Origin of the sequence: Isoptericola sp. NPDC058082 (assembly GCF_042885055.1) — a bacterium.
Classification (GTDB): Bacteria; Actinomycetota; Actinomycetes; order Actinomycetales; family Cellulomonadaceae; genus Isoptericola.
In genome coordinates, this window is the sequence record NZ_JBHVSQ010000003.1 from 228,290 (window position 1) to 285,409 (window position 57,120).

53 protein-coding genes (1 of these 53 running past the window's edge) are annotated in these 57,120 nt (G+C 74.0%); 45 read left to right on the plus strand and 8 right to left on the minus strand.

Annotated elements, in window-relative coordinates:
* Nucleotides 1-87 precede the first annotated feature (87 nt).
* From ACFVS0_RS06035 to ACFVS0_RS06105, 15 genes are all read left to right on the plus strand, one after another.
* A complete protein-coding gene (locus ACFVS0_RS06035) occupies nt 88-1,539 on the plus strand; it encodes an FtsX-like permease family protein (protein ID WP_430587451.1) in 1,452 nt (483 codons plus the stop codon).
* A gap of 81 nt (nt 1,540-1,620) precedes the next feature.
* Entirely contained in the window at nt 1,621-2,595 is a 975-nt protein-coding gene (locus tag ACFVS0_RS06040) for an ABC transporter ATP-binding protein (protein ID WP_430587452.1), read from the plus strand.
* A complete protein-coding gene (locus ACFVS0_RS06045; RefSeq protein ID WP_430549651.1) occupies nt 2,592-3,311 on the plus strand; it encodes an ABC transporter ATP-binding protein in 720 nt (239 codons plus the stop codon). Before ACFVS0_RS06040 ends, ACFVS0_RS06045 begins: the two co-directional genes overlap by 4 nt.
* Before the next feature lie 211 nt (nt 3,312-3,522).
* The gene (locus ACFVS0_RS06050) at nt 3,523-5,205 is read left to right on the plus strand and encodes an ABC transporter substrate-binding protein (protein ID WP_430563875.1); all 1,683 of its coding nucleotides are present in this window, start codon (nt 3,523-3,525) and stop codon (nt 5,203-5,205) included.
* A gap of 204 nt (nt 5,206-5,409) precedes the next feature.
* Complete coding sequence (locus tag ACFVS0_RS06055; RefSeq protein WP_430545073.1) at nt 5,410-6,336, plus strand: ABC transporter permease; 927 nt, start codon at nt 5,410-5,412, stop codon at nt 6,334-6,336.
* On the plus strand, nt 6,329-7,306 hold the full coding sequence (locus ACFVS0_RS06060) for an ABC transporter permease (RefSeq protein ID WP_430549653.1): 978 nt from the start codon (nt 6,329-6,331) through the stop codon (nt 7,304-7,306). Before ACFVS0_RS06055 ends, ACFVS0_RS06060 begins: the two co-directional genes overlap by 8 nt.
* Complete coding sequence (locus tag ACFVS0_RS06065) at nt 7,303-9,084, plus strand: dipeptide ABC transporter ATP-binding protein (protein ID WP_430563876.1); 1,782 nt, start codon at nt 7,303-7,305, stop codon at nt 9,082-9,084. The genes ACFVS0_RS06060 and ACFVS0_RS06065 overlap by 4 nt, the downstream gene beginning before the upstream one ends.
* A gap of 187 nt (nt 9,085-9,271) precedes the next feature.
* The gene (locus tag ACFVS0_RS06070) at nt 9,272-11,005 is read left to right on the plus strand and encodes a BCCT family transporter (RefSeq protein ID WP_430585032.1); all 1,734 of its coding nucleotides are present in this window, start codon (nt 9,272-9,274) and stop codon (nt 11,003-11,005) included.
* A gap of 57 nt (nt 11,006-11,062) precedes the next feature.
* Entirely contained in the window at nt 11,063-12,973 is a 1,911-nt protein-coding gene (typA, locus tag ACFVS0_RS06075) for a translational GTPase TypA (protein ID WP_430549656.1), read from the plus strand.
* Between the two features lie 11 nt (nt 12,974-12,984).
* Nucleotides 12,985-14,106 carry a PIG-L family deacetylase gene (locus tag ACFVS0_RS06080; protein ID WP_430587453.1) on the plus strand — a complete coding sequence of 374 codons (1,122 nt, stop codon included), beginning with the start codon at nt 12,985-12,987 and terminating at the stop codon, nt 14,104-14,106.
* A 10-nt stretch (nt 14,107-14,116) separates the two neighbouring features.
* Nucleotides 14,117-14,533 (plus strand): DUF6113 family protein, encoded by a 417-nt coding sequence (locus ACFVS0_RS06085; RefSeq protein WP_430549658.1) that lies wholly within the window; start codon nt 14,117-14,119, stop codon nt 14,531-14,533.
* 212 nt (nt 14,534-14,745) lie between these two features.
* Complete coding sequence (locus ACFVS0_RS06090; protein ID WP_430587454.1) at nt 14,746-16,968, plus strand: VanW family protein; 2,223 nt, start codon at nt 14,746-14,748, stop codon at nt 16,966-16,968.
* Nucleotides 16,968-17,873: a hypothetical protein gene (locus ACFVS0_RS06095; protein WP_430549660.1), complete on the plus strand. Its 906-nt coding sequence runs from the start codon at nt 16,968-16,970 to the stop codon at nt 17,871-17,873. The genes ACFVS0_RS06090 and ACFVS0_RS06095 overlap by 1 nt, the downstream gene beginning before the upstream one ends.
* Before the next feature lie 13 nt (nt 17,874-17,886).
* Entirely contained in the window at nt 17,887-18,849 is a 963-nt protein-coding gene (locus ACFVS0_RS06100) for a prephenate dehydratase (RefSeq protein WP_430587455.1), read from the plus strand.
* Nucleotides 18,846-19,865: a prephenate dehydrogenase gene (locus tag ACFVS0_RS06105; protein WP_430587456.1), complete on the plus strand. Its 1,020-nt coding sequence runs from the start codon at nt 18,846-18,848 to the stop codon at nt 19,863-19,865. Before ACFVS0_RS06100 ends, ACFVS0_RS06105 begins: the two co-directional genes overlap by 4 nt.
* 19 nt (nt 19,866-19,884) lie before the next feature.
* Here the strand turns inward: ACFVS0_RS06105 and ACFVS0_RS06110 are convergent, their stop codons facing one another.
* Complete coding sequence (locus ACFVS0_RS06110) at nt 19,885-20,190, minus strand: hypothetical protein (protein WP_430585039.1); 306 nt, start codon at nt 20,188-20,190, stop codon at nt 19,885-19,887.
* Between the two features lie 139 nt (nt 20,191-20,329).
* Between ACFVS0_RS06110 and fdxA the strand changes: the two genes are divergently transcribed.
* The 3 genes from fdxA to ACFVS0_RS06125 all read left to right on the plus strand — a co-directional run bounded on the left by fdxA (nt 20,330) and on the right by ACFVS0_RS06125 (nt 23,314).
* Entirely contained in the window at nt 20,330-20,647 is a 318-nt protein-coding gene (gene fdxA, locus ACFVS0_RS06115) for a ferredoxin (RefSeq protein ID WP_429762524.1), read from the plus strand.
* Nucleotides 20,647-21,798 carry a succinyldiaminopimelate transaminase gene (gene dapC / locus ACFVS0_RS06120; protein ID WP_430587457.1) on the plus strand — a complete coding sequence of 384 codons (1,152 nt, stop codon included), beginning with the start codon at nt 20,647-20,649 and terminating at the stop codon, nt 21,796-21,798. Before fdxA ends, dapC begins: the two co-directional genes overlap by 1 nt.
* Before the next feature lie 193 nt (nt 21,799-21,991).
* Nucleotides 21,992-23,314, plus strand: a complete 1,323-nt coding sequence (locus ACFVS0_RS06125) for a citrate synthase (protein ID WP_430549665.1) — start codon at nt 21,992-21,994, stop codon at nt 23,312-23,314.
* Between the two features lie 66 nt (nt 23,315-23,380).
* Here the strand turns inward: ACFVS0_RS06125 and ACFVS0_RS06130 are convergent, their stop codons facing one another.
* Both ACFVS0_RS06130 and dapD read right to left on the minus strand, forming a co-directional pair.
* Entirely contained in the window at nt 23,381-24,298 is a 918-nt protein-coding gene (locus ACFVS0_RS06130; protein WP_430549666.1) for a hypothetical protein, read from the minus strand.
* 1 nt (nt 24,299) lies between these two features.
* Entirely contained in the window at nt 24,300-25,268 is a 969-nt protein-coding gene (gene dapD, locus ACFVS0_RS06135) for a 2,3,4,5-tetrahydropyridine-2,6-dicarboxylate N-succinyltransferase (protein WP_430549667.1), read from the minus strand.
* A gap of 31 nt (nt 25,269-25,299) precedes the next feature.
* On the opposite strand from dapD, the gene dapE reads away from it, so the two are divergent.
* The 4 genes from dapE (at nt 25,300) to ACFVS0_RS06155 (ending at nt 28,714) form a co-directional block, all read left to right on the plus strand.
* Nucleotides 25,300-26,538 (plus strand): succinyl-diaminopimelate desuccinylase, encoded by a 1,239-nt coding sequence (dapE, locus tag ACFVS0_RS06140; RefSeq protein WP_430565028.1) that lies wholly within the window; start codon nt 25,300-25,302, stop codon nt 26,536-26,538.
* A complete protein-coding gene (locus tag ACFVS0_RS06145) occupies nt 26,535-27,404 on the plus strand; it encodes a TIGR00730 family Rossman fold protein (protein ID WP_430549668.1) in 870 nt (289 codons plus the stop codon). Before dapE ends, ACFVS0_RS06145 begins: the two co-directional genes overlap by 4 nt.
* On the plus strand, nt 27,401-28,363 hold the full coding sequence (folP, locus tag ACFVS0_RS06150; protein ID WP_430565027.1) for a dihydropteroate synthase: 963 nt from the start codon (nt 27,401-27,403) through the stop codon (nt 28,361-28,363). Before ACFVS0_RS06145 ends, folP begins: the two co-directional genes overlap by 4 nt.
* 183 nt (nt 28,364-28,546) lie before the next feature.
* Nucleotides 28,547-28,714 carry a DUF3117 domain-containing protein gene (locus ACFVS0_RS06155; RefSeq protein WP_111249454.1) on the plus strand — a complete coding sequence of 56 codons (168 nt, stop codon included), beginning with the start codon at nt 28,547-28,549 and terminating at the stop codon, nt 28,712-28,714.
* Between the two features lie 73 nt (nt 28,715-28,787).
* Here ACFVS0_RS06155 and ACFVS0_RS06160 read toward each other — a convergent pair whose 3' ends face one another.
* On the minus strand, nt 28,788-29,360 hold the full coding sequence (locus ACFVS0_RS06160; protein ID WP_430549670.1) for an O-methyltransferase: 573 nt from the start codon (nt 29,358-29,360) through the stop codon (nt 28,788-28,790).
* A gap of 191 nt (nt 29,361-29,551) precedes the next feature.
* Here ACFVS0_RS06160 and sigE point away from each other — a divergent pair, with 191 nt between their 5' ends.
* The 7 genes from sigE to ACFVS0_RS06195 all read left to right on the plus strand — a co-directional run bounded on the left by sigE (nt 29,552) and on the right by ACFVS0_RS06195 (nt 35,845).
* Nucleotides 29,552-30,193 carry an RNA polymerase sigma factor SigE gene (sigE, locus tag ACFVS0_RS06165; protein WP_430549671.1) on the plus strand — a complete coding sequence of 214 codons (642 nt, stop codon included), beginning with the start codon at nt 29,552-29,554 and terminating at the stop codon, nt 30,191-30,193.
* On the plus strand, nt 30,190-31,227 hold the full coding sequence (locus tag ACFVS0_RS06170) for a zf-HC2 domain-containing protein (protein ID WP_430587458.1): 1,038 nt from the start codon (nt 30,190-30,192) through the stop codon (nt 31,225-31,227). Before sigE ends, ACFVS0_RS06170 begins: the two co-directional genes overlap by 4 nt.
* Complete coding sequence (locus ACFVS0_RS06175) at nt 31,224-32,648, plus strand: S1C family serine protease (protein WP_430587459.1); 1,425 nt, start codon at nt 31,224-31,226, stop codon at nt 32,646-32,648. Before ACFVS0_RS06170 ends, ACFVS0_RS06175 begins: the two co-directional genes overlap by 4 nt.
* A 9-nt stretch (nt 32,649-32,657) precedes the next feature.
* Nucleotides 32,658-33,038, plus strand: a complete 381-nt coding sequence (locus ACFVS0_RS06180; RefSeq protein WP_430549674.1) for a Sec-independent protein translocase TatB — start codon at nt 32,658-32,660, stop codon at nt 33,036-33,038.
* An 86-nt stretch (nt 33,039-33,124) separates the two neighbouring features.
* Complete coding sequence (gene trpS / locus ACFVS0_RS06185; protein WP_430587460.1) at nt 33,125-34,192, plus strand: tryptophan--tRNA ligase; 1,068 nt, start codon at nt 33,125-33,127, stop codon at nt 34,190-34,192.
* A complete protein-coding gene (locus tag ACFVS0_RS06190) occupies nt 34,189-34,743 on the plus strand; it encodes a 2'-5' RNA ligase family protein (protein WP_430549676.1) in 555 nt (184 codons plus the stop codon). The genes trpS and ACFVS0_RS06190 overlap by 4 nt, the downstream gene beginning before the upstream one ends.
* 10 nt (nt 34,744-34,753) lie before the next feature.
* Complete coding sequence (locus tag ACFVS0_RS06195; protein WP_430549677.1) at nt 34,754-35,845, plus strand: YihY/virulence factor BrkB family protein; 1,092 nt, start codon at nt 34,754-34,756, stop codon at nt 35,843-35,845.
* Here ACFVS0_RS06195 and ACFVS0_RS06200 read toward each other — a convergent pair.
* Genes ACFVS0_RS06200 through sdhC form a run of 4 tightly spaced genes read right to left on the minus strand, consistent with a single transcriptional unit; the run spans nt 35,829 to nt 39,304 of the window.
* Nucleotides 35,829-36,605 carry a succinate dehydrogenase iron-sulfur subunit gene (locus ACFVS0_RS06200; protein WP_430549678.1) on the minus strand — a complete coding sequence of 259 codons (777 nt, stop codon included), beginning with the start codon at nt 36,603-36,605 and terminating at the stop codon, nt 35,829-35,831. The two genes, ACFVS0_RS06195 and ACFVS0_RS06200, sit on opposite strands and share 17 nt — an antisense overlap.
* The gene (sdhA, locus tag ACFVS0_RS06205) at nt 36,605-38,440 is read right to left on the minus strand and encodes a succinate dehydrogenase flavoprotein subunit (RefSeq protein ID WP_430581251.1); all 1,836 of its coding nucleotides are present in this window, start codon (nt 38,438-38,440) and stop codon (nt 36,605-36,607) included. The genes ACFVS0_RS06200 and sdhA overlap by 1 nt, the downstream gene beginning before the upstream one ends.
* Nucleotides 38,441-38,456: 16 nt before the next feature.
* Nucleotides 38,457-38,921, minus strand: a complete 465-nt coding sequence (locus ACFVS0_RS06210) for a succinate dehydrogenase hydrophobic membrane anchor subunit (RefSeq protein ID WP_430549680.1) — start codon at nt 38,919-38,921, stop codon at nt 38,457-38,459.
* Nucleotides 38,921-39,304, minus strand: a complete 384-nt coding sequence (gene sdhC, locus ACFVS0_RS06215) for a succinate dehydrogenase, cytochrome b556 subunit (protein ID WP_430549681.1) — start codon at nt 39,302-39,304, stop codon at nt 38,921-38,923. The genes ACFVS0_RS06210 and sdhC overlap by 1 nt, the downstream gene beginning before the upstream one ends.
* A gap of 179 nt (nt 39,305-39,483) precedes the next feature.
* Between sdhC and ACFVS0_RS06220 the strand changes: the two genes are divergently transcribed.
* The 16 genes from ACFVS0_RS06220 to ACFVS0_RS06295 all read left to right on the plus strand — a co-directional run.
* The gene (locus ACFVS0_RS06220; protein ID WP_430549682.1) at nt 39,484-40,617 is read left to right on the plus strand and encodes a mannose-1-phosphate guanylyltransferase; all 1,134 of its coding nucleotides are present in this window, start codon (nt 39,484-39,486) and stop codon (nt 40,615-40,617) included.
* On the plus strand, nt 40,614-41,810 hold the full coding sequence (locus ACFVS0_RS06225; protein WP_430587461.1) for an amidohydrolase: 1,197 nt from the start codon (nt 40,614-40,616) through the stop codon (nt 41,808-41,810). The genes ACFVS0_RS06220 and ACFVS0_RS06225 overlap by 4 nt, the downstream gene beginning before the upstream one ends.
* Before the next feature lie 170 nt (nt 41,811-41,980).
* Complete coding sequence (locus tag ACFVS0_RS06230) at nt 41,981-43,054, plus strand: BMP family protein (RefSeq protein WP_430587462.1); 1,074 nt, start codon at nt 41,981-41,983, stop codon at nt 43,052-43,054.
* Between the two features lie 186 nt (nt 43,055-43,240).
* Nucleotides 43,241-44,773: an ABC transporter ATP-binding protein gene (locus tag ACFVS0_RS06235; RefSeq protein WP_430549685.1), complete on the plus strand. Its 1,533-nt coding sequence runs from the start codon at nt 43,241-43,243 to the stop codon at nt 44,771-44,773.
* 143 nt (nt 44,774-44,916) lie between these two features.
* Nucleotides 44,917-46,203 carry an ABC transporter permease gene (locus tag ACFVS0_RS06240; protein ID WP_430562718.1) on the plus strand — a complete coding sequence of 429 codons (1,287 nt, stop codon included), beginning with the start codon at nt 44,917-44,919 and terminating at the stop codon, nt 46,201-46,203.
* Nucleotides 46,200-47,498 (plus strand): ABC transporter permease, encoded by a 1,299-nt coding sequence (locus ACFVS0_RS06245; protein ID WP_430549687.1) that lies wholly within the window; start codon nt 46,200-46,202, stop codon nt 47,496-47,498. The genes ACFVS0_RS06240 and ACFVS0_RS06245 overlap by 4 nt, the downstream gene beginning before the upstream one ends.
* A 2-nt stretch (nt 47,499-47,500) precedes the next feature.
* Complete coding sequence (locus ACFVS0_RS06250; RefSeq protein ID WP_430549688.1) at nt 47,501-47,929, plus strand: cytidine deaminase; 429 nt, start codon at nt 47,501-47,503, stop codon at nt 47,927-47,929.
* Entirely contained in the window at nt 47,926-49,245 is a 1,320-nt protein-coding gene (locus tag ACFVS0_RS06255; protein WP_430587463.1) for a thymidine phosphorylase, read from the plus strand. Before ACFVS0_RS06250 ends, ACFVS0_RS06255 begins: the two co-directional genes overlap by 4 nt.
* Nucleotides 49,246-49,276: 31 nt before the next feature.
* Nucleotides 49,277-50,113: a hypothetical protein gene (locus ACFVS0_RS06260; RefSeq protein WP_430587464.1), complete on the plus strand. Its 837-nt coding sequence runs from the start codon at nt 49,277-49,279 to the stop codon at nt 50,111-50,113.
* Between the two features lie 75 nt (nt 50,114-50,188).
* Nucleotides 50,189-50,443 carry a hypothetical protein gene (locus tag ACFVS0_RS06265; RefSeq protein ID WP_430549691.1) on the plus strand — a complete coding sequence of 85 codons (255 nt, stop codon included), beginning with the start codon at nt 50,189-50,191 and terminating at the stop codon, nt 50,441-50,443.
* A gap of 19 nt (nt 50,444-50,462) precedes the next feature.
* Nucleotides 50,463-51,578: an adenosine deaminase gene (locus ACFVS0_RS06270; protein WP_430562711.1), complete on the plus strand. Its 1,116-nt coding sequence runs from the start codon at nt 50,463-50,465 to the stop codon at nt 51,576-51,578.
* Entirely contained in the window at nt 51,575-52,318 is a 744-nt protein-coding gene (gene deoC, locus ACFVS0_RS06275; protein ID WP_430587465.1) for a deoxyribose-phosphate aldolase, read from the plus strand. Before ACFVS0_RS06270 ends, deoC begins: the two co-directional genes overlap by 4 nt.
* 8 nt (nt 52,319-52,326) lie before the next feature.
* The gene (locus ACFVS0_RS06280) at nt 52,327-52,974 is read left to right on the plus strand and encodes an ATP-binding cassette domain-containing protein (RefSeq protein ID WP_430549694.1); all 648 of its coding nucleotides are present in this window, start codon (nt 52,327-52,329) and stop codon (nt 52,972-52,974) included.
* A gap of 18 nt (nt 52,975-52,992) precedes the next feature.
* A complete protein-coding gene (locus ACFVS0_RS06285) occupies nt 52,993-54,573 on the plus strand; it encodes a DUF6297 family protein (protein WP_430587466.1) in 1,581 nt (526 codons plus the stop codon).
* Between the two features lie 98 nt (nt 54,574-54,671).
* Nucleotides 54,672-56,480 (plus strand): oleate hydratase, encoded by a 1,809-nt coding sequence (locus tag ACFVS0_RS06290; RefSeq protein WP_430587467.1) that lies wholly within the window; start codon nt 54,672-54,674, stop codon nt 56,478-56,480.
* 59 nt (nt 56,481-56,539) lie between these two features.
* On the plus strand, nt 56,540-57,120 hold the 5' portion of the coding sequence (locus tag ACFVS0_RS06295) for a siderophore-interacting protein (protein ID WP_430587468.1). Its footprint extends 262 nt past the window's final position; the window shows 581 of its 843 coding nt (coding positions 1-581); its start codon is at nt 56,540-56,542; the stop codon falls past the right edge of the window.

The following is a 57,120-nucleotide window of genomic DNA, read 5'->3' on the forward strand; positions in this document are numbered from 1 at the left end:
TTGGTGTGTGGGTGGGGGGGAGGGGGGGGCCCGTGTGTGGGGGGGTGTGGTGTTGGCTCTTTCCCTCTTCTTTTCCCCCCCGCCGCCGTGACGGTGCCGCGCACGCTGCGCGCCGAGCGGCGCGACCTCGCCGCGGGCACGGGCGGACCCTGGCGCCGGACCGCGGAGCTCGCGGTGATCGGCGTGGCGGCGCTCGCGGCGGTGCTCCTGGCTCGCCGCGGTGTCGTCGGGGGTGCGGGCGACGGCGGTGTCGACCCGCTGGTGGCGGCGACCCCGCTGGTCGTGGCGGCCGCGGCCGCCCTGGTCGCCGTGCGCGTGATCCCGCTGCTGGCGCGCGGCCTCGAGCGGCTCCTGTCCCGGCGGCGCGACCTCGTGCCGTTCCTGGGGGCGGCGCGCGCCACCCGTGCCCCGGCCGGCGGTGTCGTGCCCGCGCTCGCGCTGGTGCTCGCGGTCTCCGTGGGGGCGTCGTCGGCCGTGCTGCTGTCGACCGTGGACGCCGGCGTGGCGCGCCAGGCGCACGTCGAGCTCGGGGCGGACCTGCGGGTCTCGGGACCCGCGCTGGGCGACGAGACCGTGACGACGTTGCGCGAGGTCGACGGCGTCGCGGCGGTGGCGACGGCGGCGCGCGTGCCCGAGATCGCCCACCTGAGGTCGCCCGACGGGAAGACCCGCTCGGTGCAGGTGGTCGCCGTGGACGCGGCGGACCTCGCCGCGGTGCAGGCCGGGGTGCCGGACGCCCCGCCGGCCGTCGCGGAGCTGGCGCAGCCCACCGCCGACGGCGCCCTGCCGGCCCTCGCGCTGCGAGTGCCGGACGTCGCGGCCGGCACCACGGGACTCGTCCTCGACCTGCAGGACGAGAGCGCCGACGTCGTGGTGGCGGGTGCGTCGGACCAGGTGCCCGGCGTGATCGACGCGCCGTCGACCCTCGTGCTCGACGCGGGCGTCCTCGCCGGCCCGCTCGACTACGCGACCGAGCCGCGCACGGCCCTGGTGGCGCTCGACGGCGGCGCGGACCCGGCGCAGGTCGCCGCGGCGCTGCGCGACGCGGTCCCGGGGGCCGCCGTCGACGACCGCACGACGGTCGCCGCGGAGCTGCTGGAGTCGCCGGCCGCCCGGGGGATCGCGACCGGCGCGCGGGTCTCCGTCGCCCTGGCAGGGGTGCTGGTCGCGCTCACCGTGGCCCTCACGCTGGTGCTGGCCGCCCCCGACCGGGAGCGCCTGCTCGCGGTGCTGCGCTCGATGGGGGCGCGGCGCTCGGAGTCGCGCGGGCTCGTCGCGTGGGAGGTGGCGCCGTGGGCCCTGGGCGCGCTCGTCGTGGGGGCGCTGGTCGGCGTCGCGGTGCCCGCCCTGCTGCGCGCCCGCGTGGACCTCACGGCGCTCACCGGGGGCGGGCCGCAGCCCGCGCTCACGGTCGACCCGGTGCTCGCGGTGGGGGGAGTGGTCGGCTTCGTGGCCACGGTGGTGGTCGGAGCCGTGCTCGCGTCGGTCGCGGGGCGCCGCGGCGCGACGCCGGAGCGGTTGCGGGAGGCGGCGGAATGAGGGAGGACGGCGGGATGTGCGTCGACGGTGACGACGGTGACGACGGCGACGACAGGGCTGTGACGGGACGGTGGTGACGAGATGGTGGTGACGCAGGAGGAGGCCAGGTGGCCGCGGGCCGAGGCCGCCCGCGGCGAGCCCGACGAGATCCGCTGCCGCGGGCTGGTGCGCATCTTCGCCACGGACGGCATCGAGGTGCAGGCGCTGCAGGGGCTGGACCTCGCCGTCGACCGCGGGGGCCTGGTGGCCCTGGTCGGGGCGTCGGGCTCGGGCAAGTCGACGCTGCTCAACATCCTGTCGGGCATGGACCTGCCGACGGCGGGCTCCGCGGTGGTCGCGGGCACGGACCTGCTGGCGATGACGCGGCGCGACCGCGTGCGCTACCAGCGCTCCACCGTCGGGTTCGTCTGGCAGCAGACCGGACGGAACCTGCTGCCGTACCTCACGGCGGCCGAGAACGTCCGGGTGCCGCTCGAGATCGCCCGCACCGGCTCCCGGGCCGCGCGGACGGCGCGCGTGGCCGAGCTGCTCGAGCTGCTCGACGTCGGGCACGTGGCCGACCGGCTGCCGGGCCAGATGTCGGGCGGGCAGCAGCAGCGGGTCGCGATCGCCGTCGCGGTGGCGGGCGCGCCGCGCGTGCTGCTGGCGGACGAGCCGACCGGGGAGCTGGACGAGGCGACGAGCGTCGAGGTGCTCGAGGCGCTGCGCGGGGTGAACGCCGCCACCGGCGTCACCACGCTGATCGTCACGCACGACACGACCGTCTCCGAGCACGTCGCGCGGACGGTGCAGATCCGCGACGGGCGCACGTCCACCGAGGTGCTGCGCCGCACGGAGGTGGACGAGGACGGCGCGCAGCGGCACGTCGCGGAGGAGTTCGCCGTGCTGGACCGCGTCGGGCGCCTGCAGCTGCCGCAGGACTTCGTCAGCGCCCTGGACCTGCGGGACAGGGTGCGCCTCGCCCTGGAGACCGACCATGTGGAGGTCCGGCCGGCCGGACGGCACGACCGGCAGCAACGGCACCAACGGCACGGACGGTCGGAGGAGGGGCGATGAGCGTCACGACGACCGTGCTGCGCGCGGAGGGTGTCTCGCGCGTCTACGGCAGCGGCGCGGGCGAGGTGCGGGCGCTGGAGGACGTGTCCGTCGAGGTGGGGGCCGGCGAGCTCGTGGTGGTGGTGGGGCCGTCCGGCTCGGGCAAGTCCACGCTGTTGCACCTGCTGGGCGGGCTCGACCGGCCGACGACGGGCACGGTGCACCTCGGCGCCGACCCCGCGGCGCAGGGCCCGGGTGCCGTGGAGCGCGAGCTGGGCGGCCTGGGCGAGGACGAGCTGCACGCGGTGCGCCGCACCGAGATCGGCTTCGTGTTCCAGTCGTTCGGGCTGATCCCGGTGCTGTCGGCCGCGGAGAACGTGGAGGTCCCCCTGCGTCTGGCGCGGGTCGACGCCGCCGAACGGGCGACGCGGGTCGCCGAGGCGCTCGAGGCGGTCGGCCTCGCGGACCACGCCGAGCAGCGTCCGTACGAACTCTCGGGCGGGCAGCAGCAGCGGGTCGGCGTGGCGCGGGCGCTGGTCGCCCGACCGCGGGTGCTGCTCGCCGACGAGCCGACGGGCCAGCTGGACTCGACGACGGCCGCGCGCGTCATGGCGCTGCTGCGCGACCTGGTGCACTCGCGCGGGGTGGCCGCCGTCGTGGCGACCCACGACCCGGAGCTGGTGGCCATGGCGGACCGGGTGCTCGTGGTCCGCGAGGGCCGGTTGGCGACGGTATGACGGTTTCCGGGGCCGGCCGCCGGTCGTGTCCCGGAGGTTGCGCCCAGATACCGGATTGGTCACGGTTCCGGGTGCAAAGGGGGCGAAGGGTATGTGCGGGCGCCGAACGGTGACTAGAGTCACCCGCGCACAGTGCAGTGCGCGGGCACACGCGCCTGCACCTCACCGAGGGGTGATCCCCGCCGGTGAGCGACTCAACTCAGGAGGACACGTGACACCTCGACGACGACTTGCAGGCATCGGGGCCTTCACCCTCGCCTCGGCCCTGCTGCTGTCCGCGTGCGGTGGCGGCTCGGGCGATGACACCGGGGAGGGCACGGGCGGCGGCTCGGGCGCCGGGATCATCACCGTGCAGAACGGCGAGCCGCAGAACCCGCTCATCCCCACGATGACGAACGAGACCAACGGCTCGCTGGCCATCTCGAACGTCTTCGCGGGCCTCGTCTACTACGACGCCGACGGCCAGACGCAGAACGACATGGCGGAGTCCATCGACTCCAAGGACAACCAGACGTGGACCATCACGATCAAGGACGGCTGGACGTTCACCGACGGCTCGAAGGTGACGGCGCAGAGCTACGTCGACGCCTGGAACTACGGTGCGTACGGGCCCAACGCCCAGAACCTCAGCTACTTCTTCGAGCCCATCGAGGGCTTCGCGGACGTGAACTTCGCCGAGGACCAGCTGAACGAGGACGGCAGCCCCAAGGAGGGTGAGAAGCCCGCCTCGGAGACGATGAGCGGCCTCAAGGTCGTCAGCGACACCGAGTTCACGGTCAAGCTCGCCCAGCCCGAGTCGGACTTCCCGATCCGCCTGGGGTACTCCGCGTTCATGCCGCTCCCGGAGGCGTTCTTCGACAACCCGGACGCCTTCGCCGACAAGCCGATCGGCAACGGCCCGTACCAGGTCGAGAACTGGGTGCACAACGAGGTCATCGAGCTGCGCCCGAACCCCGACTACCAGGGCGAGCGCAAGGCGCAGAACGACGGCGCCGACCTGGTCGCCTACACCGAGGAGGACACGGCGTACAACGACCTCCTCGGCGGTCAGCTCGACATCGTGAAGAACGTGCCGTCGTCGTCGTTCGCGACGTTCGAGGACGAGCTGGGCGACCGCGCAGTCAACCAGGCCGCGGCCGTCATCCAGGTCATCAACGTCCCGGAGTACGTCAAGGAGTTCGAGGGCGACGCGGGCCTGCTGCGCCGCCAGGCCATCTCCATGGCGATCGACCGTGACCAGATCACCGAGACGATCTACAACGGCACCCGCACCCCGGCGAAGGACTTCACGTCGCCGGTCATCGACGGCTGGTCCGACAAGGTCGAGGGCAACGAGGTGCTCGAGTACAACCCCGACGAGGCCAAGAAGCTCTGGGACCAGGCCGAGAGCGAGGACCCGGTCGGCGCCGACTTCACGCTGCAGATCGCCTCGAACGCCGACTCCGACCACCAGACCTGGGTGGACGCCGTCTGCAACAACGTCCGCAGCACGCTCGGCATCGGGTGCGAGTTCGACCCGTACGCCACCTTCGACGAGTTCCTCGACGCGCGTGACAACGAGCAGATCAAGGGCCTCTTCCGTGGCGGCTGGCAGGCCGACTACCCGGCGCTGAGCAACTTCCTCGGGCCGATCTACGGCACGGGCGCGGGCTCGAACGACATGGGCTACTCGAACAAGGAGTTCGACGCGAAGCTCAAGGAGGGCAACGGCGCGACCGACCCGGAGGCCGCGATCAAGGCCTACCAGGAGGCGCAGACCATCCTGTTCGGTGACATGCCTGGTATCCCGCTGTGGTACCAGAACGCCACCGGCGGCTTCGGCGAGGACGTCGAGAACGTCGTCTTCGGCTGGGACAGCGACCCGATCCTGTACCAGGTCACGAAGCAGGGCTGACGCCCGATTCGGTGCCGGCCGGCCGCGTCCGGTAGGTTCGCGGCCGGCCCGCCGATGTTCGGAGGGCAGGGTGTGCCGACGACGCACACCCTGCCCCCTATCCTTGTCCTGGCCACACCCGTCGTGGCCATCGTCCTGGCAACGAGGCCCGAAACTTGAACCCGTGGCCCTGGGAATCCCGGGGCGAACGAGGAGACAACACACATGCTCTGGTATCTCGGACGCAGGCTCCTACAGGTGATCCCTGTGTTCCTGGGGGCGACGCTCCTGCTCTACGCACTCGTGTTCCTGCGGCCCGGAGACCCCGTGGCCGGCCTGGGCGGGGAGCGCGGTCTCCCCGAGGCCGTGCAAGCCCAGATTCGCGAGCAGTACAACCTGAACGAACCGTTCATCGTGCAGTACCTGCTGTTCCTCAAGGGTGTCTTCACGCTCGACTTCGGCGTCGACTTCCGTGGTCAGGACATCATGGACGTCATCGGCGCGGCGCTTCCGGTCACGTTCCAGCTCGCGATCATGGCGCTCGTCATCGAGGGCGTCTTCGGCGTCCTCTTCGGGCTCTTCGCCGGGATGCGCAAGGGCGGCTGGTTCGACGGCACCGTCCTCGTGATCAGCCTGCTGGTCATCTCCGTGCCGACCTTCGTCATCGGCTTCGTGCTGCAGTTCGTCATGGGCGTGAAGCTCGGCTGGTTCCCCGTCACGGTCGGCAGGGACCCGAACTTCTACAGCCTCCTGCTACCGGCGATCGTGCTGGCAGCGACGTCGTTCGCCTACGTGATCCGCCTGACGCGCACGTCGGTCGCGGAGAACCTCAGCGCCGACTACGTCCGCACCGCGCGGGCCAAGGGTCTCCGTCGCTCGCAGGTCACCGGCCGCCACGTGCTGCGCAACTCGCTCATCCCCGTCGTCACGTTCCTGGGCGCCGACCTCGGCAACCTCATGGGCGGCGCGATCGTGACGGAGGGCATCTTCAACATCAACGGCGTCGGGGGGACGCTCTACCAGGCGATCATCCGAGGCGAGAACATCACCGTCGTCTCGCTCACGACCGTGCTGGTCATCGTCTACATCCTGGCGAACCTGCTCGTCGACCTCCTCTACGCCGCCCTCGACCCGAGGATCCGTTATGCCTGAGAACCGTTACGAGACCGTGCCCGGCGGGCGGCGACCGCGCCCCGGGCAGGAGCACTTCGCCGCCGAGGTCGACGAGGGCGGCCTGGGTGCCGTCGACGCGGTCAAGACGGACGAGGCCCCCTCCAGCCTGTGGCGCGACGCGTGGCGCGAGATGCGCCGGCGCCCGATGTTCTGGGTCGCCGCCGCGATCATCCTGCTCGTCATCACGGTGGCCGCCTTCCCGGGCTGGTTCACGTCCGTCCACCCGCGTTTCGACTGCGAGCTGGCCAAGTCGCTGGACGGCCCCGAGCCCGGGCACCCGTTCGGCTTCGACAAGCAGGGCTGCGACATCTACGCGCGCACCATCTACGGCGCCCGTGCGTCCGTGCTCGTGGGCGTCATGTCCACGGCGATGGTCGTGATCCTCGGCACCATCATGGGCGCCGTCGCCGGCTACTTCGCCGGCTGGTTCGACGTCATCCTGTCGCGCATCACCGACATCTTCTTCGCGATCCCGCTGGTGCTGGCCGCCATCGTCATCATGTCGATCACCACCAACCGGACCAGCTTCACCGTGGCCCTGGTGCTCGCGTCGTTCGGGTGGACGTCCATTGCCCGCATCACGCGCGGCACCGTGATGTCCGTGAAGAACAACGAGTTCGTCACCGCCGCCCGCTCGCTCGGCATGGGGCGCGGCAAGATCCTGCTGAGGCACGTGCTGCCCAACTCGGCGGCACCGATCATCGTGTACGCGACGGTCGCGCTGGGCACGTTCATCGTCGCCGAGGCCACGCTGAGCTTCCTCGGCATCGGTCTGCCGCCCAGCACCGTCTCGTGGGGCGGGGACATCTCGCAGGCCCAGCGGGCGATCCGCCAGGCGCCGGAGATCCTCTTCTACCCGGCCGCAGGCCTGGCGATCACGGTGCTCGGCTTCATCATGATGGGCGACGTCGTGCGCGACGCCCTCGACCCGAAGGCACGGAAGCGATGACGACACAGTTCCCAGTGACGAACGGCAACCAGCCCGTCGGTGAGGGAGACGGCCGCAGCTACGAGGCGGGGACCGACAAGCCCCTGCTCGAGATCCGCGACCTCCAGGTGTCGTTCACCACCTCCGAGGGCGTGGTGCACGCCGTCCGCGGCGCCGACATCACCGTGTACCCCGGACAGTCCGTCGCGATCGTCGGCGAGTCCGGGTCGGGCAAGTCGACCACCGCGCACGCCGTGATCGACCTGCTGCCCGGCACCGGCAAGGTGACCGGCGGCAGCATCAAGTTCGACGGCCGCGAGATCGTGGGCCTGCCCCGCACGGAGATCGAGGCGATGCGCGGCCGGGACATCGGCCTCGTCCCGCAGGACCCGATGTCCAACCTCAACCCCGTGTGGCGCATCGGCACCCAGATCGAGGAGGCCCTCAAGGCCAACGGCTTCGAGGGCGGCAAGCGGGAGCGCAAGGAGCGCGTCGCCGGCCTGCTCCAGGAGGCCGGCCTGCCCGACGCCGAGCGGCGGGCGCGCCAGTTCCCGCACGAGTTCTCGGGCGGCATGCGCCAGCGCTCGCTCATCGCGATCGGGCTGGCCTCGCGGCCGAAGCTCCTCATCGCGGACGAGCCGACGTCGGCCCTCGACGTCACGGTGCAGCGGCAGATCCTCGACCACCTCGAGGTGCTCACGCAGGAGCTCGGCACCGCCGTCCTGTTCATCACCCACGACCTGGGGCTGGCCGCCGAGCGCGCCGAGCACCTCGTGGTGATGTTCAAGGGCCGCGTCGTCGAGTCGGGCCCGGCCCGGCAGATCCTCGCGAACCCGCAGCATCCGTACACCCAGAGGCTGGTCGCCTCCGCGCCGTCGCTCGCGTCCCGCCGCATCCAGGTGGCGCACGAGCAGGGCGAGGAGTCGGAGGAGCTGCTGGCGCCGGACCTCGACGCGACCGTCCCGCTCCCGGCGGCGGGCAAGGCCGCGGAGCGGGACCTCGTCGTGGCGAAGAACCTCACGAAGGTCTTCACCATCCGCGGCGGCCGCCCCGGGGCGTCGACGGACTTCAAGGCCGTCGACGACGTGAGCTTCACGCTCAAGCGGGGCCACACGCTCGCGCTGGTGGGCGAGTCGGGCTCGGGCAAGTCCACGGCGGCGAACATGGTGCTGGGTCTGCTCGACCCGACCTCGGGCGTCGTCGAGTTCGACGGCGCGGACGTCGCGAAGTACTCGCCCAAGGAGGCCTTCGCGTTCCGCCGGCGCATCCAGCCGGTGTTCCAGAACCCGTACGGCTCGCTCGACCCGACGTTCTCCATCTTCCGGTCGATCGAGGAGCCCCTGGCCCTGCACAGGGTCGGCGGCAAGAAGGAGCGCGAGAAGCGGGTGCGGGAGCTGCTCGACATGGTGGCGCTGCCGCAGTCGGCGATGCGCCGCTTCCCGAACGAGCTCTCCGGCGGCCAGCGCCAGCGCATCGCCATCGCTCGGGCGCTCGCCCTGCGCCCCGAGGTCATCGTGCTCGACGAGGCCGTGTCGGCCCTCGACGTGCTCGTCCAGGCGCAGATCCTGGAGCTCCTCGGGAACCTGCAGGAGGAGCTGGGGCTGTCGTACCTGTTCATCACGCACGACCTCGCGGTCGTGCGGCAGATCGCCGACTCGGTGGTCGTGATGCAGAACGGCAAGGTCGTGGAACAGGCGACCACCGACGAGGTGTTCGACAACCCGCGCCAGCAGTACACGCGCGACCTGCTCGCCGCCATCCCCGGTGCGGGGCTGGAGGGCGCGGCGATCGCGGGCTGACGTCCCGACGCGGCCCGACGGGGGGGGGGAGGAGAGAAAGGGGGGGGGGGGGGGCCCGGCTCTTTTTTCGTTTTTTTGTTGTGGGGGAGAGGGGGCCGGGGGGGGACAAACAAAAGGCCTGGTCGTGCGTCGGCCCCCGTCCTGTCTCCGTTTGCCGATGGTCAGGCACGGCGTCAGGGTGAAGGGCATGGCAGGGGCACCGACGTTGGCCCGCGGGGTCTTCTATCCGGCAGCAGGCATCATTTTGGTGTTCGTGCTGGTCGCGGTGCTCTTCACCGACGCCACGGACGCCGTGCTGAGCACCCTGCAGGGCGAGGTGATCGGCGCGTTCGGCTGGTACTACGTGCTCCTGGTGGCCGCGTTCGTCATCTTCGCGATCTGGATGGGCCTCAGCCGCTTCGGGGACATCGTGCTGGGCCCGGACGACGAGTCGCCGGACTTCAAGCTTCCCGTGTGGTTCTCCATGCTGTTCGCCACGGGGATGGGGATCGGGCTCGTCTACTACGGGGTGTCCGAGCCGCTGTCCCACTTCGTCAGCCCCAAGCCGGGCGTCACCGGCGACGACGCCACGCTCGCGCAGGCGGCGATCTCCCAGACCTACGTGCACTGGGGCTTCCACGCGTGGGCGATCTACGTGGTGGCCGGGCTCGCGCTGGCGTACGCGATCCACCGCAAGGGTCGGCCGGTGTCCATCCGCTGGGCGCTCGAGCCCCTCCTGGGCGACCGCGTGAAGGGCTGGGCGGGCAACGTCATCGACGTCGTGGCGATCATCGGCACGGTGTTCGGGGTCGCCACGTCCCTGGGCCTGGGCGTGCTGCAGGTGGCCCACGGGCTGGGGTACCTCGACGTGGTGGAGCCGAGCACCGCCCTCGAGATCGGCCTGATCGCGGTGATCACGGCGATCGCGGCGATGTCGGTCGCGTCGGGGCTGTCCAAGGGCATCAAGTGGCTGTCGAACGGGAACATGGTCCTCGCGGGCATCGTGCTGGCCGTCGTGCTGGTGCTGGGCCCCACGCTGTTCATCCTGCGCAGCTGGGTGCAGTCGTTCGGGTACTACTTCGCGAACGTCATCCAGATGACCTTCGACACGCTGGCGTTCCGGGGGGACGAAGGGCTGGCCTGGGAGTCGAGCTGGACGATCTTCTACTGGGGCTGGTGGATCTCCTGGGCACCCTTCGTGGGTGTCTTCATCGCACGCATCTCGCGCGGACGCACCGTGCGCGAGTTCGTCCTCGGCACGCTCGCCGTCCCGATGGCCGTCGCGACGATCTGGTTCAGCGTCTTCGGGGGAGCGGGGCTCCACCAGGAGATGACGGAGCCCGGCAGCATGCTGGACCCCGCGACCGGCGGGGTGAACACCGACACCGCGATGTTCCAGCTCTTCGACACCCTGCCCGGGGCCGGGACGTGGCTCGCCGTCGCGGGCATCGTGCTGGTGGTGATCTTCTTCGTCACGTCGTCCGACTCCGGGTCGTTCGTCGTCGACATGCTCGCCCATGGCGGCAACCCCAACCCCCCGCTGTGGAGCCGCCTGTTCTGGGCGGGGCTGCAGGGGCTCGTCGCGATCGCCCTCCTGCTCGCGGGCGGGCTCCAGGCGCTGCAGACGGCGTCCATCCTCATCGCCCTGCCGTTCTCGCTGGTGCTCATCGGCATGGCGGTGTCGATCGTCAAGGAGCTCAGCGCGGAGCACCGGGAGATCGTGCGTGCCGAGCGACGCGCCGCCCGTGCGGCCCTGACCGAGCACGTCACGGAACGGGTCGCCACCACGCTCGCGGGACGGTGGGAGAACGTGCTGCCCTCCGCGCCCGGCGCGCTGCGGCTGCGTGCGCCGCGCCGTCGGGACGTCAAGGGCCCGCCCGGCGCCGCGCCCGAGAAGCCGCCGGAGACGGGCGGGGACGAGCAGCCTGGACCGGGCGGGTAAGATAGCGGCGGCCCGATTGACGGGTCGCCTCCCCACCCCAGGAAATGAGACCCGTAGATGTCTGTGCGCTCCGACCTGCGCAACGTGGCGATCGTCGCCCACGTCGACCACGGCAAGACGACCCTCGTGGACGCCATGCTGCGCCAGGCAGGCGCCTTCTCCGCCCACCAGCACGTGGACGACCGCGTCATGGACTCCGGTGACCTGGAGCGCGAGAAGGGCATCACCATCCTCGCGAAGAACACCGCGGTCCGGTACGCCGGTCCGTCGGCGGCCGAGGCGGGCGAGCCCGGTGGCATCACGATCAACGTGATCGACACCCCGGGGCACGCCGACTTCGGCGGCGAGGTCGAGCGCGGCCTGTCGATGGTGGACGGCGTCGTGCTGCTGGTCGACGCGTCCGAGGGCCCGCTGCCCCAGACCCGTTTCGTGCTGCGCAAGGCGCTCGCCGCGAAGCTGCCCGTGATCGTCGTCGTGAACAAGGTCGACCGTCCCGACGCGCGCATCACCGAGGTCGTGGGGGAGACCACGGACCTGCTGCTCGGCCTCGCGAGCGACCTGTCCGACGAGGTCCCCGACCTCGACCTGGACGCCATCCTCGACGTGCCCGTCGTGTACGCGTCGGCCAAGGCCGGCCGCGCGTCGATCGACCAGCCCGCCGACGGCGCGCTGCCGGCGAACGAGGACCTCGAGCCGCTGTTCGGCACGATCCTCGAGAAGATCCCGGCGCCGACCTTCGAGGCGGACATGCCGCTCCAGGCGCACGTGACCAACCTCGACGCGTCGCCGTTCCTCGGCCGCCTCGCGCTGCTGCGCATCTTCAACGGCACCCTGCGCAAGGGCCAGACGGTCGCGTGGGCCCGCCACGACGGCACCCTGTCGAGCGTGCGGATCACCGAGCTGCTCGAGACGAAGGCGCTCGACCGCGTGCCCACCGAGTCCGCCGGCCCCGGCGAGATCGTGGCCGTGGCGGGCATCGCCGACATCATGATCGGCGAGACCCTCACGGACGTCGACGACCCGCGCCCGCTGCCGCTCATCACGGTGGACGACCCGGCGATCTCGATGACCGTCGGCATCAACACCTCGCCCCTGGCCGGCAAGGGCGGCAAGGGCCACAAGGTCACCGCGCGCCAGGTCAAGGACCGCCTCGACTCCGAGCTCATCGGCAACGTGTCGCTCAAGGTGCTCCCCACCGAGCGCCCGGACGCGTGGGAGGTGCAGGGCCGCGGCGAGCTCGCCCTGGCGATCCTCGTCGAGCAGATGCGGCGCGAGGGCTTCGAGCTCACCGTCGGCAAGCCGCAGGTCGTCACGAAGCAGATCGACGGCAAGCGCCACGAGCCGATGGAGCGCATGACCATCGACGTGCCGGAGGAGTACCTCGGCGCCGTCACCCAGCTCCTCGCGCAGCGCAAGGGCCGCATGGAGACGATGAGCAACCACGGCACCGGCTGGGTGCGCATGGAGTTCATGGTCCCGGCGCGCGGCCTCATCGGCTTCCGCACGCAGTTCCTCACGGAGACGCGCGGCACCGGCATCGCCGCGTCGATCTCCGAGGGCTTCGAGCCGTGGCACGGCCCGATCGAGTCGCGCAACACCGGCTCCCTCGTGGCCGACCGGGCCGGCAAGGTGACGCCCTTCGCCATGATCAACCTGCAGGAGCGCGGCTCGTTCTTCGTCGACCCCACGCAGGAGGTCTACGAGGGCATGATCGTCGGCGAGAACTCCCGCAACGAGGACATGGACGTCAACATCACCAAGGAGAAGAAGCTGACGAACATGCGGTCCTCGACCGCCGACAACTTCGAGAACCTCATCCCGCCGCGCCACCTCACGCTCGAGGAGTCCCTCGAGTTCGCGCGCGAGGACGAGTGCGTCGAGGTGACGCCGGAGGTCGTGCGGATCCGCAAGGTCGAGCTCGACGCGACGGCGCGCGCCCGGGCGACGGCGCGGGCCAAGCGCGCCTGACCCTCCTCCGGGTGACCGGTCCCGCCGTGTCCGCCGCGCAGCCCGTCCCCGCCGTACCCGTGCGGGACGGCGGGCTGCTCGCGGTCCACGCGCACCCCGACGACGAGACGCTCGCGACCGGGGCGCTCCTCGCGTCGTGGGCCGCCGCGGGCCGGCCGGTCGCCGTGGTCACCTGCACGCGCGGCGAGCGCGGCGAGGTCATCGACACGCCGGCGCACCGCACGGGGCTGGCGCGCCTCGAGGGTGACGGCCCCGCCCTCGCCGCGCACCGGGAGACGGAGCTGGCCGCCGCCCTGGCCGCGCTGGGCGGCGCGTCGGGCGTCGTCGGGCACACGTTCCTCGACGCCGTCGACCTGTCCGACACCCGGCCCACCGGGGTGCGTCGGGCGTCCACCGAGCGGTTCGAGGACTCGGGCATGGCCTGGGTCGCGCCGGGCGTGGCCGGGCCGGCGGACGACGCGCCCGCGACGGCGTTCGCGCGCGTGCCGCTCGACGACGCCGCCGTGCGGCTGGCGGCGGTCGTGCGCGCCCGCCGCCCCGTCGTCGTCGCGACGTACGAGGAGCAGGGCGGCTACGGGCACCCGGACCACGTGCGCACGCACGACGTCGCGGTGCGGGCGCTCGCGCTCGCGGCCGACCCAGGAGCCCCCGTGCCTGGCGAGCCGTGGGCCGCCGAGCTGTGGCGCGCGGTGACGCCGTCCGCCGCGCTGCGGGCGGGCCGCCGGGCGCTGGCCGCCGCCCCCGCGGCGCGGGACCTCGCCGCCCGCACCGGGCTGACCTTTCCGGACCCCGACGAACCCCTGCCCCCGCTCGCGCGCCACGACGCGGAGCTGCGCGACGCCGGGCCGCACGACGTCGCACAGGTCGACGTCGCCGCGGTGCTCGACCGTGTGCTCGCCGCGATGCGCGCCCACGCCACCCAGGTGCAGCACGTCACCCCGGCACCGGCGGCGGAGGACCCCGGCGCCGGCCTGCTCGGCTGGTACGCCCTGAGCAACGACGTCCTCGCCCCGGTGCTGGCGCACGAGCTCTACCTCGTGTCTCCGCATCTGTCTCCGCATCTGTCTCCAGAGGCGTCGCGCGAGGTGCCCCGTGCTCCCGGTCGGACGTCGCGGCGCGCCGGTCGCCGGTAGGCTCGCGCCGATGACCACCCCCGAGCACGCGACGCCCACCTCGCCCCCCGCCCCGGCGGGCGCCGGCCGGTGGTGGCGGTCCGCCGCGCGCGCGGTCCTCGCCCTCGTGCTGGGCGCCGCCGTCGGGGTGCTCGGCACCGTCGCGCACCGCACCCAGTGGCACGACCTGCCCGTCGGCATCGTGCTGGCCCTCGCGATCACGCTGTCCACGGCGGTCCTGTGCCGCGCGTGGGCCGGGTGGGGCCCGCTGCTCGCGGCCGGCGCGGGCTGGGTCGTCGCGGTGCAGGTGCTCGCCGTCGCGGGCCCGGGTGGGGACGTGCTGGTGCCGGCGCAGCCCGTCGGTCTGGTGTGGACCTACGGAGGCCTCGCGATGTTCCTCGTGGCGGCCTTCCTGCCCGGGTCGTGGTTCTCCGACCGGCGAGGCTGAGGCACGGTCCCCGTGACCGTCTGTGAGCGTCCGGTGCGCGCCGCCCGGCCGGGCGTGACGAACCTGTGCGAACCGGCGTCCGATTTGGCACTTTCACCCGGACTTGCACCGGGCCGGGCTGCGGCGCCCGAGTAGGATCCCCCAGGCGGGTCCGCCCCGCGTCACCTGTCCCCCCGGGGCGTCGCCCCGCACCCCACCCTGACGGAGCATGCATGGGTCACCCGACCGAGCGCGAGCCGGACCCCGCCGGGTCCGCACCCGCCGAGCCTGCGCGCCCCGAGTCCGAGCCTCAGGTCGAGCCTCAGGTCGAGCCCGGGGCTGGTGCGCCCACGGCGCCGGGCAGGTCCGAGCCGCCGCAGGCCCCGGGGCAGCCCGTCGCCGCGCCGGCTGCCGGGCCGACCGCCGAGGCGCCTGCTCCCGAGCCGCCGGACGCCGACGAGCCGGACACCCCGTACCAGCCGCGGGTGCGGCTGTACGAGCAGCGGGTCATCGCCACGGTGCCCGCGCCGTCGTCGGGACCGCCCACCCAGGCGCTGCCGGCGGTGGCGGCGTCGGTCCCGCCCGCCCCCCAGGGAGCGCCGTCCGGTGATCCGGCTGCCGCGGCCCTCGGCGGCGTCCCCGCCGGGCCGGCGACGCCGCCGCCGGCGGACCCCGGCTCACCGCTCGACGGCCTGGCCGGAGACGGCGCGCCGAGCCGCGCGCCGAAGGTCGCGCTGTGGGCCGGCGTCGGGCTCGTGGTCCTCGCGGGCCTCTACGCGGGCGCGCAGTGGGCCGTCGCGGGGACGGTGCCGAAGGGCACCAGCGTGGCCGGGGTCGAGATCGGCGGGATGGACGCCGGGCCCGCGGTCGCCGCGCTCGACGACGGCCTCGGCGAGCGTGCCGAGGAGCCGATCGACGTCCGGGCGGGCGAGGCGTCGAGCACGATCGACCCGGCCGCCGCCGGCCTGGCGTTCGACGCGCAGGCGACCGTCGACGGGCTCACGGGCTTCTCCCTCAGCCCCGCGCACCTGTGGGAGCACCTCGTCGGCGGCGACGCCGTACCGCCCGTCGTCGACGTCTCCCGACCCACCCTCACCGAGGCGGTCTCCGGCCTGGAGGAGTCCCTGAAGGTCGAGCCCGTGGACGGCACGGTCGGCTTCAAGGGCGCCAAGGCCACCGCCACGGACGCGGTCGAGGGGTCGAGCGTGCTGGTCGACGACGCCGTGGCCGCCGTCGCGGACGCCTGGCTCGTCACGTCGGGCCCGGTCGACCTCCCGACCGAGGTCGTCGAGCCCGCGGTGACGCAGGCGGAGACGGACGCCGCTCTGGAGCAGGCGCAGCAGGTGGTGAGCGGCCCCGTCACGGTCGACGTCGGGGAGCAGTCCGCGGAGCTGGCGCCGAAGGCGCTCGCCGGCGCGACGTCGTTCAAGAACACCGACGGCGAGCTGAAGGCCCGGTTCGACGGCAAGAAGCTGGTCTCCGACGTCGTGGACGACACGGACGACCTGCTCACCGAGCCGGACGACGCGCACTTCGTGTTCTCCGGCGGCAAGCCGGTCGTCGAGGGCGGGGAGCAGGGCACGACGCTCGACCCGGACGACACCGCGTCCGCGGTCGGCAAGGCCGCCCTCTCGGACGACCGGAAGACCCAGCTGAAGCTGGTCGAGCGGGAGCCGGAGCGCACCAAGGAGGCCCTCGAGGACATGGGGGTCAAGGAGGTCGTCTCGTCGTTCTCGACCCCGCTGACGAGCGAGCCGATCCGCACGCGCAACCTCGAGCGCGGTGCCCAGATCATCACCGGCACCCTCGTGGCGCCGGGCGAGACGTTCTCGCTGCTCGACACCCTGTCGCCCATCGACGAGTCGAACGGCTTCGTCGCGGCGGGCGTCGTGAGCAACGGCGTGCACACCGACGCCGTGGGCGGTGGGCTGTCCCAGATGGCCACGACCACGTACAACGCCGGGTTCCTCGCCGGCTACGACGACGCGGGCCACCAGCCGCACAGCTACTGGTTCAGCCGGTACCCGGCCGGGCGCGAGGCGACCATCTACGTGGGCGCCATCGACATGGAGTTCACCAACGACACCCCGTACGGCGCCGTCATGCAGTCGTGGGTCTCGGGCGGCGAGCTGCACGTGCAGATCTGGTCGACCAAGTACTACGAGGTGAAGAAGCAGGCGGGCGACAAGCGCAACGTGGTCCCGGCCACCGCGGTGCACAAGTCGGGCGCGGGCTGCGAGCCCTACCCGGGCGGCAACGACGGGTTCACGATCACGAACTACCGGCAGGTGTTCCACGACGGCAAGCAGGTCAAGGACGAGTCGAAGACCTGGACCTACAAGCCGGACAACCCCGTCGTGTGCGACCAGCCGAAGGCCGACCGCGACGACGACCGCCAGCCCAAGGACGACGGCGAGGACGACGCCGGCGACGACGGGAAGGCCAAGGAGGACTGATGCTCGGACGCTCGGAACGCGAGTCCCCGGCGCACGCCGCACAGGCGGCGCACGACGCGGGCTGGTCGGGGGTCGCCCCCGGGTCGGCGGTGGCCACGGCCGTGCCGGACGAGTCGATCGAGCTGCTGGACCTCGGCACGACGTCGGACACGCTGGCCACGGTGGCCACGATCGACGACCTGGCGGCGGTCGTGCACCTGGGGCACCCGGAGCAACCGTCGCCGGGGCTGGAGGAGGCGCTGCTCGCCGGTGAGCCGTCGCTCATCGTCACGGCGGCCGTCGCCGTGGCGCCGCAGTGGGTGTGGGTGGCTCCGGCAGGCGCGACGGGCGGCCAGGTGGTCATCGACGAGGCGGGGATGCGCGACTGCCAGGACCTGCTGCGCGGCATGGGCGTGAGCCCGCGGCTGGTGCCGACCCGCACGTCGGTGGACGAGCGGGTCGCGCTGGCGGGGCCCGCCGGGTCGCTCGTCGTGGAGCGGCCCCGGGTGCCCGCGGGCTGGGTCGAGGTGCCCGGCAGCGAGCGGCTCGCCGGCCGGATGCCGGTCTGGTACGGGCTCCTGGAGGCGCGGGCGCAGTGGCCGCGGTTCGACGTCCCCGCCCAGGTGTGGCTCGCCGTCGGGCCGTCGGACGACCACCGGGGGTCCCTGCAGGACACGCTGGCCGTCCTGTCGGCGGCGGGCGTCGACCTCCAGCACCTGCGCAGCCACCCGTCGGCCCACGGGCCGCACGTCTTCTTCACGTCGTTCCGCTGCGCGAGCGTCGACGTGCTCGACGGGCTCGTCGCCGAGCTCGACGCTCGTGGCGTCGCCCACCGCACGCTGGCCGTGCTGCCGGGCGAGGGCTTCGTGCCCGGCCCCGTGCCGCTGGCGCCGCGGTGGGCCGCGGGCGCCCGGGCCGCGGAGTGAGGAGCGGCGGACGATGATCGCGTACCTCGGGCCGGAGGGCACGTTCACCCACGAGGCGGTCCGGCGCTGGGTCGGTGCACGGGCGGGTGGCGGCGACGCCGCGCAGCAGCCGCTGGCCACCGTCCGGGAGGTGCACGACGCCGTCGCGTCGGGCGCCGCGGACCGGGGGGTGGTGGCGATCGAGAGCTCCGTCGAGGGGTACGTCGTGCCGTCCCTGGACGCGCTGGTGGGCAGCCCCGACGTGGTCGCGGTGGACGAGGTCGTGCTGGACGTCTCCTTCGACGCGTTCGTGCGACCCGGGCATGCCGACCCGTCGGGCCTGCGCGAGGCGACGGCGCACCCGCACGGCCTGGCGCAGTGCACGCGGTTCGTCGCGGAGCGGGGCCTGCTGCCCGTGCCGGCGTCGTCGAACGCGGCGGCGTGCCGGGACCTCGCCGACCACCAGGTCGCGTTCGGCCCCCGGCTGTGCGGCGAGCTCTACGGGCTGGAGACCCTCGCGACGGGGGTGGAGGACTTCGCCGGCGCGCGCACGCGGTTCGTCGTGCTGTGCCGCCGGGACGACGCGACGGCCGCCTGGGCGCCGGCCCGCGCGGCGGGGCACGGCGCCGCCCCCGAGGCGTGGCGCACCATGGTCGCCGTGACCCCGGTGGTCACCGGACCGGGCGTGCTGGCGCGCGTCACGGCGGAGTTCGCGGAGCGCGGCGTGAACATGTCGAGCCTGGTGGAGCGGCCGCTGAAGGTCCGCGAGCGCCAGTACGTGTTCGTCGTGACGCTCGACGGCGCCCCCTGGGAACCGCAGGTCCGCGACCTCTTCGCCGCCCTGCTCGGCGCGGGCGACTCGCTCAAGGTGCTCGGCGCGTTCCCCGTGGCGCCCGGCGGACCGGCGCTCGACGGCGTGCTGCCCGACCACGTGCCGACGGGCAGCGTGCTGGGCGCGGACGACGACGCCACGGTCGCGAGGGGCCTGCTGTGGTGACCGGCGAGGGAGCCGGCCGGATCGGGGTCGTCGGCCTCGGTCTGGTCGGCGGGTCGCTCGCGCGGCTGCTCGCCGCGCGCGGCGCGGTCGTCGTCGCGACCGACGTCGACGCCGGCACGCGCGCCGACGCGCGCGCCGTCGGGCTGCGCGTCGCCGACGACCTGGCGGGCCTGTGCGCCGCGGACCCGGAGGTCGTCGTGCTCGCCGTCCCGCTGCGCGCCGTGCGCGCCACGGCCGCGGAGCTCGCGCCGCTGCTCGCCGGCGGCGACGCGACCGTGACCGACGTGGGCTCGGTCAAGGGTCCGGTGCGTGCGGCGGTCGTCGCCGCGGGGCTGGGCGACCGGTACGTCGGGGCCCACCCGATGGCCGGCACCGAGCACAGCGGCTTCGGCGCGTCCGACGCCGCCCTGCTCGACGCGGCGCCCTGGGCCGTGACCGTGGCCGAGCCGGGGGCCGCCGCGCCCGACGAGCCCCGGCGCCTCGCGCAGGTGCTGCGCCTGGTGACGGGCCCGCTGGCCGGCACCGCCGCGGTGGTCACCGACGACCGGCACGACGAGGCGGCCGCGCTGGTGAGCCATGTACCGCACGTGCTGGCCACCCAGCTCCTCAACGCCGTGGCGGGCGCGCCCGTGCGCGACCTCGCGCTGGGCCTCGCCGCCGGCAGCTTCCGCGACGGCACCCGGGTGGCGCTCACCGACCCGGCCCGCACGGAGGCGATGGTCACGGAGAACGCCGCGTGGGTGGCGCCCGCGCTGCGCAAGGTGGTGCGCGACCTCGAGGTCGTGATCGGCGCGCTGGAGACCAACGGCGCCCTGCACGAGGTCTTCCACGCCGCCGACGACGTCCGTGAGCTCCGCGCGGGGGGCCGTCCCCGCCCGGCCGGGCCGGAGGAGGGGCTGCCGGTCGGCGACGGGTGGACGGCCGGCGTGGTCGACGCCCTGGTGGCGCGCTGCACGGCGGGTGCCGTCGTCGTGGGGGTCGACGACGGCACGGTCCGGGTGCGCGCGCCGCGCTGAGCGGCGCCGGGCCGTGGTCTCAGGCTTCGGCGGGCCGCCCGCGCCGCGGCCGTCGCGGCGGGACCGGCTTCACGGCCTCGACGTCGGCGGCGGCGACGGCGACCTCCGGCAGGCCGGGGGAGCGGTCGGGCCGCACGCGCAGGCCGGCGGGCCCGGCCGCCGTGAGAATCCCCACGACGTCCGCCCACCGGGCCCCGCTCTCGGCGGCCTCCGCGGGCGTCAGCCGGCGCCGCACGACGACGCGGGTCCCCGCGGGCAGCTCGCGCCACGCGGGCAGCGGCTCGGGGGACGGGACAGCAGGTGGGACGGCTGACGGCGAAGGCACCACGTCAGCGATACTAGAGTTGGCTGCGCGGGCGCTGCGCCCGCGCCCGGTCAGCACCGGAGAAGCACCAACGACGAATCATCGAGACCCGCAGCCCGCCCGCCGGACCGCGCCCTCGTCACCTGGAAGGTAGCCCGCAGTGACCTACGTGATCGCTCAGCCGTGCGTCGACGTCAAGGACAAGGCGTGCATCGAGGAGTGTCCCGTGGACTGCATCTACGAGGGCTCGCGCTCCCTGTACATCCACCCGGACGAGTGCGTGGACTGCGGCGCCTGCGAGCCGGTGTGCCCGGTGGAGGCCATCTACTACGAGGACGACGTCCCCGAGCAGTGGAAGGACTACTACCGGGCCAACGTCGAGTTCTTCGACGACCTCGGCTCTCCGGGCGGCGCCGCGAAGATGGGGCTCATCGAGAAGGACGACCCCATGATCGCCGGCCTGCCGCCCCAGGCCTGATGGGGTTCGCCGACCTCGGCGGACTGCCCTACCCCTGGGACACGCTCGACGACGTGCGGGCGACCGCCCGTGCCCACCCCGGCGGCGTCGTGGACCTGTCGATCGGCACGCCCGTCGACCCGACGCCGCAGGTCGTCCGTGACGCGCTCGCCGCGGCGTCGGACGCCCACGGCTACCCGCTGACGCACGGCACGCCCGCGCTCCGGGAGGCCGTGACGGGCTGGTTCGCGCGCCGCCGCGGCGTGCCGGGGCTCGATCCGGCGGCCGTGCTGCCCTCGGTCGGCTCCAAGGAGCTCGTCGGCCTGCTGCCCTCGCTGCTGCACCTGGGCCCGGGCGACGTCGTCGTGCACCCGGCGGTCGCGTACCCGACCTACGACGTCGGGGCGCGGCTGGCGGGAGCGACGCCGCTGGCCACGGACGACGTCGACGCCTGGGCGGGGCGCAGCGACGTGCGCCTGGTGTGGGTGAACTCGCCCGGCAATCCGACCGGCGAGGTCGCCGACGTCGCGCACCTGCGCCGCGTCGTCGAGGCGGCGCGGGAGATCGGCGCCGTCGTCGTGGGCGACGAGTGCTACGCCGAGCTGCCGTGGGCCGACGCCTGGGTCGGCGACGACGGCGTCTCGCGGGTGCCGAGCCTGCTCGACCCCCGCGTGACCGGGGACAGCCCCGAGGGGCTGCTCGTCGCCTACTCGCTGTCGAAGCAGTCCAACGTGGCCGGGTACCGCGCCGCGTTCGTGGCAGGCGACCCCGCCCTGGTGTCCGGTCTCCTGGCCACCCGCAAGCACCTCGGCATGATCGTGCCCGCACCGGTCCAGGCGGCGATGACCGCCGCGCTGGGCGACGACGCGCACGTCGCGGCCCAGCGCGAGGTCTACCGCCGACGCCGCGACGTGCTGCTCGGCGCGCTCGGGGCGGCGGGCTTCGTCGTGGACGGCTCGGAGGCGGGTCTCTACCTGTGGGCCCGCCCGGCCGAGGGGACGCCGCTCGCAGGTGCCACGTCGCGCGACCTCGCGGCGTGGTTCGCCGACCGGGGCATCCTGGTCGGGCCGGGGGAGTTCTACGGCGACGCGGGGCGGCGGCACGTCCGCGTCGCGCTCACGGCGCCGGACGGCTCCGTGGCCGAGGCTGTGGCGCGCATCACAGATCTGTGACCCGGTGGATGGCTGCGGCTGGGTGAGGGATTGGAACACCTTGGTGTTGGGGGGTAGGTTCGACCGCAGGCCGAGGTAGCCCTGGAGGATGCCACGGCCGGCGTGCCCCGGGCCGCCCCCGTCCCTGAGTCACGAGTCACGCGCCCACCGGTCCCGTCGTCGGGAGTCGGCAGGCCCGTCACGGAAGGAAGACATGACGTCCACCACGCCTGCCGCAGGCACCACGGGCGACTCCGCCTCGGTCGAGCTCGTCGTCGACGGTACCGCTCGACAGCTGCCCGTCGTCCCTGCCACGGAGGGCAACGACGGCATCGTCGTGTCGTCCCTGCTGAAGGACACCGGGCTCGTCACGGTCGACCCCGGGTTCACGAACACCGCGTCGTGCCAGTCGGAGATCACGTACATCGACGGCGACCAGGGCATCCTGCGCTACCGCGGGTACCCCATCGAGCAGCTCGCCGACTCGTCCACCTTCCTCGAGGTGGCCTACCTGCTGATCCACGGCGCGCTGCCCTCGCCGGCCGAGCTGTCGGCGTTCGAGGAGCGGGTCAACCGGCACACCCTGGTGCCCGAGGGGTTCCGCGCCTTCCTGTCGTCGTTCCCGCGCGGCGGCCACCCGATGTCGATCCTGGCGTCGGCGGTCAACGCGCTCGCGACGTACTACCCCGAGTCGCTGGACCCGCACGACCCGGAGGCGGTCGAGCTCGCCACCGTGCTGATCCTCGCCAAGATCCGCACCATCACCTCGTACCTGCACCGCGCCACGCGCGACGAGCCGCTGATGTACCCGGACTACGCCCGCGGCTACGTCGACGACTTCCTGCGCATGACGTTCTCGCGGCCCTACGAGCAGTGGGAGTCCGACCCGGTGCTCGTGTCCGCCATGGACAAGCTCCTCATCCTGCACGCGGACCACGAGCAGAACTGCTCCACGTCCACCGTGCGCATCGTCGGCTCGTCGAACGCGACGCTGTACGCGTCGGTCGCCGCCGGGATCAACGCGCTGTCCGGCCCGTCGCACGGCGGCGCCAACGAGGCCGTCCTCACGATGCTCGAGAGCATCCGCAGCGGCGACGACTCCGTCGAGACCTTTATGAAGAAGGTCAAGAACAAGGAGGCCGGCGTCCGGCTCATGGGCTTCGGCCACCGCGTCTACAAGAGCTACGACCCGCGCGCCGCGATCGTGAAGAAGCACGCGGACGCCGTGCTCGGCCAGCTCGGCGCCAAGGACGAGCTCCTCGACATCGCCCGGGGGCTCGAGGAGATCGCGCTGTCCGACGACTACTTCGTCCAGCGCAAGCTCTACCCGAACGTCGACTTCTACACCGGGCTGATCTATAAGGCCATGGGCTTCTCCCCGGCCATGTTCACGCCGCTGTTCGCTCTGGGCCGCATGCCCGGCTGGATCGCCCAGTGGCGCGAGATGATGAACGACCCGCAGACCAAGATCGGCCGTCCGCGGCAGGTCTACACCGGTCCCACCGAGCGCGATTACGTGCCGCTCGAGCAGCGCTGAGGCTCCGCCCCAGCACCGCACCACCGCACCGCACCGCCGCCGGCCGTCGGCCCGCGACCAGGACGATCACGACAGGACGATCGTCACCTGGCCGTCGGGCCGGCGGCCGGCGTCGTCGTCCACGACGGACCACTCGCCGTCCTCGCGGGCCCATGCCCGTGCGCCGGCCCGCACCTCCTGCGCCCCGGAGACGGCGGCCGTCGCGACCGCCCAGTGGGCGACGGCCCAGGTGGCGAGCTCGCCGTCGAGCGGAACGGCGGCGGCGTCCACGACGACGGCGTTCACGTCTTCGTCGGACGTGTCGGCCCGCAGCGCGTCGGCGGGCAGCCCGAGGTCGCGCGCCGCCCGCTCGGCGAGCACCTCCCTGGCGGCGGCGCCGGACGGGGCGTCGTCCTCCTCGGTGGGCGGCAGGTCGCACGTGATCGCCCCGGGGGAGTGGCCGGTGAGCGCGGACGCCCAGGCCCGTGACCGGGTCTCGTGCTGCGCGTACGCCTCGGGGAACGCGGAGCGCTGCACCGCCTGGGCGGCGACGGTGACCTCCAGGTCCTCGTAGCCGTCGACCTCGACCAGGCCGTCGTAGAACCTCCCCGTCGAGTAGACCGGGTCCATGATCTCGTCGACGGTGCCCCACCCCTGCGAGGGGCGCTGCTGGAAGAGGCCCACCGAGTCGCGGTCGCCGTAGTCGATGTTGACCAGCCGGGACTCCTGGAGCGCCGTCGCGAGCCCGATCGTGGCCGCCCGGCCGGGCAGCCCGCGCTGCACGGACGTGCCCACGATCAGGGCGGCGTTGTCGGCCTGGACCGGCGTGAGGTACCACGACGTGCCGTCCAGCTCGGCCGCGCACCGCTGCACCGAGGGCGCGTCGACCCGGTTGAGGATCCACACGACGCCGGCGGTCGCGCCGGCGCCGACGACGAGGACCGCGGCGAGGGCCGCCCCGGTCGCCCGTCGCCGGCCCCTCCGCCGGCCCGGCCTCCCGGACACCTCAGTTGGCGTGCAGCGCGGCGTTGAGCTCGATGCCCACGCCGCCCCGCTCCAGGACCTCGACCGCGCCCGTGCGCGAGTTGCGGCGGAACAGGAGGTTGTCGCGGCCGGCGAGGTCGCGGGCCTTGACCACCAGCGGGTCGCCGTCGGCGCCCATCTCGCCGAGCACGGTGACCTTGGTGCCCGCGGTGAGGTAGAGGCCGGCCTCGACGACGCAGTCGTCGCCGAGCGGGATGCCGAGGCCGGCGTTCGCGCCGAGCAGCGACCGCTCGCCCACGCGGATGACCTCCTTGCCGCCGCCGGAGAGGGTGCCCATGATCGACGCGCCGCCGCCGACGTCGGACCCGTCGCCCACGACGACCCCGGCAGAGATGCGGCCCTCGACCATGGAGGCGCCGAGCGTGCCGGCGTTGAAGTTCACGAAGCCCTCGTGCATCACCGTGGTGCCCGCCGCGAGGTGTGCGCCGAGGCGCACGCGGTCGGCGTCGGCGACCCGCACGCCCGCGGGCACGACGTAGTCGACCATGCGGGGGAACTTGTCGATCCCGTACACCGTGACGGCGCGGCCCGTGTCGGCGCGCAGGCGCAGGCGGGTGGCCTCGAAGCCCTCGACGGCGCACGGGCCGTGCGACGTCCACACCACGTTGGTCAGGACGCCGAAGAGGCCGTCCAGGTTGAGGCCGTGGGGCTGGACCAGCCGGTGGGAGAGCAGGTGCAGGCGCAGGTACGCGTCCCGGGTGTCCTGCGGTGCGGCGTCGAGGTCGATCACGGTGCGCACGACGACGACGTCCACGCGCCGCGCGTCGTCCCGCTCGGTGAGGGCGTCGAGCTCGGCCGGGATGTCGACGTCGGTCTCCGGCGGCGCCCCCAGCACGGGCGCGGGGTACCAGACGTCGAGGGTCGTGCCGTCGTCGGCGACCGTGGCGAGACCGAGGCCCCAGGCGGGGCGGGAGGTGGCAGGCGTCGTCATGCGGACCAGCGTAGTCGGGGTGTCTGCCACGATGGTGCGCGTGACCACGGACCGCACAGCCCCTTCTCCCGACCCCCACCTGGACCTTCACGTCGCCTCCCGGCTCGACGCGCTGCTGGACACCCTGCTGGACCCGGCGACGGTGGCCTCGTCGGACCTCGTGGACCTGCTGGCCGCGATCTGCGACGTCCCGTCGGTCTCGGGGGACGAGGCCGCGCTCGCGGACGCCGTCGAGCGGGTGCTGCGCGCCCAGCCGCACCTCGACGTGCTGCGCGACGGCGACGCCCTGGTCGCCCGGACCCGCCTGGGCCGTCCGCGGCGCGTGGTGCTCGCCGGACACCTGGACACGGTGCCGCTGACCGACCCGCCGAACCTCCCGACGCGCCTCGAGACGGCGGCGGACGGCACCGTGGAGCTGTGGGGCCGCGGCACCGTGGACATGAAGGGCGGCGTGGCGATCATGCTCGCGCTCGCCGTCGAGCTGGGTCGGCCGGGCCGCGAGCCCGCCCACGACCTCACGTACGTCTTCTACGACCACGAGGAGGTCGAGGCGTCGCTCAGCGGGCTGGGCCGGCTGGTGCGCCACCATCCGGAGGCGCTCGCGGGGGACGTCGCGATCCTGGGCGAGTCGAGCAACAACGGCATCGAGGGCGGCTGCAACGGGACGCTCCGCGTCGAGGTCCGCACCCACGGGGTCGCCGCCCACTCGGCGCGCGCCTGGGCGGGCGTGAACGCGATCCACGCGGCGGCGCCGGTGCTCGACCGCCTGGCAGCCTACGAGGCGCGCGAGGTCGAGGTGGACGGGCTGGTGTACCGCGAGAGCCTGGGCGCCGTCGGCATCCGGGGCGGCATCGCGGGCAACGTGGTGCCGGACGCCTGCACCGTCACGGTGAACTACCGCTTCGCGCCGTCGCAGGGCGTGGCCGAGGCGGAGGCGCACGTGCGCGAGCTCTTCGAGGGCTTCGAGGTGGTCGTCACGGACGCCGCGCCCGGAGCCCGCCCCGGCCTGGACGACCCACTGGTGGCGGACTTCGCCGCGGCGGTGCGGGCCGCGACCGGCACCGCGCCGACGCCGAAGTACGGCTGGACCGACGTCGCGCGGTTCGCCGAGCTCGGCATCCCCGCCGTGAACTTCGGCCCGGGGGACCCGGTCCTGGCGCACAAGGACGACGAGCGCCTTCCCGTGGCCCGGCTCGCGGTGGGTCGTGACGCCCTGCGCGGCTGGCTCCTCGGCGCGCCCGCGGGTGGCGTGGATAGTCTCGAGGCATGACGCGAGCGACGACCTCCCCCACCGGCCACGGACCCGAGCGCGGCGACGACGGGGTGCCCGAGAAGGGCCGGGGCTACCGCAAGGGGCCGGTGCTCCTGCGGGGCAAGGAGATCCCGGCCCAGACCACCGACCAGCGGCTCCTCTCCGGCGGCGGCGACTCCGACTGGGTGCACTCCGACCCCTGGCGCGTGATGCGGATCCAGTCGGAGTTCGTCGAGGGCTTCGGCGCCCTCGCCGAGGTGGGGCCCGCCGTGTCGGTGTTCGGGTCCGCCCGGACGTCCCCCGACCACCCCGACCACGCCCTCGCCGTCGAGGTCGGGCGGCTGCTCGCCGAGGCCGGCTACGCGGTGATGACCGGCGGCGGCCCGGGGATCATGGCGGCGGCCAACGAGGGCGCGCACCACGCGGGCGGCACGTCCATCGGGCTCGGGATCGAGCTGCCCTTCGAGCAGGGCATGAACGAGCACGTGAACCTCGGCGTGAACTTCCGCTACTTCTTCGCCCGCAAGACGATGTTCGTCAAGTACGCCCAGGGCTTCATCGTGCTGCCGGGCGGCTTCGGCACCTTCGACGAGCTGTTCGAGGCCCTCACCCTCGTGCAGACCCACAAGGTGACCGAGTTCCCGATCGTCCTGGTCGGCTCCGACTACTGGGGCGGGCTGCTGGAGTGGTTGCGCACCGCCGTCGCGGACCGCGGCATGATCGGCCGCGCCGACCTCGACCTGCTGCACCTCACCGACTCGCCGTCCGAGGCGGTGCAGTACGTCATCGAGCGGGGGCGTGCCCTGGCGGCCTCGGAGCGCGAGGCGCTGGACGACCTCGTCGAGGACCAGGAGGCGGCGGGCGACGCGGCCGACGCCTCGTGACGGCCGCCGGCCCGTGCCCGTCCGGCGTGCCGGCGGCGGGGACGTCGCTGGTGCTGCGGGGGCGCGAGGTCGGCCGCGGCCCCGACGGGGTGCTGCGGCCCGTGGTGATGGCGATCGTCAACCGCACCACGGACTCCTTCTACGCCCCGGCCCGCCGGCCCGACGACGGCGCCGCGCTCGACGCGGCGCACCAGGCGTGGGCGGACGGCGCGCAGATCCTCGACGTCGGCGGGGTGCGTGCCGGCGTCGGGCCGGAGGTCGACGAGGCGGAGGAGATCGGCCGCGTGGCGCCGTTCGTCGCGCGGCTGCGCGAGGAGCTGCCCGACCTGCTCGTGTCGGTCGACACCTGGCGCTCCGGCGTCGCCCGCGAGGTCGTGGCGGCCGGGGCGGACCTCGTCAACGACACCTGGGCGGGCCACGACCCCGCGCTCGTCGAGGTGGCCGGCGAGGCGGGGGTCGGGGTCGTGTGCTCGCACACGGGCGGGGCGGTGCCGCGCACCGACCCGTACCGGGTCGAGTACCCGCCCGGCACCGGTGCCGGGCGGGGCGCGGACCCGCGCGACGGCGTCCTGGACGACGTCGTCGCGACGCTGCGCGCGGCCGCCGCGCGGGCGGTCGCCTGCGGCGTCCCGCCGCGGTCGGTGCTCGTGGACCCCACGCACGACTTCGGCAAGAACACCTGGCAGTCGCTGCACCTCCTGCGCCGCACCGCCGCGCTCGCGGGGCTCGGGTACCCGCTCCTCATGGCGCTGAGCCGCAAGGACTTCGTCGGGGAGACGCTGGGGCTGGCCCCGGACGAGCGGCTCGAGGGCACCCTCGCCGCCACCGCGCTCGCCGCCTGGGAGGGCGCCACCGTCTTCCGTGCCCACGACGTCGTCGCCACCCGGCGGGTGCTCGACCTGGTCGCGGTCGTCCGCGACGAGGCCCCGCCGCACGCGGCGGCGCGCGGCCTCGGCTGACGCGCCCTGACCTGGCAGGGTCTCGCCGGGTCTCGCCTGTCGACCTCTGACGTCCGGGGTGTGGAAGTCAGGGGTGGGTTCTGACCTAGAATGGTGGGGCGCGCCTCGTCTCGCCCCCGCCGACCGGCGGGCCGCGGGCAGGGGGCAGGCCGAGGAACCGGACAACGGAATGGAGAGCCACAGATGGCTGCGATGAAGCCGCGGACGGGCGACGGGCCGCTGGAGGTCACCAAGGAAGGACGCGGCATCGTCATGCGGGTCCCGCTCGAGGGTGGCGGCCGTCTGGTCGTGGAGCTGAACGCCACCGAGGCGACCGAGCTGGGTGAGGCACTCCAGGCTGTCGTCGCCTGACGGCGGAGGACGACGGACACGCGACGAGCGCGGGGCGGACGCCCCGCGCTCGTCGCGTCTCAGGACGACCGGCTCATCGCCGGACCGCGAGGAGCAGGCCGTCGCCGGACGGTGCCAGGGCGGACAGCACCCGGTCGTCGGAGCGCAGCGTGCGCCCGACGTCGCGCACCACCGTGGTCACCTCGTCGCGTCGCGCGGGGTCGGGCACGCGGCCCCCGTGCAGGGCGCCGTCGACGGCGAGGACCCCGCCGGGGCGCAGCAGCCGCAGGCCGGCCTCGACGTACTCGGGGTAGGAGTGCGGCTCCGCCCCGACGAGCACGAGGTCGTACGCGCCGTCCGTGAGCCGAGGCAGGACGTCGGCCGGCCGGCCGGGGATGGTCCGGGTGCGGGCCGGCGCGATCCCCGCCTCGGCGAAGGCCCGCTTCGCGGCCCGCTGGTGCTCGAGCTCGGCGTCGATGGTCGTGAGCACGCCGTCGGCGGGCATGCCGCGCAGGAGCCAGAGGGCGGCCACCCCGGTGCCCGTCCCGATCTCGACGGCAGCGCGCGCGCCGAGCGCCGCGGCCACGACCTGCAGCAGCGCCCCCGTGCCGGGGGAGACGGCGCCGCAGCCGAGCTCCGCCGCGCGCTCGCGGGCGCGCAGCAGCACCTCGTCCTCGGGGACGAAGGACTCGCTGTAGGCCCAGGCTGCGGTGCGACCGCTGCGGGCGTCGACGTCGGTGGTGATGGCGGTCCTCCACGGCGGGGTCGCCGGCGGGCGGCCGGCGCGGGTGATGCTGCCGTGATCGTACGCGGGAACGTCGCGGCGTGCCCGGACGTTGCCGTGGGACGATGGTGATGATGACGACCGACCCCGCTCCCGTGCAGGACGTGCCCGAGGCCCCCGCCGAGGCGGCCTTCCGCGCGCCCGAGGATGCCGCGCCCGAGACGGCATGGACGCCCCCGACGTGGGACGAGATCGTGCGCGAGCACTCGGCGCGCGTGTACCGGCTCGCCTACCGGCTCAGCGGCAACCGGCAGGACGCCGAGGACCTCACCCAGGAGACGTTCCTGCGCGTGTTCCGGTCGCTCTCCAGCTACACCCCGGGCACGTTCGAGGGGTGGCTGCACCGCATCACGACCAACCTGTTCCTCGACCAGGTGCGGCGCAAGAAGCGCATCCGCATGGAGGCGATGGGCGACGACGCCGCCCGCGTGGCGGCGCCCGAGGACCACGGGCGCCCCGAGCGCGGCTTCGAGCACGCCAACCTGGACCACGACGTGCAGGCCGCGCTCGACGCGCTGCGCCCCGAGTACCGCGCGGCGGTGGTCCTGTGCGACATCGAGGGGCTCAGCTACGAGGAGATCGCCGTCACGCTGGGCATCAAGCTCGGCACGGTCCGCTCCCGCATCCACCGTGCCCGTGCGCAGCTCCGGGACGCGCTGGAGCACCGGCGCGCGGAGGTGACCGCGCGGGACGCGAGCGGCGGGGCGGCGTCGTGACGGGGTACGCCGGGTCCGGGCACCTCGGGGCCTGGGTGAGCGACCTGGCCGACGGCCAGCTCGACGCCGCGGCGACGGAGCGGGCGCTCGCGCACGTGGCGGGCTGCCCTCGGTGCGCCACCGAGCTCGACGCGGCGCGGGCCGCGCACCGCGCGCTCGCGGCGGCTTGCGACGTCGCGCCCGACCCGGAGCTCACGAACCGCCTGCTCGCGCTGTCGGCCTCCATCCCGTCGACGAGCGGCGACCCGCTGCGCGACCGCGGCCGGTCCGCGGACTGGGAGCGGCCCCGGGCGTGGGAGCCGTCCCTGTCGGGCGACCTGGGCTCCCGCCGGCGGACCCGGAACCGGCGGCTGGTCGCCGCGGGGGCGGGCGGCGTCGGTGTGCTCGGCGTCGCGCTGTTCGTGCTGGGGCAGGCGCCCGTGGTGAGCCCGGACCCGTCGCGGGTGGCGGCGCTCACGCTGCTGGCGGACGCCGAGCCGGGCGGGCACGACGCCGCCGCCGGCCGCGCGGCCACCGCCGACGCCCTCGCCTGGCTGTCCGACCACGGCTGGTCCGCGCCCGCCGCGCTGCCCGACGGGTACGCCGTGACCGCGGTGCGCACGGACGGCTGCGCCGGCGCCGGCGGCACCGGCGGCACGGGCGCGGCCGTCGAGCTGGACCTGTCCGGGCCGGACGGGACCGCGGTCGCCTGCCTGCGACAGGGCCGGCTCGCGGACCTGGGCACGGCCGTCGCCGGGTCCGTCGACGGCTCCGCGGGCGGGCTCGCCGTCCGCGGCCACGACGTGCGGGTGCTCTCCGCCGACCCGTGGCACGTGGCCTGGCAGTCGGGGGACACCGTCGTCGACGTGGCGACCGACGTCGACGCGGAGGCGCTCGCCGAGCTGGTGGCGGCGTTCCCCGGCTCCGCCGAGGGCGACGACGCGGGCGTGCTGCGCGAGATCTCCCGCGGCTGGACCGTCATGACCGGTGCGATGACCGGAGCGGTGTCCGACGTGATGACCGGAGCGATGACAGGAGCCCTCTGGCGCCGATGACCGAACCGTCACGCCCTGCCGACGACCTGTTCGCGCCGCCCGAGCCGCCGGCGCGGGCGGCGGAGCCCGACCCGTACCTGCCGCCGCCGGCAGCCGCGCTGTTCCCCGCCACGGTGTCCGCGCCACCGGAGCCCCGGGCGGCACCGGGGGCGCCCGCGGACGCGCCGGCCGACGACGGCACGACTCCGCCGACCACGGCACCGCCCACCACGGCACCGCCCACCACGGCACCGCCCACCGCGGCGCCGCCCACCGCGACACCCCGCACGGCGAACCCGGCGCGCCGACGCCGTCCGGGGGCGGCGTCGGTCGTGGCGCTGGCCCTCGTCGCGGGCGTCGTCGGCGGCTTCGCCGGGGACCGCGTGTCGGACGCCGTGGACGGCGGGAGGCCCGCGGACGCGGCGCTGCCGACGTCGGGCGGGCAGGACGCCGACCGGGGCACGGCCGCCGGGGCGTCCGCCGGGGCGGACCGTCCGGACGGCTCGGTCGCGGCGCTCGCCGCGGACGTGCTGCCGAGCGTGGTCTCGATCCAGGTGCAGGGCGCGAACGGTGCGTCCAGCGGCTCGGGCTTCGTGCTGCGTGAGGACGGCTACATCCTCACGAACAACCACGTGGTCGCCCCCGCGGCAGCGTCGGGGGGCTCGGCGGTCGTGGTCTTCGCCGACGGCCGCAAGCGCGACGCCGAGGTGGTGGGCCGTACCGCGGACTACGACCTGGCCGTGGTGAAGGTCGACGCCGACGGCCTGGAGCCGTTGGTCCTCGGCGACTCCGACGCCGTGGTGGTCGGTGACCCGGTGCTCGCCGTCGGGGCCCCGCTCGGCCTGGACTCCACGGTGACGACCGGCATCGTCAGCGCCCTGCACCGGCCGGTGCAGGCGGGGGACGAGACCGGGGGAGGCGCCGCGACGGCGTTCATCGACGCGATCCAGACCGACGCCGCGATCAACCCGGGGAACTCCGGCGGCCCGCTGATCGATGCCGACGGCGAGGTGGTCGGGATCAACTCGGCCATCGCGCAGCCGCCGGGCGCGATCTCCGCCACCGGCAGCATCGGCCTGGGCTTCGCGATCCCCGCGTCGCAGGCGCGCCACACCGCCGAGCAGCTCATCGAGTCGGGGCACGCGACCTACCCCGTGATCGGGGCGCTGCTCGACACGACCTACACGGGCGAGGGGGTCCAGGTCTCCGCCGCGCCCCAGCAGGGCCAGCCGGCGGTCACCCCCGACGGCCCGGCGGACCGGGCCGGCATCCGCCCCGGCGACGTCATCCTGGAGATCGACGGCCGCCCCGTGACCGTGAGCGACGCCCTCATCGTGGCGATCCGCGCCCGCCAGCCCGGGGACGCGGTGACGCTCCGCGTGCGGACCGACGGCGAGGAGCGGGACGTGCGGGTGGTGCTCCAGGGGCGCGAGAGCGAATAGGCTGTCCGCGTGTTCGACATCAACGGCGGTGAGCTCCTCATCATCGTGGTGCTCGCCGTCCTGCTCATCGGGCCCGAGCGCCTTCCCGGGTATGCCGCCCAGCTGGCCTCGCTCGTGAAGCGCGGCAAGCGCCTGCTGCAGGACACCAAGGCGCGCGTGGACACCGAGCTGGGGCCGGAGTTCAAGGACGTCGACTGGTCCAAGCTCGACCCGCGCCAGTACGACCCGCGCCGCATCGTGCGCGACGCGCTGATGGACGACGACGACGGTCCGGCCCCCGCGCCCCGCGCGGCCGCCGCGGCGGGCGGCACCGCGACGGCTGCCGCCACCAGCGCTTCCGACGAGCGCCGCGCCGCGGTGCCCGCCCCGTTCGACGACGAGGCCACCTAGGCCCGTCCGGGAGCCCCCGCGCCAGCCCGTGGGGCCGGGGCGGACGGGTTTCCGAGCGGTCCCGTCGACCTGCCACAATGGACGCCATGCCCGACGTCGCCACCTCACCGTCCCTCCAGCGCGGAGCGTCCGCGCCGGGACTGCCCCGCATCTTCTCCGGCATGCAGCCGACCGACGGGTCGCTGCACCTCGGGAACTACCTGGGCGCGCTGGCCCAGTGGGTGGCGCTCCAGGACGACCACGAGGCGCTGTACTGCGTCGTCGACCTCCACGCCCTGACGGTGAACCCGGACCCGGCGGCGCTGCGCGAGCGCACCCGCCGCACCGCCGCCCAGTACCTGGCCGGCGGCATCGACCCGGAGCGCTCCATCCTCTTCGTCCAGTCGCACGTGGCGGAGCACGCCGAGCTGGCGTGGCTGCTCAGCTGCCAGACCGGCTTCGGCGAGGCCGGCCGCATGACGCAGTTCAAGGACAAGTCCGCCAAGCAGGGCTCCGAGGGCACCACCGTCGGCCTGTTCACCTACCCCGTGCTCATGGCCGCGGACATCCTGCTCTACGACACGGCGCTCGTCCCGGTCGGCGAGGACCAGCGTCAGCACCTCGAGCTGACGCGCGACCTCGCGGAGCGGCTGAACGCCCGCTTCGGCGAGGGCACGGCCGTCGTCCCCGAGGCGCACATCGTCAGGGCCGTGGCGAAGATCCAGGACCTCCAGGAGCCGACGGCGAAGATGAGCAAGTCCAACGCCGGCGGCAAGGGCGTCGTCTGGCTGCTCGAGGACCCCAAGAAGGCGGTCAAGGCGATCAAGTCGGCGGTGACCGACGCCGACGAGACGTACGGGGTGCGCTACGACCCCGCCGCCAAGCCGGGCATCTCCAACCTGCTCACGATCTTCTCGGCCGTCACCGGCCGGGGCGTCGACGAGATCGCCGCCGAGTACGACGGCCGCGGCTACGGCTACCTCAAGGTGGACCTGGCCGACGCCGTCGTCGCCTTCCTCGAGCCGTTCCAGTCGCGGGCGCAGACCTACCTCTCGGACCCGGCCCAGCTCGACAAGGTGCTCGCCGACGGCGCCGAGCGCGCGCGGGACATCGCGCGCCCCGTGCTCGACCGCGTCTACGACCGGTTCGGCCTGCTGCCCCGAGGCGCGCGGTGAACCTCCCCGACCGTGGCCCGGCCCAGGTGCGGATCGGCGTCGCCATCGCGGTGCCCGAGCCGTTCGGCTCGCAGCTTCAGGAGGCCCGTGCCGCGCTGGGCGACCCGCTGGCCCACGCCATCCCGCCGCACATCACGGTGATCGGCCCCACGGTCGTCGACGAGTCGGTGCTGGACGCGGTGGTCGAGCACCTCGAGAAGGTCGCCTCCGAGACCGCGCCGTTCCGGGTGCACCTGCGCGGGGCCGGCACGTTCCGCCCGATCTCGCCGGTGGTGTTCGTGTCCCTCGCCGAGGGCATCGCGGAGTGCGAGCAGCTCGAGACCGCCGCCCGCTCCGGCGTGCTGGCCCAGGACCTGCGGTTCAACTACCACCCGCACGTGACCGTGGCGCACGAGGTCTCCGAGGCCGACCTGGACCGCGCCTTCGTCGAGATGGCGGACTTCGACGGCGTCTTCGAGGTCGACCGGCTGTGGCAGTACGAGCACGGCGACGACGGCGTGTGGCGACCGCAACGCTCGTTCCGGCTCGCGGGGGAGCAGAGCGCTCCCTAGGGTCGCGTCTGTGAACGACCGACTCGAACAGGCCAAGAGCCGGTCCGTCGTCGCGTACCAGTGGTTCAAGAGCCTCCGGCCCGTGCGGTCGTGGTACTGGTACGTCGACCGCCGCGGCGCCCTCCTGTGCGGCGGCATCGCCTACACCGCGATCTTCTCGCTCTTCGCCGCCCTGACGATCGGCTTCACCGTGTTCTCGCGGGTGCTGACGGGGCGGCAGGAGCTGCAGGAGGAGGTCTTCGAGCAGATCAACGACTGGCTCCCGGGCCTCATCAAGACCGACGCCAACCCGGACGGCGTTCTCGCGCCCAGTCAGCTGGTGCTGAGCTCCGCGCTGACGTGGACCAGCGTGATCGCCGCCGTCGTCTTCCTCTGGACCGCGATCGGCTTCATGCGGGCGCTGCGCATCTCCGTGCGGTCGATGTTCGACCAGCCCGTCGTGGGCGTCAGCCCGGTGCTGTCGAAGATCTGGGAGCTGCTCGGCTTCGTCATCCTCGGCGCGATGATCGTGGCCTCGGCCGCCGCGAGCATCCTCGCGCAGACCTTCAGCCGCCAGGTGCAGGACTGGTTCGGCAGCTCGTTCCTGGTCGCCCAGCTCACCGCGCTCGGCACCGCCGCGGTGGGCGTCGCGCTCGACGCGCTGCTCGTCTACCTCATCGTCCGCGTCGTGGCCCGGGTCCGGCCCCGGCGTCGCCGAGACTTCGTCCTCGGGTGCCTCGCGGCCGGCGTCGTCGCCGGGGTGCTGCGCTGGCTCGGCACGTCCGTCGTGGCGGCGGGCGCGGAGCGCAACGCGCTGCTCGCGGCGTTCGCCGGACTTGTGACGGTGCTGGTGCTGGTGAACTTCGTCGCCCGGGTGCTGCTGCTGATGTGCGCGTGGATCTACGACCCGCCCCGGTTGGACGAGATCGCCCACGCGGAGGCGGAGGTCGCCGCGATGCGCGACGCGGCGGAGATCGAGCGGGTGGTGCGCCGCGGCCAGGGCTCCGGAAAGCCGTGGAGCCCCGTCGTCCGTGGGGTACGACGGGGCTCCTGGGCGCTGCGGGAGTCGAGCGTCCGCGGGGTGCGCCAGCGGGGCAGAGCGGCGGTCAGAACGCGCGCGTGATCATCGCGCGCTTGACCTCCTGGATCGCCTTGGTGACCTCGATGCCGCGCGGGCAGGCCTCGGTGCAGTTGAAGGTCGTGCGGCAGCGCCACACGCCCTCCTTGTCGTTGAGGATCTCCAGGCGCTGCGTGGCGCCCTCGTCACGGCTGTCGAAGATGAACCGGTGCGCGTTGACGATCGCGGCCGGGCCGAAGTACTGGCCGTCGGTCCAGAACACGGGGCACGACGACGTGCACGCGGCGCACAGGATGCACTTGGTGGTGTCGTCGAACCGCTCGCGGTCCTCGGCGGACTGCAGGCGCTCGCGCGTCGGCTCGTTCCCCGAGGTGATGAGGAACGGCATGATCTCGCGGTAGGAGGCGAAGAACGGCTCCATGTCGACCACGAGGTCCTTGACCACGGGCAGGCCCTTGATGGGCTCGACCGTGATCGGCTTGTCCGGGTTGACGTCCTTGAGGAGCGTCTTGCAGGCGAGCCGGTTGCGGCCGTTGATACGCATCGCGTCGGAGCCGCAGACCCCGTGGGCGCACGAGCGGCGGAAGGTCAGCGACCCGTCCTGCTCCCACTTGATCATGTGCAGCGCGTCGAGGACGCGGTCGGTGCCGTGCACCTGGACCGTGAAGTCGTCCCAGGTCGACTCCTCGCCGTGCTCCGACTCGGGGTTGTACCGCCGGATGCGGAGCGTGACCTCGAAACTGGGGATGGCACCGGCCTTCGGCTCGGAGGCCGGGGCCGCAGGGTTCTCGAGAACAGCAGTCATCAGTACTTCCGCTCCATGGGCTCGTACCGGGTCTGGATGACGGGCTTGGACCCCAGGACGACCTTGTAGTCCCCGAAGTCCTCGACGTGGTCGAAGTAGCCCGGGACGTGGCCGTCGCCGGCGTCGGGGGCCGACGTCGGACGGCGGTACGCCATCGTGTGCAGCATGTAGTTCGCGTCGTCGCGGTCCGGGAAGTCCTCCCGGTAGTGCCCGCCGCGCGACTCCTTGCGGTTGAGGGCGGCGACGACGGTCACCTCGGCGATGTCCAGCAGGAAGCCGAGCTCGATCGCCTCGAGCAGGTCCGTGTTGAACAGCTTGCCCTTGTCCTGGACGGAGACGTTCCGGTACCGCTTCTGCAGCTCCCGGATCTCGGCCAGCGCCTCGTTGAGGGAGTCGCCGGTGCGGAACACCTGGGCGTTGGCGTCCATGGTCTCCTGGAGCGCCTTGCGGACGTCCGCGACGCGCTCGCCGTCGGGACGGTCGCGCATCTCGGCGAGCTGGGCCTCGACCCGGGCGGTCGGGTTCTCCGGGAGCTCCCGGTGCGGCCCCGCCGTCTTCGCGTACGCGGCGGCCGAACGGCCGGCCCGCTTGCCGAAGACGTTGATGTCGAGCAGCGAGTTGGTGCCGAGGCGGTTGGAGCCGTGCACGGACACGCACGCGACCTCCCCGGCCGCGTACAGACCCTTGACGACGTTGTGGCTGTCGCGCAGCACCTCGCCCAGGATGTTCGTCGGCACGCCGCCCATCGCGTAGTGCGCCGTCGGGTAGACCGGCACGGGCTCGGTGTAGGGCTCGATGCCGAGGTAGGTGCGGGCGAACTCGGTGATGTCGGGGAGCTTCGCGTCGATGTGCGCGGGCTCCAGGTGCGTGAGGTCGAGCAGCACGTAGTCCTTGTTCGGGCCGGCGCCGCGGCCCTCGCGCACCTCGTTGGCCATCGAGCGGGCGACGATGTCGCGCGGCGCGAGGTCCTTGATGGTGGGGGCGTAGCGCTCCATGAAGCGCTCGCCGTCCGAGTTGCGCAGGATGCCGCCCTCGCCGCGCGCCGCCTCCGACAGGAGGATGCCGAGGCCCGCGAGGCCCGTCGGGTGGAACTGGAAGAACTCCATGTCCTCCAGCGGCAGGCCGCGGCGGTACGCCAGCGCCATGCCGTCACCCGTGAGGGTGTGCGCGTTCGACGTCGTCTTGAAGATCTTGCCCGCGCCGCCGGTGGCGAAGATGATCGCCTTCGCCTGGAACACGTGGATCTCGCCGCTCGCCAGGTCGTAGGCGACGACGCCGGTCGCGTTGACCTCGGCCCCGTCCTCGATCTGCTCGGTGGTGAGGTCGTGGTCCGTGAGCAGGTCCAGCACGTAGAACTCGTTGTAGAACTCGACGTTCTGCTTCACGCAGTTCTGGTAGAGCGTCTGCAGGATCATGTGGCCGGTGCGGTCCGCGGCGTAGCAGGCGCGGCGCACGGCGGCCTGGCCGTGCTCGCGGGTGTGGCCGCCGAACCGGCGCTGGTCGATGCGGCCCTCGGGCGTGCGGTTGAACGGCAGGCCCATCTTCTCCAGGTCGAGGACCGAGTCGATGGCCTCCTTCGCGAGGATCTCCGCCGCGTCCTGGTCGACCAGGTAGTCACCGCCCTTGACGGTGTCGAACGTGTGCCACTCCCAGTTGTCCTCCTCGACGTTCGCGAGGGCCGCCGCCATGCCGCCCTGGGCGGCACCGGTGTGGGAGCGGGTGGGGTAGAGCTTCGAGATCACCGCGGTGCGGGCCTCGCCGGAGGCCTCGAGCGCCGCGCGCATGCCGGCGCCGCCTGCGCCGACGATGACGACGTCGTACTGATGTGTCTGCATCGGGGGGTGCCTGTCCTTAGTTCGAGAAGCAGATCGACGGCAGGAGCTCGGCCGGGGCGCCCGGCGGGCAGGGGTTGAACGTGAAGATCACGAGGGTGCCGAGCACGACCACGATCGCGAACGCCAGGAACAGCAGCGCCTTGAGCACGCCGCGCGTGGAGTCCTTCTGCGCGTAGTCGTTGATGACCGTGCGCACGCCGTTGGTCCCGTGGATCATCGCGAGCCACAGCATCAGCAGGTCCCAGACCTGCCAGAAGGGGCTGGACCACTTGCCGCCGACGAAGGCGAAGTCGATCGCGTGCACGCCCTCGCCCACCATGAGGTTGACGAAGAGGTGGCCGAAGATCAGGACGATCAGCACCACGCCGGACGCGCGCATGAACACCCAGCTGTACAGCTCGTAGTTGCCGCGGGTGGTCTTGCGGCGGGCGTAGGGGGACCGCGGGGCCGCGAGCGCGGACGGGGTCTGGGTCGAGGCCATCAGTGCCCACCTCCGAAGACGTTCATCAGGTGCCGCGGCAGGAAGCCGGCCATGGTCACGACGAACAGGCCGACGACGACCCAGAGCATCGTCCTCTGGTACTTCGGGCCCTTGGCCCAGAAGTCGACGAGGATCACGCGGACGCCGTTGAACGCGTGGAAGACGATCGCGGCGACGAGGCCGGCCTCCCCGAGTCCCATGATCGGCGTCTGGTACGTCCCGATGACGGCGTTGTAGGCCTCGGGCGACACCCGGACGAGAGCCGTGTCCAGGATGTGCACGAGGAGGAAGAAGAAGATGAGCACGCCGGTCACGCGATGCGCGACCCAGGACCACATGCCTTCACGGCCGCGGTAGAGCGTGCCAGCAGGTGCTTTAGGCACGGGGGGAGCCTCCGTTGGCGGATTCTGTGTGGATTCCGTTCACGGTCACTGTAGTGACATCCGGTCGGCTCATGGCACACGAGGTCCGGCAAACCGGGACGGGCCGGGGTGTTTCGTGACCTATTCCACAGGGTTGACGTCGCCGACGGCCCGCCCGTCAGCACGCTTATGCTGCGGGGATGAGCACCGCGGCGCCCCCCTCCGTCCCCCCGGTCCCCGGGTTCTACGCCGTGGTCCCCGCCGGGGGCGCCGGCACCCGGTTGTGGCCGCTGTCCCGCGCCGGCGCGCCCAAGTTCCTGCACGACCTCACGGGCGCGGGCCGCACCCTGCTGCAGGGCACGGTCGACCGGCTGCGGCCGCTGGCCGGCGGCGGGGTCGTGCTCGTCACCGGCGAACCGCACGTCGCGGCCGCGCGCGAGCAGCTGCCCGAGCTGGCCGAGGACGCCGTGCTCGCCGAGCCGTCGCCGCGCGACTCGATGGCGGCTATCGGGCTGGCCGCCGCCGTGCTCGAGCACCGGCACGGGGACGTCGTCGTGGGCTCCTTCGCCGCCGACCAGGTGGTGTCCGGCGCGGCGTCGTTCGACGCCGCGGTGCGGGAGGCGGTCGCGGCCGCGCGCGCCGGCTACGTCGCGACGATCGGCATCGCCGCCTCGCGCCCGTCGGTGGCCTTCGGCTACGTGCGCAGCGGCGACCCGCTGGGCGTCGAGGGTGCGCCGAGCGCGCTGCACGTGCGCGGCTTCACGGAGAAGCCCGACGCCGCGACGGCCCGCGAGTACGTCGCGTCGGGCGAGTACCGCTGGAACGCCGGCATCTTCGTGGCCCGCAGCTCCGTGCTCCTGGGGCACCTCGCGACGCACCGCCCCGCCCTGCACGACGGGCTGCGGGAGATCGCGGCCGCGTGGGACACGCCCGACCGTGCGGCCGTGGTCGCCCGCGTGTGGCCCGGCCTGGAGAAGATCGCGATCGACCATGCCGTCGCGGAGCCCGTCGCCGCCGAGGGCGGCGTCGCCGTCGTGCCCGGCACGTTCGGGTGGGACGACGTCGGCGACTTCAACTCGCTCGCCGCGCTCCTCCCGTCGGACGACGACGGCGGCTCCAAGGTGCTGGGCGACCCGGCCGACGTCGTGCGGGTGCAGTCGGCCGGCTCGGTCGTCGTGCCCGGCGGCGACCGGGTGGTCGCGCTGCTCGGCATCGACGACGTCGTCGTGGTCGACACGCCCGACGCGCTCCTGGTCACCACCCGCGCCCGTGCGCAGCAGGTCAAGGACATGGTCGACGCGATGCGCGCCCACGGCCGCGAGGACGTGCTGTGAGCGCCCGCGAGGCCGTCGTCGGGGCGCGGCTGGACGAGATCGTCGCGGGCCTCGAGGCCGAGCTGGTCGAGATCCGCCGCGACGTGCACGCGCACCCCGAGCTGGGCCGGCAGGAGGTCCGCACCACCGCGCTCGTGGCCGAGCGGCTGCGCGCCGCCGGCCTCGAACCCCGGCTGCTCGAGGGCACCGGCCTGGTCTGCGACGTCGGCCCCGACCGGTCGCCCGACGGCCTGGGCCGCGTGGCCCTGCGCGCGGACATCGACGCGCTGCCCCTCGACGACTCGTGCGGCCTGCCGTTCCGCTCGGTGGTGCCGGGCGTGGCGCACGCCTGCGGGCACGACGTGCACACCACCGTGGTGCTCGGCGCGGGCCTGGCCCTCGCCGCGCTGCACGACGAGGGCCTGCTCGACCGCGGCGCGCGGCTGATCTTCCAGCCCGCCGAGGAGGTGATGCCCGGCGGCGCGCTCGACGTCATCGCGCAGGGCGTGCTCGACGGAGTGGACCGCATCGCCGCGGTGCACTGCGAGCCCAAGCTGGACGTGGGGCAGATCGGCACCCGCATCGGCCCGATCACCTCCGCGTCGGACACGGTCACGGTGACCCTGTCGTCGTCGGGCGGGCACACCTCGCGGCCGCACCTGACCGGCGACGTGGTGTACGCCCTGGGGCAGGTCATCACGCAGGTGCCCGCGGTGCTCGGCCGCCGGCTCGACCCGCGCTCGGGCGTCAACCTCACCTGGGGCGCGGTGCACGCGGGCAACGCCCACAACGCGATCCCCGCCACGGGCACCGTCGGCGGCACGCTGCGCTGCCTCGACGTGCGGGCGTGGGAGCGTGCCGGGCAGGTGCTGCACGACGCGGTGGAGCAGGTCGTCGCGCCGTACGAGGTGGACGTCACCGTGCGGCACTCGCGCGGCGTCCCGCCGGTGGACAACGACGCCGCCGTGAACGGCGCGCTCGAGGCGGCGGGGACCGCCGTGCTCGGTCCCGAGGGTGTCGTGCTCACCGAGCAGTCGCTCGGCGGCGAGGACTTCGCCTGGTACCTCACCAAGGTGCCGGGCGCGATGGCCCGCCTCGGCACCGGGACCCCGGGGGAGCGACGCTACGACATCCACCAGGGGGACCTCGTCGTGGACGAGGGGTCGATCGCCGTCGGTGCCCGGTTGCTGGGACGTTTCGCGCTCCAACCGTGAGACGCCGGAAAGTGTCCGGCGTGTTGCCGTGGTCGGCCGTCGATACCGCTTCGGTAACGACTCCTGCGGGTTCGTCGCCTGCGGTTCTCGGCCGGGGCGCCGGTGGCTAGGCTTCCGTCGGTGACGGGCCGGACGACCCTGGCCCGACGAACGATCGACAGGAGCGACAGGTGAAGAGAGCGATCCAGCTCACCGCCCTCGCCGGCGTCGCCGCGCTCGCGCTGGCGGCCTGTGCGGAGGCACCCGAGGAGTCCGGTGGCGACAGCAGCGCCGCCGCAGCGGTGGAGGGCTTCAAGCCGTGCATCGTCTCGGACCAGGGTGGGTTCGACGACAAGAGCTTCAACCAGCTCAGCTTCGAGGGGGCGCAGAAGGCCGCGGACGAGTTCGGCGTCGAGCTCACCGCCGTCCAGTCGCAGACCGAGACGGACTACCAGCCCAACATGGAGTCGCTGGTCGGGCAGAGCTGCTCGCCGATCGTCTCGGTGGGCTTCAACCTGGCCGCCGCGACGACCGAGGCCGCCGAGGCGAACCCGGACACCGAGTTCATCCTCGTCGACGAGACGGTCGACGCCGAGAACGTGAAGCCGCTGCTGTACGACACGGCGCAGGCCGCGTTCCTCGCGGGCTACCTGTCGGCCGGATACTCCGAGGCCGGCAAGGTCGGGACCTTCGGCGGCGCCCCGATCGCGACCGTGACCATCTTCATGGACGGCTTCAAGCAGGGCGTCGAGTACTACAACGAGGTCAAGGGCACCGAGGTCGAGGTCGTGGGCTTCGAGGGCGGCGAGAAGGGCTCGTTCACCGGCAAGTTCGAGGCCAACGAGACCGCGAAGACCACCGCGCAGAACATCCTCGACCAGGGCGTCGACGTGATCCTGCCGGTCGGCGGCCCGATCTACCAGTCCGCGATCGCGGCGATCCAGGACTCGGGCAAGGACGTCGCCCTCATCGGCGCCGACGCCGACCTGTTCGAGACCGACCCGTCCACCCAGGACTACGTGCTGACGTCGATCCTCAAGGGGATGGACATCTCCACCTACGAGTCCGTCAGCTCCGCCGCCAAGGGCGAGTTCGACGCGACGCCGTACATCGGGACCCTCGAGAACAAGGGCGTGGGCATCGCCCCGCTGCACAACTTCGAGGACAAGGTCGACCCCGCCCTCGTGGAGGAGGTCACCGCGCTCCAGGAGCAGATCGTCGCGGGCGACGTCACGGTCGACTCGTACCTCGACGACCAGGAGTGACATCGGTCCGGTGACGGCACACGTCCCGGACCACGGACGGTGGCACGACCCCCGGGGTCGCGCCACCGTCCGCACTCTGTGCGCCGTCCCGCGGCGCGGACGGCGACGAGGCCGCCCCGGTGAGAGGCTGGCCGCGGTGCGAGCTCCACGACATCCCGACGACCCGCGACCGATGGAAGGCAGAGCATGAGGCTCGAGCTGCGCGGCATCACCAAACGCTTCGGCGCCCTCGTGGCGAACGACCACATCGACCTCGTGGTGGAGCCGGGCGAGATCCACTGCCTGCTGGGCGAGAACGGCGCCGGCAAGTCCACCCTGATGAACGTGCTCTACGGCCTGTACCAGGCCGACGAGGGCGAGATCCTCCTGGACGACGAGGTCCAGGCCTTCGAGGGGCCCGGCGACGCGATGGCCGCCGGGATCGGCATGGTGCACCAGCACTTCATGCTCGTGCCGGTGTTCTCGGTCGCGGAGAACGTCATGCTCGGGCACGAGACCACCGGTGCCGCGGGGGTGCTGGACCTGGCCAGCGCGCGCTCCCGGGTCACGGAGATCGCGGACCGGTTCGGCTTCCAGGTCGACCCGGACGCCCTGGTCGAGGACCTGCCGGTGGGCGTGCAGCAGCGGGTCGAGATCATCAAGGCGCTCTCGCGCGACGCCGACGTGCTGGTCTTCGACGAGCCCACGGCCGTGCTGACCCCCCAGGAGACCGACGAGCTCATGGGGATCATGCGGCAGCTGCGGGACGAGGGCGCGGCGATCGTCTTCATCACGCACAAGCTGCGCGAGGTGCGCGCCGTCGCCGACCGCATCACGGTCGTGCGGCACGGCAAGGTCGTCGGCGAGGCGAGCCCCGGCGCGACCGACGCCGAGCTCGCGTCGCTCATGGTGGGCCGCGCCGTCGAGCTGACGGTGCGCAAGGACGCGGCCCGCACGACCGACAACGAGCTCGCCGTCACGGACCTCCGCGTCACGGGGCCCGAGGGCCAGGTGCTCGTGGACGACGTGAGCTTCACGGTGCGCGGCGGCGAGGTGCTCGTCGTGGCCGGCGTCCAGGGCAACGGCCAGACGGAGCTGACCGAGGCCCTCGTGGGCCTCCAGGAGCAGGTCGCGGGGAGCGTGCGGCTCGACGGCAAGGAGCTGGTGGGCCGCTCGGTGCGCCGGATCCTGCAGGCGGGGGTCGGCTTCGTGCCCGAGGACCGCAACGAGGACGGCCTCGTCGGCGAGTTCACGATCGCCGAGAACCTCGTGCTCGACCGCACGGACGGCCCGCCGTTCGTGCGCCGCGGCGCCCTGCAGCTCGCGCTGCGCGACGACTTCGCGCGGGAGAAGGTCGCGGAGTACGACGTCCGCACGCAGGGCATCGAGACGCGCGTCGGCCGCCTGTCGGGCGGCAACCAGCAGAAGGTCGTCCTCGCGCGCGAGCTGTCCCGCGAGCTGCGTCTGCTCGTGGCGGCGCAGCCGACGCGCGGCGTCGACGTCGGCTCGATCGAGTTCATCCACAAGCGGATCGTCGAGACGCGCGACTCGGGCATCCCGGTCGTGGTGGTGTCGACGGAGCTGGACGAGGCCGTCGCCCTCGCCGACCGGATCATGGTGATGTACCGGGGCCGCGTCGTCGGCATCGTCCCGGCGGACACCCCGCGCGACGTGCTCGGCCTGATGATGGCCGGCGTCGCGCCCGAGAGCGGCCCCGATCGAGAAGGAGACGCGGCGTGAGCGGCGAGACGCCCCAGGACCGGGCGCAGGACCGGGCCCAGGAACCGGCACAGGACCAGGGGCCCGACGTCGACCCCGACTCGCGGCTCGGCGAGGCGCTCGAGCAGGTCGACGCGACGGCCGAGCCCGGGCTCGCGGAGGAGCTGGAGCAGGAGGCGGCGCGCGAGCAGGCGGCCGTCGTCGAGGAGTCCGGCCAGCGGTGGCGCGACGCGTTGCGCCGCGCGACCTCCGGCGGCTGGGCCGTCGCCCTCGGCGCGATCGTGCTGGCGGTGCTGGCGGGGTCGATCCTCATCGTCGTCACCGACGAGAAGGTCCAGGCCGCGGCGCCGTACTTCTTCGCGCGGCCGGCCGACACGCTCGCCGCGGTCGGCCAGGCGGTGGGTGGCGCGTACTCCGCCCTGTTCCAGGGCGCGGTCTACAACTTCGGCGCGGACACGTTCGCGCAGGGGATCAAGCCGCTGACGCAGACGCTCGCCAACGCCACGCCGCTCATCGCGGCCGGCCTGGGCGTCGCCCTGGCGTTCCGCGCGGGGCTGTTCAACATCGGTGGCCAGGGCCAGATGCTCATGGCGGCCACCGCCGCCGGGTGGATCGGCTTCGGCGTCACCGGGCTCCCGTTCCCGCTGCACCTGCTGATCGCCCTCGTGGCCGGCGTCGCCGCCGGCGCGCTGTGGGCGGGCATCGCCGGCCTGCTGAAGGCCCGCACCGGCGCCCACGAGGTGATCGTCACGATCATGCTCAACTACGTCGCGTTCTACCTGCTGTCCTACCTGCTCTCCACGCCGGGGCTCATGCAGGCGCCCGGCTCCGCGTACCCGAAGACGCCGCCGATGCAGGACTCGGCCGTGCTGCCGTCGCTGCTCGGCAGCGAGTACAACCTCGACTGGGGCTTCGTGCTCGCGCTGCTCGCCGTCGTCGGGGTGTGGTGGCTGCTCAACCGCTCGAGCACGGGCTTCGCCTTCCGTGCCGTCGGCGAGAACCCCAAGGCCGCACGGGTGGCCGGCATCGACGTGCCACGCACCACGGTGCTCGTCATGCTCGTGGCCGGTGGCCTGGTGGGTCTCGCCGGGGCGCAGCAGGTGCTGGGCACGGTGACCTCCGGCTTCAGCACCGACATCGACGCCGGCATCGGCTTCGACGCGATCACCGTGGCGCTGCTCGGCGGGTCCTCGCCGTGGGGCGTGCTCGGCGCCGGCATCCTGTTCGGCGGCTTCAAGGCCGGCGGCTCCGCGATGCAGGCCGCCGAGGGCATCCCGATCGAGATCGTGCTCGTCGTGCAGTCGCTGATCGTGCTGTTCATCGCGGCGCCGCCGCTCGTGCGGGCGGTGTTCCGCCTGCCGCAGCCGGAGCGGACGCCGCGCCGACGGGAGAGCCGACGCGACCGCCGTCGGGCGGCAGGCGCGCAGGGCGCCGGGGAGGGACAGGCATGACCGCCACGACCGTCGACCAGCCCGGGGCCGCGGCCCCGGCCCCCGCGTCGCGCGCCACGGCCCCGGTGACGTGGAAGGCCGTCGTCGGCCTCGGCGTGGTCCTGGTCCTGTACGCGCTGCTGCTGCTCCTGGCGCCCCACGAGGGTTCCGCGCGGTTCGCGCTGTCGACCAGCACCGATTTCGTCGTCCTGTCGACGCTCGTCGTGCCCGCGATGGCCACGGCCTGGGTGTGCGCCGTCGTCGGGCTCGCCGTGCTGGCGTTCGCCGTCGTGCGCACCCGGGCCGGGCGGCGCGTGCCCGTGTGGGCCGTGGCCGTCTTCGCGGCCGCGCTGCTCGTCGGGTTCCTCGCCTGGGCGGGCGCGGGCAGCCCGCGCGACATCTCGGTGGTCGGGCTCCTCGGTGGTGCCATCGGCCTGTCCGTGCCGCTCGTCTACGGAGCCCTCGGCGGCGTCATCGGCGAGCGCGCCGGCGTCGTCAACATCGCCATCGAGGGTCAGCTGCTGGCGGGCGCGTTCGTCGCCGCGATCGTCGCGTCGCTCACCAAGAACCCGTGGGCCGGGCTGGTGGCGGCCGTGCTGGCGAGCGCCCTCGTGGCCCTGGTGCTGGCGCTGTTCACCATCACCTACCGGGTCAACCAGGTGATCGTCGGCGTGGTGCTCAACGTGCTGGTCATCGGCCTGACGAGCTTCTTCTACTCCGAGGTGCTGGTCCCGAACGCCGAGACGCTCAACTCGACCGTCCGGTTCCCGCGCCTGCCGATCCCCGGGCTCGAGAGCATCCCCGTGATCGGGCCGGTGCTGTTCAACCAGACCATCGTCGTCTACCTCATGTACCTCGCCGTGCCGGCGGTCTCGTACGCCCTGTTCCGCACGAAGTGGGGCCTGCGGGTGCGTGCCGTGGGCGAGCACCCCAAGGCGGCCGACACGGTCGGCATCGACGTGCTGCGCACCCGCTACCGGGCCGTCCTGGTGGGCGGCGCCGTGGTCGGGCTCGGCGGCGCGTTCTACACCGTGGTGTCGATCAACCAGTTCGGCCGCGAGATGACGGCCGGCGCGGGCTTCATCGCCCTGGCCGCGGTCATCTTCGGCAAGTGGGACCCGCTCCGGGCGGCCCTGGCCGGTCTGCTGTTCGGCTTCGCGACGAACCTGCAGAACGTGCTGTCGGTCGTGGGCTCGCCCGTCCCGAGCCAGTTCATGCTCATGCTCCCGTACGTGGTGACGCTGCTGGCGGTGGCCGGGCTGGTCGGCAGGTCCCGCGCGCCCGCCGCGTCGGGGACGCCCTACACCAAGGAGTAGCGATGGCCAGCACGAGTGGTCCGACCGTCGACTGGGAGGCGCTGCGCGCCGCGGCACGGGACGTCGTCGAGCGGGCGTACGTGCCGTACTCCGGCTTCCCGGTGGGTGCCGCGGCGCTCGTGGACGACGGCCGCGTGGTGGTGGGTTGCAACGTGGAGAACGCCGCCTACGGGGTGACGCTCTGCGCGGAGTGCTCGCTCGTGTCCGCCCTGGTCACGGGCGGGGGCGGCCGGCTCGTCGCGTTCACGTGCGTGGACGGCGCGGGGCGGACCCTCATGCCGTGCGGACGGTGCCGCCAGCTCCTGTGGGAGCACGGCGGCCCCGACCTGCTGGTGGAGTCCGTCCGGGGCGTGGTGCCCATGACCGAGGTGCTGCCGGACGCGTTCGGCGCACCGGACCTGGACCGTTATCGCGAGGGGAGCGAGGCATGACCACGACGGGCAGCACGCCGGCCCACGAGGCGTTCGACGCCGTCGACGTCATCCGGACCAAGCGCGACGGGCACCCGCTCGAGGCGGAGCAGATCGACTGGGTGGTGGACGCCTACACGCGCGGCGCGGTCGCCGAGGAGCAGATGTCGGCCCTCGCGATGGCGATCCTGCTGCGGGGGATGACCCGCCCGGAGGTCGCGCGCTGGACCGGCGCGATGATCGCGTCCGGCGAGCGGATGGACTTCTCCGGCCTGTCGCGCCCCACCGCGGACAAGCACTCGACCGGCGGGGTGGGGGACAAGATCACGCTGCCGCTCGCGCCGCTCGTCGCGTCGTTCGGGGTGGCCGTGCCGCAGCTCTCGGGCCGCGGCCTCGGGCACACGGGCGGCACGCTCGACAAGCTCGAGGCGATCCCGGGCTGGCGGGCGGCGCTGAGCAACGCCGAGCTGATGGACCAGCTCGAGGACGTCGGCGCGGTGGTCTGCGCGGCCGGGGCGGGGCTGGCCCCCGCCGACAAGAAGCTCTACGCCCTGCGGGACGTGACGGGCACGGTCGAGTCGGTGCCGCTCATCGCGAGCTCGATCATGAGCAAGAAGATCGCGGAGGGCACCGGCGCGCTGGTCCTCGACGTCAAGGTGGGCTCGGGCGCGTTCATGAAGGACCTCGACGCGGCCCGCGAGCTCGCCCGCACGATGGTCGACCTCGGCACGGACGCGGGCGTGCGCACGGTCGCGCTGCTCACGGACATGTCCGTCCCGCTCGGCCGCACCGCGGGCAACGCGCTCGAGGTGCGCGAGTCCGTCGAGGTCCTCGACGGCGGCGGGCCGGCCGACGTCGTCGACCTCACCGTCGCGCTGGCCGTGGAGATGCTCGCGGGCGCAGGGAAGCCCGTGCCCGAGCCCGAGGTGCGCGCGGCGCTGGCCGACGGCCGCGCCAAGGACGTCTGGCGCAGGATGATCGCGGCGCAGGGCGGCGACCCGGACGCGGAGCTGCCCCGGGCACGGGAGCGGCAGGACGTGGTCGCGGACCGGTCCGGCGTCCTCACCCGGCTGGACGCCTACGCCGTCGGCATCGCGGCCTGGCGGCTGGGCGCGGGGCGCTCGCGCCGCGAGGACCCGGTGCAGGCCGGGGCCGGCGTCGAGCTGCACGCGAAGCCGGGGGACGAGGTCTCCGCGGGTCAGCCGCTGCTCACCCTGCACACGGACACCCCGGAGCGGTTCGACCGCGCCCGGGCGGCGCTCGAGGGGCAGTGGGCGGTCGACGACGCCGTGGGCGGCGACGCGGCCCGACCGCTCCTGCTCGACCGGATCGGCTGAGCGGCACGGGCTGGTCGGGACGGTCGGGGCGATGGCGGCGCGGACGCTGCGCGTGACGGACGTCCTCGCGCTCGTGGGCGCGTTCGCCGGGCCGGCGCCGGTGCCGCCGCCCGTCGGACGGTTCGGCCGCCCGGAGGTGCCCGGCGACCTCGTCCCGGCGCTCGACGCGCTCGCCCCGGCGGTGCGGGCACGGGTGCTCGACCCGCTCGGCCGGGAGGACCCACCGCCGGTCCCGGGGCGCCCGCGGACGCTCGTGCTCCCGGCGTCCGACGGCGTCGTCGCCCCCGCGCGCCAGGTCGACGAGCGGACGTGCGGCGCCGCCGTGCTGGCCCTCCTGGCGCTCGCGGGCGACCCCCGGCTCGCGCTCGGGCTGAGCCGCGGGCCGCACGGGGTCGGCGCCGCGTTCGCCGCGGCCCAGCGGGTGCTGCACGCGCGCGCGACCCGGGGACCGGGCGGCCTCCCGCTGTGGCCCGCCGCCCTGGGCACCCCGCCGTGGGGCGCGGCCCGCGTCGCCCGGTACGGCCGCGTGCGGTACGGCCACCGGGTGGTCGGCGGCCGCGCGGCCCGCGCGGTGCTGGGCGCCGCTGTGGAGGCGGCGGGCGCCGGCGTGCCCGTCCCCCTGTACACGGGGGGCGACCTCGCCGGCGGCGTGTCGACGGCGGTGCCCCGGCACGTCGTCCTCCTCACGACCGTGCGGGGCGGTGTCGCGACGGTCTACGAGCCGTCGGACGGCCGGCTGCACGCGGTGCCGGTCGCCGGGCTCGTCGCGGGCGCCCGCGGGCGTCGGGACGACCGGCTGCTCGCCCCCGCGCTCGGCGGCTGGCCGCACGTGGTGTGGGCGCTGCTGCCCCGGGACGCCCGCGGCTGACCAGCTCCTCTGGCGCGTCGCGGGGGCCGGGTCCACGATGGGAGCGCACCGCCGTCGAGCGAAGGGACAGCCCCCATGAGCACCGCCCCGGACGACGCCTGGCGGGACGCCGGGCTGGAGAGCCCCGACGACACCACGAGCCTGGTCGAGGACGCCCTGACGGACGACGCGCAGGGTGGCGAGGACGCTGCGGCCGGCGGTCGCGCGGAGGAGTACAAGCCGCGGCACGCCCGGCCCGACCTGGACGGCGAGGCCGCGGAGGCCGACGTCGTCGAGCAGAGCCAGGAGGTCCCCGGGCTCGACGATCCCGAGGCCTCCGGAGACGCGTGATCGCCGGTAGGTTGGCCCCATGACGCAAGCCCTCGTCGACCTGATCCCCGCCCTGCCCAAGGTGCTGCTGCACGACCATCTCGACGGGGGCCTGCGACCGCAGACCGTCCTCGAGCTCGCCGCCGAGGTGGGCCACGAGCTCCCGGCGTCGGACGCCGAGTCGCTCGGCACCTGGTTCGTCGAGGCCGCGGACTCCGGGTCCCTGGTGCGGTACCTGGAGACGTTCGACCACACCATCGCCGTCATGCAGACGGCGGACGCCCTGGCGCGCGTGGCGCGCGAGGCCGTGCTGGACCTCGCCGCCGACGGTGTCGTGTACGCCGAGCAGCGCTGGGCGCCGGAGCAGCACCTGTCCCGCGGGCTGACGCTGCCGGAGACGGTCGAGGCCGTGCAGGCGGGCATCGACGAGGGCATCCGCGAGGCGGCGTCGCGCGGGCAGATCATCCGTGTCGGGCAGCTGGTCACCGCGATGCGGCACACCGACCGCTGGCAGGAGATCGCGGAGCTCGCGGTCGCGTACCGGGACCGCGGCGTGGTGGGCTTCGACATCGCCGGCCCGGAGGACGGGTTCCCGCCGTCGCGGCACGTGGAGATCTGGCGCTACCTGGCCGAGCAGGACTTCCCGACGACGATCCATGCCGGCGAGGCGGCCGGGCCGGCCTCGATCGCGGAGGCCGTCCACCTGGGCCAGGCCGACCGGATCGGCCACGGCGTGCGGATCGTCGAGGACATCGCGTTCCACGAGGGGTTCGACGACGACGGCGAGCGGCGCGCCGAGCTGGGGCGTCTCGCGCACTGGGTGCGCGACCACCAGATCGCGCTCGAGGTGTGCCCCGTGTCGAACCTGCAGACGGGCGCCACGACGGCGACGTCCGTGGCCGACCACCCGATCACGCGGCTCAAGGAGCTGGACTTCGCCGTCACCCTCAACACGGACAACCGCCTCATGTCCCGCACGTCCATGTCGAACGAGATGACGCGGCTCGTCACCGAGGCGGGGTGGACCATCGACGACCTGGCCGACGTGACCCTGACCGCCGCGTGGAGCACGTTCATGCACCACGACGAGCGCCGCGCGCTGGTCGACGACGTCATCCTGCCGGGGTACCAGCAGGTCGAAGGGGCGCAGCGATGAACCGTTCGACGCCGTCTGCCGCCCGGCCCGGGCAGGGCGACCTGCCCGCCGACGCCCTCGCGCTCGCGCGGTTCGTCGACCACACGCTGCTCAAGCCGGAGGCGACCACCGCCGACGTCACCGCGCTGGTCGAGGAGGGCGTCCGGCTGGGCGTGTTCTCGGTCTGCATCTCCCCGACGTTCGTCGCGCACGCGGCGCGGGTCGCGGCCGGTCGGCTCGCGGTGGCGACCGTGTGCGGCTTCCCGTCGGGCAAGCACGTCAGCGCGGTGAAGGCGGCCGAGGCGGCCCGCTCCGTCGCCGACGGCGCCGACGAGGTCGACATGGTGATCGACGTCGGCGCGGCCAAGGAGGGCGCGTTCGACGCGGTCCGGGCGGACATCGCCGCCGTGCGCGCGGCCGTGCCCGCCGAGCACCTGCTCAAGGTCATCATCGAGGCGGCCGCGCTCACCGACGACGAGATCGTCGCCGTCTGCCGGGCCGCGCGGGACGCCGGTGCCGACTTCGTGAAGACCTCGACGGGCTTCCACCCGGCCGGGGGCGCCTCCGTGCACGCGGTGGAGCTCATGGCCGGCGCGGTGGGCGGCGCGCTGGGGGTCAAGGCCTCCGGCGGGGTCCGGACCCTGGACGACGCGCTCGCCATGATCCGCGCCGGCGCCACGCGGCTGGGCCTGTCCGGGACCGCGGGCGTGCTCGCGGGCTTCGCCGGGGGCGAGCAGACCGCCACCGGGTCCGGCTACTGACCGCCGGCGTGCCCGAACCGCTCGTCGACGTCCGCGCCGCCACGCGCACGCACGGCACGGTCCAGGTCCTCGGGCCGACGTCCCTGACGCTGGGGCCCGGCGAGGCGGCCGCCGTCGTCGGGCCGAACGGCAGCGGCAAGTCCACGCTGCTTCGCCTGGTCGCGGGCAAGGACGAGCCGACGTCGGGCGACGTGCGCGTGCTGGGCCTGCCCGCCGGGCAGGCGCGCCTGCGTCGGCGGGAGGACGTCGCGCTGCTGCTGGGCGGCCTGTCCGCGTACCCCGACCTCACGGTCGCCGAGCACCTGCGCCTCGTCGCGTCGGCGTGGGCGGGACGCCATCGCGGCCCCGACGTCGAGACCGCGCTCGCGGAGGCCGAGCTCGACCGCGTGCGCGACCAGCTCCCCGGGGAGCTGTCGTCGGGGGAGGGGCAGATGTTCGCCCTCGCGACGACGCTCTACCGGCCCGCCCGTCTCGTGCTGCTCGACGAGCCGGAGCAGCGGCTCGACGCGCGCTGGCGTGCCGTGGCGCGGCGTCTCGTCGCGGGCGCGCTGGACGCGGGCAGGGCGCTGCTCGTCGCGACGCACGACCCGGACCTGCGCGCCGACCTCGCCCGCCGCGGCCGCGAGGTCGAGCTCGCGGCGCCGGGGCCGCGATGAGGATGCGGTGACGGCGCGGTGACGGGCGCCCCCCAGGTCCCGGCGGGGCACGTCGACGACGGCGCCCGCGTGCCGTACCCGCGCTGGCGGCGCTGGGTCGGCTCGCTGCGGCGCCGGGCGCTCGTCGTGCGGGCCGCGGAGTCCGGCGGCGACCCGCACGATCGCGTCTACCTCGGCTACGGGGTGGTGCTGCTCGCGCTCGTGTACGGGCCGGTCCTGTGGAGCGCCCTCGCCCAGGCGGCCGCGGCGGTGCCGCTGCCCGACGCGGTCGCGGGACGGGCGGCGGCGCTGCTCGCCGGGTGGGCGCTGGGGCTCGGCGTCGCGTGCCTCGCCGGGCTCGCCGCAGCCCGGGCCGGAGGCCCGCTCTGGACGAGCCGTGCCGAGGCGACCTTCGCGCTCTCCGGCCAGTTCCGCCCGCGCGACGTGCTGCGGCGGCGAGCCGTGCTGCTCGCGCTCGCGGCGGCCGCCGGCGGCGCCTTCCTCGCGACCGCGGCCGCGGCGGGGCTCGCGGGCGGGGCCACCGCGGGCGCACCGGGGCCCCTCCTCGTCGCGGGAGCGGGCGCCGCCCTGCTGGCCCAGGTGCCGGTGGCCGTCGGCGCGGCGGCCCAGGCCCCGGGTCGGCGGCGCGCGGCCGTCGGGGTCACCCTGCTCCTGCTGGTGCTCGGCCTGGTGCTCGGCCTGGTCGCGGCCCTGGGCCCGGCCCTGGGCACCGTGTCACCCGTCCCCGCCCTGGCGCCGTCGCCCGGTGCGCGGGCCGGGGCGGTCGCGGGCGTCGCGCTGGTCGTGGCCGTCGGGCTGGCGTCGGCGTGGCTGATGGTCCGGGTGCTGCCGGGCGAGCTCGACGTCGACCGGGCGGCCGCGGGCCAGTCGCGCACGGTGACGGCCGGACGCGGCCTGGTGGGTGGCGACTCCGGGGCGGTCGCGGACGTCCTCGGGCCGCGGGCCTACGCCGGCCGGGCGGCGCGGCTCCCCGCGCGGCTGCTGCGCCGCGCCCCGCTGGTGGCGCGCGACCTGCTCGGGCTGCGCCGCCGGCCGGCGGCCCTGGTCGTCTCGCTCCTTGCGGGGTGCGCGGGGGCCGTGCTCGTGCGCCTCGGCGCGGAGGACGGGCCGGCGCTCGCGACCTTGGCGGGCGCCCTCACCCTGTACGGCGCGGCGCGGACCTGGACCGACGGGCTGCACGCGTTCGCCGCCCAGCCCCAGCCGGGCGCCCTCCTGCCCGGCACGGCGGCGCGCGCCGTCGCCGGGCACGCGGTCGTGCCCACGGTCCTGGGGCTGCTCGCCGCGGCCGCGGGAGCCGCCGGTGGGCGGGACGAGGAGGCGGCCGCCGTCGTCCTCGTCGTCGTGCTGGTGCTGGCCGCGCGCGTCTGGGTGGCGGGCGCGACGGCAGCGCCGCCCGGCCTCTTCACGCCGATGATGACGCCGAACGGCGACATGTCCATGCTGGTGCTGGGCGCGTGGTACCTGCGCGGCTGGCTGGTCGTGGCGGCAGCCGCCTGGCTCCTCCAGCGTGCCGGTCCCGGTGCCGCGACGGCCGTGCTGGTGCTGGCGCTGGCGGCCGGGCTCGCCGCCACGGGGCTGCGGCGGTTCGCCCGGGCGTGACCCGGCACGCCGCTCCCGGTCGCGGTGCGGCGCCGTCCGGCGCAGGCTCGTGCCTGGGCCCGTGACCCGGGGCCGCCACCCGACCGGAGGGACAGCGCGTGTACTACAGCAACGGGAACTACGAGGCGTTCGCGCGGCCGCGCAAGCCGGCCGGCGTCGACGACAAGTCGGCGTGGCTCGTGGGCGCCGGACTGGCGTCCATGTCCGCCGCGGCATTCATGATCCGCGACGGGCAGCTGGCGGGGGAGCGGATCACGATCCTCGAGCGCCTGCGGCTGCCGGGTGGTGCCCTGGACGGCATCAAGGAGCCGAAGAAGGGTTTCGTGGTGCGCGGGGGCCGCGAGATGGAGGACCACTTCGAGTGCCTGTGGGACCTGTTCCGGTCCGTGCCGTCGATCGAGGTCGAGGGCGCCTCGGTGCTCGACGAGTTCTACTGGCTCAACAAGGACGACCCGAACTTCTCGCTGCAGCGGGCCACGGTGGACCGCGGCCGGGACGCGCGCACGGACGGCCTGTTCGCGCTGTCGGAGAAGGCGCAGAAGGACATCGTGACCGTCTTCCTCGCGACGCGCGAGGAGATGGAGGGCAAGCAGATCGACGAGGTCTTCGGCCGCGAGTTCCTGGACAGCAACTTCTGGCTGTACTGGCGCACGATGTTCGCGTTCGAGGAGTGGCACAGCGCGCTCGAGATGAAGCTGTACATCCACCGGTTCGTGCACCACATCGGCGGGCTGCCGGACTTCTCCGCGCTGAAGTTCACCAAGTACAACCAGTACGAGTCCCTGGTGCTGCCGCTGTACCGCTGGCTGCTCGACCAGGGCGTGACGTTCCGGTTCTCGACCGAGGTCACGGACGTCGACTTCGAGATCCGCCCCGGCCGCAAGCAGGCGACGCGGATCCACTGGGTGGCCGACGGCGAGCCGGGCGGCGTCGACCTCGGCGAGGACGACCTCGTGCTGGCGACGATCGGCTCGCTCACGGAGAACTCCGACGACGGCGACCACCACACCCCGGCCCGACTCGACACGGGCCCCGCGCCGGCCTGGGACCTGTGGCGCCGGATCGCGGCGAAGGACCCCGCGTTCGGGCACCCGGACGTCTTCGGCGGCGACGTCGAGAGCACGAAGTGGGAGTCGGCGACCGTCACGACCCTCGACCCGCGCATCCCCGAGCACATCCGGCGGATCTGCAAGCGCGACCCGTTCAGCGGCAAGGTCGTCACGGGCGGCATCGTCACGGTGAAGGACTCGAGCTGGCTGATGAGCTGGACGGTCAACCGGCAGCCGCACTTCAAGCAGCAGCCGCCCGACCAGGTCGTGGTGTGGGTGTACTCGCTGTTCGTCGACACCCCGGGCGACTACGTGCGCAAGCCGATGCAGGAGTGCACGGGCGAGGAGATCACCCGCGAGTGGCTCTACCACCTGGGGGTGCCGACCGACCAGATCGACGAGCTCGCGGCCACCGGGGCCAGGACGGTGCCCGTGATGATGCCGTACGTCACCTCCTTCTTCATGCCCCGGCACGCGGGCGACCGGCCGGACGTTGTGCCCGACGGCGCGGTGAACTTCGCGTTCATCGGCCAGTTCGCCGAGACGAGCCGGGACTGCATCTTCACGACCGAGTACTCGGTGCGCACGGGCATGGAGGCCGCCTACCGCCTGCTCGACATCGAGCGCGGCGTGCCGGAGGTCTTCGGCTCCACCTACGACGTGCGGACGCTGCTCAAGGCCACGAGCCGCCTGCGCGACGGCGAGGAGGTGGACCTGCCGGGCCCGAGGTTCCTGCGCGAGCGGCTGCTGCGGCGTCTCGACGGCACGCAGATCGGCGAGCTGCTCACCGACTTCGGGCTGATCCCCGAGCTCGACGGGACCGCCCGCCGCGACCGCGTGGACGACGCCGTGGAGTGAGCGCGGTGACGAGCCTCACACCGGGCGGGGCACCCGAGGGAAGTTAGGCTCGCCTCACCATGTCTGACACGCAGCCCCAGGCCCCCGCCGGCCCGCCCGCCCGCAAGCGCACCCCTCGGCACGCGACCGTCACGGCCGTCCACCGGCACACCCCGCACCTGGTGCGGGTCACGATCGCGGGCCCCGAGCTCGCGGAGATCGACCTCACCGGACACACCGACACCTACGTGAAGCTGGTGCTCGGGGAGCTGGCGGACGGCCGTCCGCTGCTGCGCGCCTACACGGTGCGCGCGCGCCGCGACGCGGCCGTCGCGGCGTCGGGCGAGGTGGAGTGGGACCTCGACCTCGTGGTGCACGGGGACGCCGGCGTGGGCGGGCCGTGGGCGGTGCGGGTGCAGCCGGGGGAGCCGGTGACGTTCCTCGGCCCGGGCGCCGGCTACGCGCCCGACCCGCAGGCGCCGTGGCACCTGCTCGTGGGCGACGACGCCGCCCTGCCCGCGATCGCGGCCTCGCTCGAGGCGCTCCCGGCCGGCGCGGTCGCGCACGTCGTCGTCGAGGTCCCCGGGCCCGAGGACGAGCAGGAGCTGGCCAGCGCCGCCGACCTCACGCTCACGTGGGTGCACCGCGGCACCGGCGACCT

Coding starts and splice junctions, on each gene's coding strand:
- ACFVS0_RS06100 (WP_430587455.1), top strand. CDS start 17,887: ATGATCGCGTACCTCGGGCCGGAGGGCACGTTCACCCACGAGGCGGTC.
- ACFVS0_RS06085 (WP_430549658.1), top strand. CDS start 14,117: ATGACCACCCCCGAGCACGCGACGCCCACCTCGCCCCCCGCCCCGGCG.
- ACFVS0_RS06260 (WP_430587464.1), top strand. CDS start 49,277: ATGGCGGCGCGGACGCTGCGCGTGACGGACGTCCTCGCGCTCGTGGGC.
- ACFVS0_RS06055 (WP_430545073.1), top strand. CDS start 5,410: ATGCTCTGGTATCTCGGACGCAGGCTCCTACAGGTGATCCCTGTGTTC.
- ACFVS0_RS06245 (WP_430549687.1), top strand. CDS start 46,200: ATGACCGCCACGACCGTCGACCAGCCCGGGGCCGCGGCCCCGGCCCCC.
- ACFVS0_RS06095 (WP_430549660.1), top strand. CDS start 16,968: ATGCTCGGACGCTCGGAACGCGAGTCCCCGGCGCACGCCGCACAGGCG.
- sigE (WP_430549671.1), top strand. CDS start 29,552: ATGACGACCGACCCCGCTCCCGTGCAGGACGTGCCCGAGGCCCCCGCC.
- dapD (WP_430549667.1), bottom strand. CDS start 25,268: ATGACGACGCCTGCCACCTCCCGCCCCGCCTGGGGCCTCGGTCTCGCC.
- ACFVS0_RS06210 (WP_430549680.1), bottom strand. CDS start 38,921: ATGGCCTCGACCCAGACCCCGTCCGCGCTCGCGGCCCCGCGGTCCCCC.
- ACFVS0_RS06270 (WP_430562711.1), top strand. CDS start 50,463: ATGACGCAAGCCCTCGTCGACCTGATCCCCGCCCTGCCCAAGGTGCTG.
- typA (WP_430549656.1), top strand. CDS start 11,063: ATGTCTGTGCGCTCCGACCTGCGCAACGTGGCGATCGTCGCCCACGTC.
- ACFVS0_RS06040 (WP_430587452.1), top strand. CDS start 1,621: ATGGTGGTGACGCAGGAGGAGGCCAGGTGGCCGCGGGCCGAGGCCGCC.
- ACFVS0_RS06175 (WP_430587459.1), top strand. CDS start 31,224: ATGACCGAACCGTCACGCCCTGCCGACGACCTGTTCGCGCCGCCCGAG.
- ACFVS0_RS06070 (WP_430585032.1), top strand. CDS start 9,272: ATGGCAGGGGCACCGACGTTGGCCCGCGGGGTCTTCTATCCGGCAGCA.
- ACFVS0_RS06235 (WP_430549685.1), top strand. CDS start 43,241: ATGAGGCTCGAGCTGCGCGGCATCACCAAACGCTTCGGCGCCCTCGTG.
- ACFVS0_RS06155 (WP_111249454.1), top strand. CDS start 28,547: ATGGCTGCGATGAAGCCGCGGACGGGCGACGGGCCGCTGGAGGTCACC.
- ACFVS0_RS06125 (WP_430549665.1), top strand. CDS start 21,992: ATGACGTCCACCACGCCTGCCGCAGGCACCACGGGCGACTCCGCCTCG.
- ACFVS0_RS06065 (WP_430563876.1), top strand. CDS start 7,303: ATGACGACACAGTTCCCAGTGACGAACGGCAACCAGCCCGTCGGTGAG.
- ACFVS0_RS06145 (WP_430549668.1), top strand. CDS start 26,535: ATGACGCGAGCGACGACCTCCCCCACCGGCCACGGACCCGAGCGCGGC.
- deoC (WP_430587465.1), top strand. CDS start 51,575: ATGAACCGTTCGACGCCGTCTGCCGCCCGGCCCGGGCAGGGCGACCTG.
- ACFVS0_RS06045 (WP_430549651.1), top strand. CDS start 2,592: ATGAGCGTCACGACGACCGTGCTGCGCGCGGAGGGTGTCTCGCGCGTC.
- ACFVS0_RS06200 (WP_430549678.1), bottom strand. CDS start 36,605: ATGACTGCTGTTCTCGAGAACCCTGCGGCCCCGGCCTCCGAGCCGAAG.
- trpS (WP_430587460.1), top strand. CDS start 33,125: ATGCCCGACGTCGCCACCTCACCGTCCCTCCAGCGCGGAGCGTCCGCG.
- dapE (WP_430565028.1), top strand. CDS start 25,300: ATGGTGCGCGTGACCACGGACCGCACAGCCCCTTCTCCCGACCCCCAC.
- ACFVS0_RS06255 (WP_430587463.1), top strand. CDS start 47,926: ATGACCACGACGGGCAGCACGCCGGCCCACGAGGCGTTCGACGCCGTC.
- ACFVS0_RS06090 (WP_430587454.1), top strand. CDS start 14,746: ATGGGTCACCCGACCGAGCGCGAGCCGGACCCCGCCGGGTCCGCACCC.
- ACFVS0_RS06250 (WP_430549688.1), top strand. CDS start 47,501: ATGGCCAGCACGAGTGGTCCGACCGTCGACTGGGAGGCGCTGCGCGCC.
- ACFVS0_RS06220 (WP_430549682.1), top strand. CDS start 39,484: ATGAGCACCGCGGCGCCCCCCTCCGTCCCCCCGGTCCCCGGGTTCTAC.
- sdhA (WP_430581251.1), bottom strand. CDS start 38,440: ATGCAGACACATCAGTACGACGTCGTCATCGTCGGCGCAGGCGGCGCC.
- ACFVS0_RS06265 (WP_430549691.1), top strand. CDS start 50,189: ATGAGCACCGCCCCGGACGACGCCTGGCGGGACGCCGGGCTGGAGAGC.
- ACFVS0_RS06060 (WP_430549653.1), top strand. CDS start 6,329: ATGCCTGAGAACCGTTACGAGACCGTGCCCGGCGGGCGGCGACCGCGC.
- dapC (WP_430587457.1), top strand. CDS start 20,647: ATGGGGTTCGCCGACCTCGGCGGACTGCCCTACCCCTGGGACACGCTC.